Annotated in this window: 57 protein-coding genes, 1 rRNA gene and 1 other annotated feature (2 of these 59 only partly in view); of the genes, 8 read left to right on the forward strand and 50 right to left on the reverse strand. The window is 36.6% G+C overall.

Annotation, left to right across the window (positions count from 1 at the left end; all coding sequences use genetic code 11):
• The 4 genes from IGK27_RS11025 to IGK27_RS11040 all read right to left on the reverse strand — a co-directional run.
• A 16S ribosomal RNA gene (locus IGK27_RS11025) occupies positions 1 to 862 on the reverse strand (it extends 699 nt beyond the left edge of the window).
• Positions 863 to 1,295: 433 nt separating this feature from the next.
• The gene (locus tag IGK27_RS11030) at positions 1,296 to 1,544 is read right to left on the reverse strand and encodes a hypothetical protein (protein ID WP_002387756.1); all 249 of its coding nucleotides are present in this window, start codon (positions 1,542 to 1,544) and stop codon (positions 1,296 to 1,298) included.
• Positions 1,528 to 1,899, reverse strand: coding sequence for a hypothetical protein (locus IGK27_RS11035; protein ID WP_002385270.1), 372 nt, complete (start codon positions 1,897 to 1,899; stop codon positions 1,528 to 1,530). Before IGK27_RS11035 ends, IGK27_RS11030 begins: the two co-directional genes overlap by 17 nt.
• Positions 1,900 to 1,963: 64 nt before the next feature.
• Positions 1,964 to 2,332 carry a CvfD/Ygs/GSP13 family RNA-binding post-transcriptional regulator gene (locus tag IGK27_RS11040; protein ID WP_002365178.1) on the reverse strand — a complete coding sequence of 123 codons (369 nt, stop codon included), beginning with the start codon at positions 2,330 to 2,332 and terminating at the stop codon, positions 1,964 to 1,966.
• A gap of 183 nt (positions 2,333 to 2,515) precedes the next feature.
• Here IGK27_RS11040 and IGK27_RS11045 point away from each other — a divergent pair, with 183 nt between their 5' ends.
• A complete protein-coding gene (locus IGK27_RS11045) occupies positions 2,516 to 3,682 on the forward strand; it encodes a MalY/PatB family protein (protein WP_010709900.1) in 1,167 nt (388 codons plus the stop codon).
• A 33-nt stretch (positions 3,683 to 3,715) separates the two neighbouring features.
• Here the strand turns inward: IGK27_RS11045 and IGK27_RS11050 are convergent, their stop codons facing one another.
• Both IGK27_RS11050 and IGK27_RS11055 read right to left on the reverse strand, forming a co-directional pair.
• Complete coding sequence (locus IGK27_RS11050) at positions 3,716 to 3,922, reverse strand: DUF3955 domain-containing protein (protein ID WP_002355151.1); 207 nt, start codon at positions 3,920 to 3,922, stop codon at positions 3,716 to 3,718.
• A 164-nt stretch (positions 3,923 to 4,086) separates the two neighbouring features.
• Positions 4,087 to 4,677, reverse strand: a complete 591-nt coding sequence (locus IGK27_RS11055; protein ID WP_002355150.1) for a peptidylprolyl isomerase — start codon at positions 4,675 to 4,677, stop codon at positions 4,087 to 4,089.
• 204 nt (positions 4,678 to 4,881) lie between these two features.
• Between IGK27_RS11055 and IGK27_RS11060 the strand changes: the two genes are divergently transcribed.
• Together IGK27_RS11060 and IGK27_RS11065 are read left to right on the forward strand one after the other, a co-directional pair.
• The gene (locus tag IGK27_RS11060) at positions 4,882 to 5,892 is read left to right on the forward strand and encodes an NAD(P)/FAD-dependent oxidoreductase (RefSeq protein ID WP_002368301.1); all 1,011 of its coding nucleotides are present in this window, start codon (positions 4,882 to 4,884) and stop codon (positions 5,890 to 5,892) included.
• A gap of 148 nt (positions 5,893 to 6,040) precedes the next feature.
• Positions 6,041 to 7,003, forward strand: a complete 963-nt coding sequence (locus tag IGK27_RS11065) for a phosphoglycerate dehydrogenase (RefSeq protein ID WP_010830660.1) — start codon at positions 6,041 to 6,043, stop codon at positions 7,001 to 7,003.
• Between the two features lie 66 nt (positions 7,004 to 7,069).
• On the opposite strand, the gene IGK27_RS11070 is transcribed toward IGK27_RS11065, so the two are convergent.
• The 19 genes from IGK27_RS11070 to efrA form a co-directional block, all read right to left on the reverse strand.
• Complete coding sequence (locus IGK27_RS11070) at positions 7,070 to 8,623, reverse strand: bifunctional metallophosphatase/5'-nucleotidase (protein WP_002378739.1); 1,554 nt, start codon at positions 8,621 to 8,623, stop codon at positions 7,070 to 7,072.
• 97 nt (positions 8,624 to 8,720) lie between these two features.
• Positions 8,721 to 10,001: an extracellular solute-binding protein gene (locus IGK27_RS11075; protein ID WP_002359172.1), complete on the reverse strand. Its 1,281-nt coding sequence runs from the start codon at positions 9,999 to 10,001 to the stop codon at positions 8,721 to 8,723.
• Between the two features lie 23 nt (positions 10,002 to 10,024).
• Complete coding sequence (locus tag IGK27_RS11080) at positions 10,025 to 11,314, reverse strand: MBL fold metallo-hydrolase (protein WP_002371395.1); 1,290 nt, start codon at positions 11,312 to 11,314, stop codon at positions 10,025 to 10,027.
• Positions 11,298 to 12,116, reverse strand: a complete 819-nt coding sequence (locus IGK27_RS11085; protein ID WP_002355144.1) for a carbohydrate ABC transporter permease — start codon at positions 12,114 to 12,116, stop codon at positions 11,298 to 11,300. The genes IGK27_RS11080 and IGK27_RS11085 overlap by 17 nt, the downstream gene beginning before the upstream one ends.
• 4 nt (positions 12,117 to 12,120) lie before the next feature.
• Positions 12,121 to 12,996 carry a carbohydrate ABC transporter permease gene (locus IGK27_RS11090; RefSeq protein WP_002355143.1) on the reverse strand — a complete coding sequence of 292 codons (876 nt, stop codon included), beginning with the start codon at positions 12,994 to 12,996 and terminating at the stop codon, positions 12,121 to 12,123.
• Positions 12,996 to 14,129: an ABC transporter ATP-binding protein gene (locus IGK27_RS11095; RefSeq protein WP_002385276.1), complete on the reverse strand. Its 1,134-nt coding sequence runs from the start codon at positions 14,127 to 14,129 to the stop codon at positions 12,996 to 12,998. Before IGK27_RS11095 ends, IGK27_RS11090 begins: the two co-directional genes overlap by 1 nt.
• A 146-nt stretch (positions 14,130 to 14,275) precedes the next feature.
• Positions 14,276 to 15,214, reverse strand: a complete 939-nt coding sequence (locus IGK27_RS11100) for a glycosyltransferase family 2 protein (protein WP_002365181.1) — start codon at positions 15,212 to 15,214, stop codon at positions 14,276 to 14,278.
• Between the two features lie 203 nt (positions 15,215 to 15,417).
• A complete protein-coding gene (locus IGK27_RS11105) occupies positions 15,418 to 15,747 on the reverse strand; it encodes a HesB/YadR/YfhF family protein (protein ID WP_002355140.1) in 330 nt (109 codons plus the stop codon).
• A gap of 54 nt (positions 15,748 to 15,801) precedes the next feature.
• The gene (locus IGK27_RS11110) at positions 15,802 to 16,467 is read right to left on the reverse strand and encodes a potassium channel family protein (RefSeq protein ID WP_002355139.1); all 666 of its coding nucleotides are present in this window, start codon (positions 16,465 to 16,467) and stop codon (positions 15,802 to 15,804) included.
• Positions 16,468 to 16,570: 103 nt separating this feature from the next.
• Positions 16,571 to 17,203 carry a response regulator gene (locus tag IGK27_RS11115; RefSeq protein WP_002355137.1) on the reverse strand — a complete coding sequence of 211 codons (633 nt, stop codon included), beginning with the start codon at positions 17,201 to 17,203 and terminating at the stop codon, positions 16,571 to 16,573.
• Complete coding sequence (locus tag IGK27_RS11120; protein ID WP_002365182.1) at positions 17,178 to 18,281, reverse strand: sensor histidine kinase; 1,104 nt, start codon at positions 18,279 to 18,281, stop codon at positions 17,178 to 17,180. Before IGK27_RS11120 ends, IGK27_RS11115 begins: the two co-directional genes overlap by 26 nt.
• Positions 18,278 to 19,009, reverse strand: a complete 732-nt coding sequence (liaF, locus tag IGK27_RS11125) for a cell wall-active antibiotics response protein LiaF (RefSeq protein WP_002381168.1) — start codon at positions 19,007 to 19,009, stop codon at positions 18,278 to 18,280. Before liaF ends, IGK27_RS11120 begins: the two co-directional genes overlap by 4 nt.
• A gap of 150 nt (positions 19,010 to 19,159) precedes the next feature.
• Positions 19,160 to 19,639, reverse strand: a complete 480-nt coding sequence (gene greA, locus IGK27_RS11130; protein WP_002355133.1) for a transcription elongation factor GreA — start codon at positions 19,637 to 19,639, stop codon at positions 19,160 to 19,162.
• Between the two features lie 260 nt (positions 19,640 to 19,899).
• Complete coding sequence (mltG, locus tag IGK27_RS11135) at positions 19,900 to 21,285, reverse strand: endolytic transglycosylase MltG (protein WP_002407365.1); 1,386 nt, start codon at positions 21,283 to 21,285, stop codon at positions 19,900 to 19,902.
• A 207-nt stretch (positions 21,286 to 21,492) separates the two neighbouring features.
• Positions 21,493 to 22,170 carry an HAD family hydrolase gene (locus IGK27_RS11140; protein WP_002386325.1) on the reverse strand — a complete coding sequence of 226 codons (678 nt, stop codon included), beginning with the start codon at positions 22,168 to 22,170 and terminating at the stop codon, positions 21,493 to 21,495.
• Between the two features lie 74 nt (positions 22,171 to 22,244).
• The gene (gene wecB, locus IGK27_RS11145) at positions 22,245 to 23,396 is read right to left on the reverse strand and encodes a non-hydrolyzing UDP-N-acetylglucosamine 2-epimerase (protein WP_002402063.1); all 1,152 of its coding nucleotides are present in this window, start codon (positions 23,394 to 23,396) and stop codon (positions 22,245 to 22,247) included.
• Positions 23,397 to 23,409: 13 nt separating this feature from the next.
• Positions 23,410 to 23,901 carry a gamma carbonic anhydrase family protein gene (locus IGK27_RS11150; RefSeq protein WP_002355129.1) on the reverse strand — a complete coding sequence of 164 codons (492 nt, stop codon included), beginning with the start codon at positions 23,899 to 23,901 and terminating at the stop codon, positions 23,410 to 23,412.
• A 242-nt stretch (positions 23,902 to 24,143) separates the two neighbouring features.
• Positions 24,144 to 25,913, reverse strand: coding sequence for a multidrug efflux ABC transporter subunit EfrB (gene efrB / locus IGK27_RS11155; RefSeq protein ID WP_002365186.1), 1,770 nt, complete (start codon positions 25,911 to 25,913; stop codon positions 24,144 to 24,146).
• Positions 25,910 to 27,637, reverse strand: a complete 1,728-nt coding sequence (gene efrA / locus IGK27_RS11160; protein WP_002414139.1) for a multidrug efflux ABC transporter subunit EfrA — start codon at positions 27,635 to 27,637, stop codon at positions 25,910 to 25,912. The genes efrB and efrA overlap by 4 nt, the downstream gene beginning before the upstream one ends.
• Positions 27,638 to 27,865: 228 nt before the next feature.
• Between efrA and IGK27_RS11165 the strand changes: the two genes are divergently transcribed.
• The 3 genes from IGK27_RS11165 to rnjA all read left to right on the forward strand — a co-directional run bounded on the left by IGK27_RS11165 (position 27,866) and on the right by rnjA (position 30,457).
• Positions 27,866 to 28,252, forward strand: coding sequence for a YbaN family protein (locus IGK27_RS11165; RefSeq protein WP_002355126.1), 387 nt, complete (start codon positions 27,866 to 27,868; stop codon positions 28,250 to 28,252).
• A 305-nt stretch (positions 28,253 to 28,557) separates the two neighbouring features.
• Positions 28,558 to 28,770 (forward strand): DNA-directed RNA polymerase subunit epsilon, encoded by a 213-nt coding sequence (locus tag IGK27_RS11170; RefSeq protein WP_002355123.1) that lies wholly within the window; start codon positions 28,558 to 28,560, stop codon positions 28,768 to 28,770.
• A gap of 1 nt (position 28,771) precedes the next feature.
• Positions 28,772 to 30,457 carry a ribonuclease J1 gene (rnjA, locus tag IGK27_RS11175; protein ID WP_010830661.1) on the forward strand — a complete coding sequence of 562 codons (1,686 nt, stop codon included), beginning with the start codon at positions 28,772 to 28,774 and terminating at the stop codon, positions 30,455 to 30,457.
• A 105-nt stretch (positions 30,458 to 30,562) separates the two neighbouring features.
• On the opposite strand, the gene IGK27_RS11180 is transcribed toward rnjA, so the two are convergent.
• The 4 genes from IGK27_RS11180 to IGK27_RS11195 form a co-directional block, all read right to left on the reverse strand.
• The gene (locus tag IGK27_RS11180) at positions 30,563 to 30,763 is read right to left on the reverse strand and encodes a cold-shock protein (RefSeq protein ID WP_002355121.1); all 201 of its coding nucleotides are present in this window, start codon (positions 30,761 to 30,763) and stop codon (positions 30,563 to 30,565) included.
• Positions 30,764 to 30,916: 153 nt separating this feature from the next.
• Positions 30,917 to 31,615, reverse strand: a complete 699-nt coding sequence (gene radC / locus IGK27_RS11185; protein WP_002365188.1) for a RadC family protein — start codon at positions 31,613 to 31,615, stop codon at positions 30,917 to 30,919.
• Between the two features lie 55 nt (positions 31,616 to 31,670).
• Positions 31,671 to 32,330 (reverse strand): HAD family hydrolase, encoded by a 660-nt coding sequence (locus tag IGK27_RS11190; protein WP_002385286.1) that lies wholly within the window; start codon positions 32,328 to 32,330, stop codon positions 31,671 to 31,673.
• Positions 32,314 to 33,636, reverse strand: coding sequence for a bifunctional folylpolyglutamate synthase/dihydrofolate synthase (locus IGK27_RS11195; RefSeq protein WP_002355117.1), 1,323 nt, complete (start codon positions 33,634 to 33,636; stop codon positions 32,314 to 32,316). Before IGK27_RS11195 ends, IGK27_RS11190 begins: the two co-directional genes overlap by 17 nt.
• 248 nt (positions 33,637 to 33,884) lie before the next feature.
• Here IGK27_RS11195 and IGK27_RS11200 point away from each other — a divergent pair, with 248 nt between their 5' ends.
• Positions 33,885 to 36,449 carry a YfhO family protein gene (locus IGK27_RS11200; protein ID WP_002401334.1) on the forward strand — a complete coding sequence of 855 codons (2,565 nt, stop codon included), beginning with the start codon at positions 33,885 to 33,887 and terminating at the stop codon, positions 36,447 to 36,449.
• The gene (locus IGK27_RS11205) at positions 36,442 to 37,041 is read left to right on the forward strand and encodes a TVP38/TMEM64 family protein (protein ID WP_002355114.1); all 600 of its coding nucleotides are present in this window, start codon (positions 36,442 to 36,444) and stop codon (positions 37,039 to 37,041) included. Before IGK27_RS11200 ends, IGK27_RS11205 begins: the two co-directional genes overlap by 8 nt.
• Before the next feature lie 46 nt (positions 37,042 to 37,087).
• Here IGK27_RS11205 and IGK27_RS11210 read toward each other — a convergent pair whose 3' ends face one another.
• The 21 genes from IGK27_RS11210 to IGK27_RS11310 all read right to left on the reverse strand — a co-directional run.
• On the reverse strand, positions 37,088 to 39,730 hold the full coding sequence (locus IGK27_RS11210) for a valine--tRNA ligase (RefSeq protein ID WP_002378747.1): 2,643 nt from the start codon (positions 39,728 to 39,730) through the stop codon (positions 37,088 to 37,090).
• 102 nt (positions 39,731 to 39,832) lie between these two features.
• Positions 39,833 to 40,072 (reverse strand) — a binding site (T-box leader).
• A gap of 49 nt (positions 40,073 to 40,121) precedes the next feature.
• Complete coding sequence (tpx, locus tag IGK27_RS11215; RefSeq protein WP_002361107.1) at positions 40,122 to 40,610, reverse strand: thiol peroxidase; 489 nt, start codon at positions 40,608 to 40,610, stop codon at positions 40,122 to 40,124.
• Between the two features lie 63 nt (positions 40,611 to 40,673).
• Positions 40,674 to 41,321: a redox-sensing transcriptional repressor Rex gene (locus IGK27_RS11220; protein ID WP_002365189.1), complete on the reverse strand. Its 648-nt coding sequence runs from the start codon at positions 41,319 to 41,321 to the stop codon at positions 40,674 to 40,676.
• Positions 41,322 to 41,450: 129 nt separating this feature from the next.
• A complete protein-coding gene (gene thiI, locus IGK27_RS11225; protein WP_002371401.1) occupies positions 41,451 to 42,665 on the reverse strand; it encodes a tRNA uracil 4-sulfurtransferase ThiI in 1,215 nt (404 codons plus the stop codon).
• A gap of 91 nt (positions 42,666 to 42,756) precedes the next feature.
• Positions 42,757 to 43,875: a site-specific integrase gene (locus tag IGK27_RS11230; protein WP_002402334.1), complete on the reverse strand. Its 1,119-nt coding sequence runs from the start codon at positions 43,873 to 43,875 to the stop codon at positions 42,757 to 42,759.
• Positions 43,850 to 44,062 (reverse strand): DUF3173 domain-containing protein, encoded by a 213-nt coding sequence (locus IGK27_RS11235; protein ID WP_002399131.1) that lies wholly within the window; start codon positions 44,060 to 44,062, stop codon positions 43,850 to 43,852. The genes IGK27_RS11230 and IGK27_RS11235 overlap by 26 nt, the downstream gene beginning before the upstream one ends.
• Positions 44,063 to 44,154: 92 nt before the next feature.
• Complete coding sequence (locus IGK27_RS11240) at positions 44,155 to 44,511, reverse strand: LptM family lipoprotein (protein ID WP_002399130.1); 357 nt, start codon at positions 44,509 to 44,511, stop codon at positions 44,155 to 44,157.
• A gap of 65 nt (positions 44,512 to 44,576) precedes the next feature.
• Entirely contained in the window at positions 44,577 to 45,113 is a 537-nt protein-coding gene (locus IGK27_RS11245; protein WP_002402333.1) for an EF0163 family protein, read from the reverse strand.
• Positions 45,110 to 45,334 (reverse strand): hypothetical protein, encoded by a 225-nt coding sequence (locus tag IGK27_RS11250; protein ID WP_002365195.1) that lies wholly within the window; start codon positions 45,332 to 45,334, stop codon positions 45,110 to 45,112. Before IGK27_RS11250 ends, IGK27_RS11245 begins: the two co-directional genes overlap by 4 nt.
• Positions 45,335 to 45,346: 12 nt before the next feature.
• On the reverse strand, positions 45,347 to 46,375 hold the full coding sequence (locus IGK27_RS11255; protein WP_002402332.1) for a phage tail tip lysozyme: 1,029 nt from the start codon (positions 46,373 to 46,375) through the stop codon (positions 45,347 to 45,349).
• 42 nt (positions 46,376 to 46,417) lie between these two features.
• Positions 46,418 to 48,463, reverse strand: coding sequence for an ATP synthase F0, A subunit (locus IGK27_RS11260; RefSeq protein ID WP_002402331.1), 2,046 nt, complete (start codon positions 48,461 to 48,463; stop codon positions 46,418 to 46,420).
• A 15-nt stretch (positions 48,464 to 48,478) separates the two neighbouring features.
• Positions 48,479 to 50,983 carry an ATP-binding protein gene (locus IGK27_RS11265; RefSeq protein WP_430596415.1) on the reverse strand — a complete coding sequence of 835 codons (2,505 nt, stop codon included), beginning with the start codon at positions 50,981 to 50,983 and terminating at the stop codon, positions 48,479 to 48,481.
• Positions 50,984 to 51,004: 21 nt separating this feature from the next.
• Entirely contained in the window at positions 51,005 to 51,394 is a 390-nt protein-coding gene (locus IGK27_RS11270; protein ID WP_002394253.1) for a conjugal transfer protein, read from the reverse strand.
• 8 nt (positions 51,395 to 51,402) lie between these two features.
• Positions 51,403 to 51,627 (reverse strand): hypothetical protein, encoded by a 225-nt coding sequence (locus IGK27_RS11275; RefSeq protein WP_002365201.1) that lies wholly within the window; start codon positions 51,625 to 51,627, stop codon positions 51,403 to 51,405.
• On the reverse strand, positions 51,627 to 52,613 hold the full coding sequence (locus IGK27_RS11280) for a conjugal transfer protein (protein WP_002402328.1): 987 nt from the start codon (positions 52,611 to 52,613) through the stop codon (positions 51,627 to 51,629). The genes IGK27_RS11275 and IGK27_RS11280 overlap by 1 nt, the downstream gene beginning before the upstream one ends.
• Positions 52,594 to 53,061: a hypothetical protein gene (locus IGK27_RS11285; RefSeq protein ID WP_002365204.1), complete on the reverse strand. Its 468-nt coding sequence runs from the start codon at positions 53,059 to 53,061 to the stop codon at positions 52,594 to 52,596. Before IGK27_RS11285 ends, IGK27_RS11280 begins: the two co-directional genes overlap by 20 nt.
• On the reverse strand, positions 53,058 to 53,609 hold the full coding sequence (locus IGK27_RS11290; RefSeq protein ID WP_002402327.1) for a hypothetical protein: 552 nt from the start codon (positions 53,607 to 53,609) through the stop codon (positions 53,058 to 53,060). Before IGK27_RS11290 ends, IGK27_RS11285 begins: the two co-directional genes overlap by 4 nt.
• A 13-nt stretch (positions 53,610 to 53,622) precedes the next feature.
• On the reverse strand, positions 53,623 to 54,351 hold the full coding sequence (locus IGK27_RS11295) for a class A sortase (RefSeq protein WP_010815610.1): 729 nt from the start codon (positions 54,349 to 54,351) through the stop codon (positions 53,623 to 53,625).
• Between the two features lie 3 nt (positions 54,352 to 54,354).
• Entirely contained in the window at positions 54,355 to 56,352 is a 1,998-nt protein-coding gene (locus IGK27_RS11300) for an isopeptide-forming domain-containing fimbrial protein (protein ID WP_025188076.1), read from the reverse strand.
• A gap of 121 nt (positions 56,353 to 56,473) precedes the next feature.
• Entirely contained in the window at positions 56,474 to 57,163 is a 690-nt protein-coding gene (locus IGK27_RS11305; RefSeq protein WP_002402323.1) for a hypothetical protein, read from the reverse strand.
• A gap of 35 nt (positions 57,164 to 57,198) precedes the next feature.
• On the reverse strand, positions 57,199 to 57,671 hold the 3' portion of the coding sequence (locus IGK27_RS11310) for a hypothetical protein (RefSeq protein ID WP_002402322.1). It continues 139 nt past the right edge of the window; the window shows 473 of its 612 coding nt (coding positions 140-612); the start codon falls outside the window, past its right edge; it ends in the stop codon at positions 57,199 to 57,201.

Consider the following 57,671-nt stretch of genomic DNA (forward strand, 5'->3'; position numbering starts at 1 on the left):
GAAACCCTCCAACACTTAGCACTCATCGTTTACGGCGTGGACTACCAGGGTATCTAATCCTGTTTGCTCCCCACGCTTTCGAGCCTCAGCGTCAGTTACAGACCAGAGAGCCGCCTTCGCCACTGGTGTTCCTCCATATATCTACGCATTTCACCGCTACACATGGAATTCCACTCTCCTCTTCTGCACTCAAGTCTCCCAGTTTCCAATGACCCTCCCCGGTTGAGCCGGGGGCTTTCACATCAGACTTAAGAAACCGCCTGCGCTCGCTTTACGCCCAATAAATCCGGACAACGCTTGCCACCTACGTATTACCGCGGCTGCTGGCACGTAGTTAGCCGTGGCTTTCTGGTTAGATACCGTCAGGGGACGTTCAGTTACTAACGTCCTTGTTCTTCTCTAACAACAGAGTTTTACGATCCGAAAACCTTCTTCACTCACGCGGCGTTGCTCGGTCAGACTTTCGTCCATTGCCGAAGATTCCCTACTGCTGCCTCCCGTAGGAGTCTGGGCCGTGTCTCAGTCCCAGTGTGGCCGATCACCCTCTCAGGTCGGCTATGCATCGTGGCCTTGGTGAGCCGTTACCTCACCAACTAGCTAATGCACCGCGGGTCCATCCATCAGCGACACCCGAAAGCGCCTTTCACTCTTATGCCATGCGGCATAAACTGTTATGCGGTATTAGCACCTGTTTCCAAGTGTTATCCCCCTCTGATGGGTAGGTTACCCACGTGTTACTCACCCGTCCGCCACTCCTCTTTCCAATTGAGCGCAAGCACTCGGGAGGAAAGAAGCGTTCGACTTGCATGTATTAGGCACGCCGCCAGCGTTCGTCCTGAGCCAGGATCAAACTCTCATAATAAAAGTTAGAACAATCTTGCGATTGTTAAGCTCAATTTGTTTGCTAGCATATTGCTTGCTTGTTAAAAATGTTTGTTGTCTTGAATTGAATCAAGACGCCCTACACATTTGGTTCGTCTATTCTTTGTTCAGTTTTCAAAGGTCTACGTTACCTCGCAGCAACTTTTATATCATAACAAACTTTCGTTTGAATGTCAAGAACTTTTTTAAAAAAGTTTTTTAAGTTGTTTTGCTCGGTTGTTGTCGTCTGTTGTGACAACTTCTATATCTTATCATCTCGTTTGTTATTTGTCAACAACTTTTTTGTTGTTTTTTCAAACTTTTTTCGAGAGATTTGAAACCAAGAATTGTTATTTAATTATTGATTTCTGAATCGCTCAGCTGTGTGACTCGCCTTGCGACATGTAATAATATATCAAGATTTTGATGTTTGGTCAACACTTTTTTTCAAAAAAATTAAAAGAAGTTTTCAATCTGTTTTCATTCTTTTCAATTATTTCGTTTTTAAACTTTTTAAATCCTAATTGTCTATCAAAACAGTTTAATTCCTTACTAAAAATCGAACAATTTGAATCATATATTTGAAATAGTTCGATTAACTTTTTTACGTCCAACATAAAAAAAGAAAGAATCTGTTCGATTATCGACAGATTCTTTCTTTTTTGTTTAAAACATTGGGACACCTTCAATATGATATTTTGACCAAATCGTTTTTAATTCTGCAGGTGCTACCCATGTATAGTCTTTATCCATTTCATTTTTAAGTGCTTGTTCATCCATCTCGAAGACAAACAGCGGAACATTTTCTTTATTGATATGCGCGTTAGTTAATTCTACTAAGCTAATTGAAGTAACGTCCAATTGAACCTCTTCTTTGAACCATTGTAGCATACTAGCTAAACCCGTCATCTCATCAGAAACTTTTGCCATCGCAAACTCAATCGCTTCACCTATTGGATGCATCAAAAATTTTTTACTACCATCGTTTAAGTTCAGTATGATTGTTCCAGCGACTTTTTTGTTAGACACGACATCCACCTCAATTAATTTTTAGATTCACTAACAAAAGAAATTGTAACACACTTTCTGAAAAAATACAGAATTATTTTTCAAGCAACTTATCCATTGCTTCATCAATCCATTCTGGAAGTTCTTTGTCTAAGGTTGCAAAGCCAATTTTTTTATTCTTATCCGTAAAATATTTTTTACGTCGATGGTTCACTGAATGAACTTTGTCTTCAAGGGTCCGTAAAGATAAGCTAATCTTTTGAGAATATTCATCAACATCAATAACTTGAACGGTTACTTTTTGTCCAACGGTTAAGAGTCCATGGATATTTTTGGTAAAGCCAGCTTGTACTTCCGAAACATGAATCAGCCCTTGTGTTTCTTCGTCTAAAGAAACAAATGCGCCATATGGTTGAAGTCCGGTAATTGTGCCAGAAAGTACCATACCAATTTTGTACTTCATCAAATTTCCTCTTTTCATACGATAAATTTCTTTTTCCGTTTCTACTCATTTAAAATAATAGCATTTTTTCAACGTTTGTGCATTATTTCTTCCCTAGTTGTTAAAACTATTGTTTCATCTTTTAAGCAAAATCTACTATACTATAGGAAGTAAGACTTTATATAGAAGAAAAGGAGTTATCTTATGTTTAATTTTAATGAAACCATTGATCGTCGCCACACGAATTGTGTTAAATGGGACACCGTTGAAACGAGTTACCACGAAAAAGATTTACTACCTTTATGGGTTGCTGATATGGATTTCAAAGTACATCAGCCTATTCTTGATGCCTTGTCACAAGTTATTGAACAGGGCATTCTAGGATATGCAGTTGCACCTAATGAACTGTATCAAGCAATTCAAGATTGGCAACGGCAACACCATCAATTGATTGTTGAAAAAGAAGAAATTTTGTTTAATAGTGGCGTGGTACCCAGTTTGGCCACAGCCGTTCAAGCGTATACAGCACCTGCTGATTCTGTCATGATTTGTGATCCAGTCTACCCCCCTTTTGCAGATGTGGTAAAACAAAATGAGCGTAGACTTGTGCGCCATTCTTTACTAGAAGTTAACGGACATTATGAAGTTGATTTGGTTAAAATGGAACAACAGATAATCGAAGAAAAGGTGAAACTGTTACTTTTTTGTAATCCCCATAATCCTGGTGGACGTGTTTGGACAAAAGAAGAATTGCTGGCAATTGGCCGTTTATGCCAAAAACACCAAGTAACTGTGGTTAGCGATGAAATTCATCAGGATTTGATTTTCAAACCGCATACCTTCACTTCCTTCACTGTCGCTGATGATGCATTTAAGGAATTCACTGTTACCTTAACCGCAGCAACGAAAACCTTTAATTTAGCGGGGATTAAAAATTCAATGCTGTTCATTCCTAATGAAAAACTACGGCAATCTTTCGTATCTTTACAAGACAAAAATCATCAAGGCGGCATCAATACTTTTGGCTACGTTGGAACGGCAGCTGCCTATCAAACAGGGGAGGAATGGCTAACGGCATTACTTGATTATTTAAAAGAAAATATTGATTTTGCCCTTTCTTTTTTCCGTGAAGAGCTGCCTAGCGTTCGTGTAATGGAGCCTGAAGGGACCTATCTTTTATGGTTAGACTTTAGTTCTTATTCACTAACGGATCGAGAACTTCGCGATACCTTAATTCATAAGGGGAAAGTGGTTCTAAATCCAGGAATTAGTTTTGGTCCCCAAGGTTCTCAACACATGCGTTTAAACTTAGCTTGTTCAAAAGAAACTCTCGAAGAAGGCCTTTTACGTATCAAAAAAGCCTTTAATTAAAAACAGCTGTCCTAGTTTTTAGGACAGCTGTTTTTAATTCTTTCTTTTGCGTTTAGCTAAATAAACTCTGACGAACCAGATACCTGAAAATAGAAGTAAAATTTCTCCAATTATGATTGTATAAAATCCTGGTTCATGAACGATTCCTTGCTGATCTACATACGTAAAAAACGTTCCTATAAATGGGAGTATTACTGCAAACAAAGCCAAGGCCATTGGATATCTGTATTTTTCTAACAAATTTGCTTCCTCTCCTTCTATTCTTTAACTCAGTATCCTATAAAGACTTCATTAAAAGAAGAGATTTGGATGCTTTTAAAAAAAAGTTAGTCGTTTTAAGAAAAAAATAAAGAGTACCAACGAATTTGTCCCTCGTTGGTACTCTCTTTTTCAATTGGTTAAACTTATTCACCAATGATTTCAACTGTGTCCATCACGACGTCAAATGTTGGACGGTCTTGGGCATCCCGTTGGACTCCACCAATTTCATCCACTACATCCATACCATCAACAACATGACCAAAAACAGTATGACGGAAGTCTAACCAAGGTGTTCCGCCTTGTTTGTAAGCTTCAATAATTTCTTCTGGAAAACCAGCGTCTTCTAACTGACTCATCATTTGAGCTGGAACATTTTGATTAGTAACAACAAAGAATTGGCTGCCATTTGTGTTAGGACCAGCATTTGCCATTGACAATGCGCCGCGCAAATTGAAAACATCCCGAGAAAATTCATCCTCAAATGCTTCTCCATAAATACTTTCGCCGCCCATTCCTGTTCCGGTTGGGTCACCGCCTTGAATCATAAAATCAGGAATCACACGATGGAAAATAACGCCATCATAGTAGCCCTTTTTCGCTAATTCAACAAAATTTTTAACCGTTTTAGGCGCTTGTTCTGGGAATAATTGAACAGTGATGTCGCCTCGGTTTGTTTTAATGACCGCTTTTGGGCCTTTAGCATTTTCTAAATCTAATTGTGGAAATTGTGACATGAGAATGTCCTCCTAGATAATTATTTTATAGTTCCATCATATCGAAAAATGCTGAAAATTGCTATGATCTTTTTCCAATGATTAAAGAATGCTTTGATTCGTTAGCCAAACTTGCTTTTTTCGAAAAGCCGTGCTATTTTGTGAAGTGTTCGCAAAACGATCAATAGTTGTCTCAACCCTAAATGAATTAGGAGGAATTTTCAAATGTCTGATGAAAAAGATATTTATGATTTAACGATTATCGGCGGCGGTCCTGTTGGATTATTTGCCGCTTTTTATGCGGGAATTCGTAAAGCGAAAACGAAAATCATTGATAGCCTGCCGCAATTAGGTGGTCAGCTAACAATGCTTTATCCCGAAAAATATATTTATGATATTCCTGGATTCCCTGCTATTAAAGCCGGTGAGTTAATTGCCAATTTGGAAAAACAGATGCAGCCATTTCAGCACGATGTTTGCTTGGAAGAAGAGGTCACACACCTTGCACAGGAAGCAGATGGACTTTTGCGCTTAGACACAACTAAAGGCACACATTATTCTAAAACGGTTATCTTTGCGATTGGTAACGGCGCTTTCCAACCTCGACGTTTAGCTATCGAAAATGTTGAAGCCTTTGAAGGTGAGTCAATCCATTATTATGTGACTGACATGAAAAAATTCGCTGGCAAAAAAGTTGCGATTGCTGGTGGCGGCGATTCCGCAATTGACTGGGCTTTAATGCTAGAAAACGTCGCAGAAGAAGTATCTATTATCCATCGTCGCCCACAATTTCGCGGCCACGAACATAGCGTGGAACAACTGGAAAAATCTAGTGTTTCTATCAGAACTCCCTATATCATTAGTGATATTTTAAAGGAAAACGAAACGTTCACAGGCATCCAATTAACGGAGACAAAAGGTGACCAAACATTGGATCTCCCTCTGGATGATTTAATTATCAATTATGGCTTCACTTCTTCTTTAACACACCTCAAAGAATGGGGATTAGACGTTTCTAGAAATGCTATTAATGTTCATTCCGATATGTCAACTAACATTCCTGGTGTATACGCTGTAGGGGATATCTGTTCCTATGAGGGAAAAGTGAAATTAATCGCTACAGGCTTTGGTGAGGCACCTACTGCCGTAAATAATGCTTTACATTACTTACGGCCCGATGCTCGACGTCAACCAGTTCATAGTACAAGTTTATTTGAAAACGGCGTACCTAAATAAGGTTAGCACTGGACTTTAGCAGTTTTTAAGCCAAGGACAAAAATCTAAATCGGATTTTTGTCCTTGGCTTTCTGCTTTACTGAAAAGCCTTTCTTTTTCTCTTTTAAATTTATTTTTGATACAATAAAAAGTGCTAGGAGGAAGAAAGATGAACCAACCAATTATTTATTTAAATGAAGTATTCAACGAAGAACAACTGGAACAAGTGAAAGCTGTGGCGCCCAATTATCTAGTTAAAACATCTACCGATCATTTATCCTCTGCTGAAGAAGAGGCAATCGAAATTATGTTAGGCTGGCATAAAGAAATTGGTCCGCGTTTATTAGCCTCTGAGGCTAGTCACCTAAAATGGATTCAGCTCATTTCTGCTGGTGCTGATTATATGGATTTTGATAAATTAAGAGAAAAAGGCATTCTGTTGTCTAATGGTAGCGGAATCCATAGTGTTTCTATCTCAGAACATGTTTTAGGCGTTTTATTAGCACATACCCGCGGACTGCAAGAAAGTATCCAACAACAAATGCAACACACATGGAATCAAACAGCCCCTTCCTATCAACAACTTTCTGGGCAAAAAATGTTAATCGTAGGCACCGGGCAAATCGGACAACAATTAGCTAAATTTGCTAAAGGTTTAAATCTTCAAGTTTATGGCGTGAATACCTCTGGACATGTGACGGAAGGCTTCATTGAATGCTATTCACAGAAGAATATGAGTAAAATTATCCATGAAATGTCCATTGTTGTGAACATTCTTCCTTTGACTGAAACAACAAAACATTTATACAATCAGGCACTTTTTGAAAAAATGGCTCCTGAAACAATTTTCGTAAATGTTGGTCGAGGCGCCTCAGTAGCAACGAACGATTTGATAACTGCCTTAAACAATAAAACCATTGCTTTTGCTGCCTTAGATGTCTTTGAAGAAGAACCTCTTCCCGAAGATAGCCCTTTATGGGAGATGCAGAATGTTTTATTAACACCTCATATTTCTGGCATGACACCGAAGTTCAAATCAAAATTACTGGCGATTTTTATTCCAAACTTAAATCAATTTGTGACGGATCAGACCCTCGTCAAAAACCAAGTTTCCTTAAAAAAAGGCTATTAACTCAAAAAAGGCCTTCAACCATCTTTCAAGTAATTGCATGGTTGAAGGCTTTTTTTTTGCTATTTTTTACCAGATAACCTTGAAGTTATCATTTGTCGACGCTTGAATGATTGGATGTTTTTTTAAATATTCTGCAATCAGTTCCGTCATATCAATTTGAATTTCTCGAATAATTTTTTCAGGTTGGAACATTTGATAGTTTCCGCCACCGACTGCTCGGTATTGATTTGTCACGATTTCCAAAACATCTTCTGCTTGCACTGCTTTGCCATGATAATTAAGTTTCGTCACTCTTTCACCAAACGGTTGTCTTAAATCAAGCGTATACTCAATGCCTTCATACATATCATAATTATAGTATTGTGGTTTTGGATCGACATATTTCGGGTTAAAAATTGGTTGGCCTTTTTCTAACACAAAATAAGTAGCGCTTTGTTCTAACGCTTCACGGAGGTCTTGTCCAGTGACACGCAATACAGCCAAGGTATTTGGATAAATGTAGTTGGTAATGATATCGCGCATCGTAATTTGATTATTAAACCCTTTGCCTTCATTGTTAAAAAGTGCAGTCCCTGAAATATCCGTTCCGCTTGAAGCCATTTGGACGTTATTAATAAATTCTATATATGGATGTTCTTTGAGGCGTACGGCATTCGGATTTTGAATCGTCATATCCCCTTCCACATTTCCCACTGGTTGGTCAAGCCACTCTTCTACCTCGTCATGTAACGCTGTTGTCAAAGCTAAAACTTCTGTATCTGGTTGTTCGTTTCCAACAGGATGAATAGCTGCGTCACTTCCAATAACGTGATAGCCTTTAGCCATAGGTTCAATTTCTAAAGTAATTTCTCCAACGAAAGCTCCTCGAAAACCTGGTTGAATCACAGGTATTCCATTCAGTTTTGTAGCAATTTCTCGATGTTGGTGACCAGTGACTAAGGCATCAATCCCAGGAACTTTTTCCAATAAATCGTAGCCTTCATTTTCTCCTGTTAGTAATTCCGTGGGTTCCCCTGTTTCTAAATCTTTTTCAAAACCGCCATGGTAAGCGACAACAACTAGGTCCGCTTCTTCCCGCAGTTTTGGCACGTATTCTGCCGCTGTTTCAACGACACTTTTAAACGTTAAATCTTTGACTGTTGCCGGCTGTTCCCAATGAGGAATATATTGAGTCGTCACGCCAAGGATGGCTACTTTAACCCCTTGTTTTTCTATGATGACATACGGCTGACCGAAATAAGGTTGTCCATCTTTACCAAGAATATTGGCAGCTAAAACTGGCTGTTGATAACTGGCAATCGTTTCCTTTAAATAATCTAATCCGTAATTAAATTCGTGGTTACCTAAAATGCTAACATCATAATCCATTTGATTAATGATCTTAGTGATGGCTTCCACTGAATGTGTTTCTGCTTTTCTTACGTAATAACTAAGCGGCGAACCTTGAATAAAATCCCCATTTTCAATTTGAAAAACTGGTCCTTTGGCAGACGCACGTAACTTTTTCAGCATGGTTGCTGCTTTTGCGGTTCCAAAAGGCAAATCCATCTTTTTTTCACTATAACTTGTTGGCATAATGTACCCATGCATATCACTTGTTGCTAAAATTTTTATTTGCATTTTGTTTCTCTCCTTCTTCCGCCCAAAAGAACAGGAAGGTTAGAACACGAGCCATAACGACTCAGATCCCAACCTCCCACGTCTGTTTATTTATTGATTATTGGTTCCATGCTTGTTCAAATTGTGATGTTGCATCTTTCAATAATTTTTTCGTGTCTTTATTTGATGAAGCAAAAATACTTTCCATAATTGTCCGCATTTCATTATAGGCTGAATCAGCATTCTCTTCTACTGGGATAGCGAATAAATCTTTTACTGCGTTTTCAAGTTGTGCAGGTACTTTGGTTGTCTTAGAGTTTTTGTACTCATCACTGTGTAAAACAGATTCTAAAATTGGCATATAACCTGTTTGTTGTGCCCAGTACAATTGTGAATCAGGAGTAGCTAAGAATTTCATGAATTCAAATGCCGCTGTCCGTTGTTCTGGCGTAGCACTATCGAACATATAAATATCTGTTCCTTGTTGTAAGTTGATTTTTTCAGGACGTGGTGCAACACCGTATTCATAGCCACCAGCTTCAGCATCTTTTTGAACAAAACCAGCACCAGCAATACTACCGACAAACATTGCTACCTTTTTGTTTGCAAATGGGCCAGATAAATATTTATCTGAACCAGCTGTGCGGAAGTAACCTGCTTCGATACCATCACGGTAATAGTCCACGACTTCTTGTGAATCTTTGCTTGTTAAATCTAAGTCTTTATTAAAATCAACGCCTTTGTTTTTCATTCCAATTGCGTAATAGTTATTTAACGAGTCAAAACCAGCACCAACGACTTCTTTGTTGGATTTTTCGTAAATTGTTTTAGAAGCTTCTTTTAATTCCTCTAATGTTTTCGGTACTTCAACACCATATTCTTTCAACAAATCAGCATTATAGAATAACATTTCTGTCGATTTATTAAATGGAATGCCGTATTGTTTGCCGTCGATTTTGGCGCCGTCTAACAATACTTCACGAATTGGCTCTGCATCTTTCCAGCCGATTGTGTCATCATCCATATATGGTTTTAAGTCCACTAACATTTCATCTTGTGCAGCATTCCATAACCAGCCTGGGTACGCTTGCGTAATTGTTGGTAAATCTTTTGGTGAAGTTAAAGTCGAATTGATTTTGGCTTGTAAATCAGGGTAAGCAGATTGATTTTGTAATTCCACTTTAATTTTTGGATTTTCTTTCATGAAGTCTTTCGTTAATTTTGTTAACGCTTCTTCTTGAACCCCATTCATTGCATGCCAGAAAGTGATTGTCGTATCTTCCTTCACTTCTTTCACAATATCGTTTGATTCTTTGGCCCCATTACCGTTACCACAAGCCCCCAATGCGAAAATAGCTGCGGTTGCTAACACTGTTGTTGCTAGAGTTTTGAACTTCATTTTTTTCTCTCCCTTAAAAAAATTTATAAAACAATTTGCTCGCCACGTTCTGGCAATATTCTTTCACCATACGGGTTTTCCAGTTTTTCTGGTTTTAACGTATGGATTGGAACCAATACTTGAGGTTCAATCAATGCAATAATTTTATCCAGATCTTCTGGAATTGCATGTCCTGAACAAGCTAAACGGACAAAAGTAATGTCTTTTTTAGCCAACAAATCTAAAAACACGCGATACTGTGGATCAAAGTCCCCTAACGGTTGCGCATCACTGTGAATGTATAAACTACCTTCTTGGAGGTTGTCAAACTGGTTCACAACTTGCCACAAATAGTCTGTTTTGTCCTTTAGTAACGTGTCATACGGGATTTCTAACGCTGGATTCAATTCTAGTATTTTACCAGATTCAGCATAATAATAACGAACTTCTATTCCAAATACTTCAAGTAACAACGCAGCCATATTTGCTTCTAAAACGACTGTACGTGGTGACTTTTCAATAATCTTAGCAAAACGTTCTACGTTTGCTGGATAACCATTAAAGGTAATTTGTCGATTCGGGTTTTCTAGTTCTAAACGAACCAAGTGCTGAACAAGATCTTCTTCACTGACAACCGCTATTTGGGCTGGATCTGGTTCACGTTCTGGGAAGCTAATGCTTACGCCTTCCATCATTAATAATTCAGTATGTTTGGCTTTTTCACAAAAAGCTAAAGTCTCTTCACGATTATGGCCATGTAAGCGCAAATCACCTGTGTATGTGATGAAATGGTCAGGCGTGCGAATCAGTAATGCCGAAGCACCGTACGCGTCATGATCAACAGGTACGATTTCCACTGAAATTTCGCCAACTTTAATCACATCGTTTTTATTAAGACCAATCATTTCTCGGGTAAAATTCTTTTCTTCAAACGGTGATGGAATCAAAAAATCACCTTTGCGATTTAAACTATTTAGAATCATTTTCGTTTCTTTTAGGGTGTACAACGGAACAGCTGGGTCTAAATAATTAATCATGCGTGAATGATCTAAATGGGCATGAGATAAGAAAACAGCGGTGTGTTGATACTCTTTGTCTTCTGCACCATGATATTCATAACCTAAACGTGGATCATATAAGTCTTTTAATTCTGGCACTAAACGATTATTAATTAAGGTTTCAATGTGATCATCGGGCAAATCTAATTCTGGTCGAAATTCTGTACCAAAATCAAAGAAGATGTGGGCATCTTTATACGCCACTTCAATCACGGTTCCTCCAATTGTTAAAATGCCACTGTGAAAAGTCACAGTTGTTTTAGCCTTTGATTCCATTTTTTGCAACTCCTCTGATAATTTCTTTTCTGAAAATCAAGTAAATAATTAAAATTGGAATAACGGTTAATGTTGCAGCAGCCATTTGTAAATGTACGTCACTACCGCTCTCTGTCGCAAAGGCCGATAGTCCATTATTCAATAGACGGTATTTTTTCTCGTTCGTCACCAACAATGGCCACAAGAAAGAATTCCAACTAGAAATAAATGTTAAAATCCCTACTGTTACTAACGCTGGTTTTGACATTGGTACTAAAATACGCCAAATATATTCTAAATCACTAGCGCCATCAATCTTGGCAGCCTTGTAAAAAGTATCAGGAATACCTTTTAAATAACCGTTTAAATAGTAAATATAAAAAATACTAGTTAAAAATGGAATAATTAAGGCGCTGTAAGTATTTAACAAACCTAATTGCGCAATCGTTTGATAATTGGTAAAAATAATAGATTCATACGGAACCATTAACAACGAAATCATCAAAGCAATGACCACATTTTTAAAACGGAACTTCAAACTCGTTAACGCGAATGAAGCTAACACGGCGGTGACTACCGTAGCAATCGTTGTAACGCCTGAAACAAAGACTGTGTTCAAGAAATACCGAAGAAAGGGTGCTTTTTGAAAGACCTCTGTGTAGTTTTGCCATTGTGGTTGTTTCGGAAACATGGTTGGCGGCATGCTGGTCGCTTCAGAGTAACTCATTAAACCAGCTAAAATCATATAGACAAATGGAAATAACGTAATAACGGCTAAAATGCCTAAGAAAACAAATGCGATAATCGTTAAAACTTTTTTCATTGGCTTATTGCCCCACTTTCTTTAAGAGTTTATTTTGTAAGAAAGTGACCACTAAAATAATCACAAATAAAATCACTGTGGCGGCCATCGCAATTCCGGGACGTCCTGCAATGTGGAATTTGTCATAAATATAGTACACTGCGGTTGTGGCACTATTGGCAATCCCCGCACGACCACCGAATAAAGCATAAACTTGTGTATAAACTTTAAAGGCGCCAATTAAATTGACCGTTAATAAAAAGGCAATGGTCGGGACTAGCTGCGGAAACGTAATACGTCGGAAAATTTCGCCGTCTGAGGCACCAAACATTTTTGCAATTTTAAAATGTTCTTCATCAATATTTCTCAACCCAGCCAACAAAATAATAATATTAAATGCTAAACTCGTCCAAACCCCAAAAATAATCAATGTCGGCATACTCATTTGAACATTATCTAGCCAGTTGACAGAAGGAATGCCGAAAAAGCCTAAGACGTAATTGACAATTCCATAATCGCCATTAAAGAAGTAACGGAAGACAATCCCAATGGCAATCGTACTCGTTACATAAGGCATAAAGAAAATCGTTTCAAAGAAACTCTTATGTTTAACTTTTTCAAAGATAATCCAAGCAATTGCTAGGGAAATTATCAAGGCAATCGGTACCACAGCAAATGCATAGAGCGCTGTATTTTTTAACGCTTTATAGAAGATTGGATCATTCAATACACGTTGGTAATTTTCTAAACCAGCGTAGCGTTGGTTAATTAAGGAACCTTTTTGGAAGCTCATCCACAAAGAACGAAACAGCGGATAAACGCTAAACAGTAAAATGATTCCTAATGATGGCAGAAGGAAGAGCCATGCTTTTGGTTGATTTTCTGGATTGTATTTTTTCATTAGTAAACCCGGTCTCCCGCTTCGTTAAAGATAAATACTTTTTTATATGAAAAATCAAAAGATAAAGTGTCTCCTTCTTCAATCGCTTCTTCTACACTTACAATTGATTTCACTTGTTCATTTCCTAATGTAAATCGTAAAATACGTTCTCGACCAATCAATTCCACTAAATCTGTCGTTGTGGTAAAGAGACCTGTTTCAGTTGGTACCACATCTTCTGGACGAGAAGCAAACGTATATTTCCCATCAGTCATTGGCATTTTAAAGCGTGCTTGCTCAAAACGCTCAAGCGGAATTTCAAAACTTTCGTGGTACATTTTGCCGTCTTTCACTTCAACAGACAATAAATTAATAATTGGGTTACCTATGAACTGAGCAACAAATAAGTTATTTGGTTCTAAGTAAAGGTTTTGAGGTTCATCATTTTGTTGAATAACCCCTTCGTTTAATAAAATAATTTTATCACTGATTGATAGCGCTTCCTCTTGGTCGTGCGTTACAAAGATTGTTGTAATGCCTACTTCTTTCACCAAGCGGCGGATTTCTTCACGAATTTTCAAACGCAAACGTGCATCCAAGTTACTTAAAGGCTCATCTAATAATAAAACATCTGGTTTTTGAACTAACGCCCGGGTAATCGCAACACGCTGTTGTTGACCACCAGAAAGTGTGCCTGGCTTTTTATGGCTTAACTCTTCAATATTCGTTAGTTTCATATATTCTTCGGCAATAGCTTGTGCCTCTGCCTTGGGAACTTTCTTACTTCCTACCGTCAAAGGAAACATTACGTTTTCTAGAACAGTCATATGTGGATATAAGGCATAGTTTTGAAAAACGAACCCGATGTTCCGATCTTTTGGTGCTGTTTTGACAACCGATTGCTGTCGAAACTGAATATCTCCATCACTTGGATGCAATAAACCTGCAATTAAGTTTAAAATTGTGGATTTCCCACACCCACTTGGTCCTAACAAACAAACCAAGTCCCCTTGCTCAATCGTAAAATTGACCGATTTTAACGCTTCAAACCCATTATCGAATACTTTTTTCAAGTCGATAACTTCTATCATGACCCAACCTCCAAAAAAACATTTAATAGCATACCTTTTGATTTTAACATTTATTTCTTGCAACCGCGAGAGCAAAGCTGTTTCATTAAGATAAAAATAGGTAAAGTTAATGTATTTTTTATGTAAAAAATGTTGTTTTTCTGAAAAGCCTATTTACACTTTTTTTAATGCACAACAAAAAAACAGAGAATTTTTCTCTGCTTTTTTGGTTATTTTTTAGAATCTTTTTCTGATTCCTTTACAATATAAATTGGTCGTTTTTTCGTTTCTAAGAAAATTTTGCCGATATATTTGCCAATAATTCCTAAACATAATAGTTGCAAACCACCTACAAAAAGTACAATACAAACCATTGAAGGCCAGCCGCTTGTTGGATCACCATTAACCAATGTTCGAAAGATAATCACTAACATTGCTAGTGCAGAACCAATACACGAAAAGGCGCCAACATATGAAGCGATATTCAATGGTGTTTCTGAAAAATTGACAATCCCGTCAATTGAATAACTTAATAGACTCCAGAAAGACCAAGAGGTTTCTCCAGCAATTCGTTCTCGATTTTTAAATTCAATATATTCTGTTTTAAAGCCGACCCAACTAAAAATCCCTTTTGAAAAACGATTATACTCAGATAACTCTAAAATCGCATCGACCATTTGTCGGGTCATGACACGGAAGTCACGGGCACCATCCACCATTTCCGTCTCAGCAATTCGATTAATGAGTTTATAGAACATCCGTGCAAAAAAGCTACGAATGGGCGGTTCGCCGTCTCTTGTTATGCGTCGTGTGCCAACACAATCTAAATCTGCACTGGTTTCAATCATCTCAATCATTTGAGGTAATAACTCAGGCGGGTCTTGTAAATCAACGTCCATGACTGTCACTAAGTCACCTGTTGCTTCTTTTAAACCAGCGTATAAGCCTGCTTCTTTCCCAAAATTTCGTGAAAAAGAAAGATAACGGACCTTCTCTGGATGTTCGCGATAAAGCTGTCTTAAAACAGCTAACGTCTTATCTTTTGAGCCATCATTCACAAATATATATTCTACTGAATGAGACAGTTGCTGGCTAATTTTTTCTACTTCTTCAAAAAACAGCGGAATCGCTGCTTCCTCATTATAACAAGGGACAACAATTGATAACATTTTATTTCCTCCACACTTCAGTTAATTATCATTATACCATATAATAGCCTTATTAAATAACGATATCCAACTAAAAATAACTTAAATAGAAAGAACCTGAGAAAAAATCCAAAACGATTTTTTCTCAGGCTGACTAGCGGTTAAACGAAAGCAACAGAAATAGTCCTACGCACTACTTCAGCCTCTTTTGTTTAGCACTAAAATTATTTTGTTAAATCTTCTTGGTTTGCTTCAAATTGATAACGCGGTTCATCATTCTTTTCATCATAATCAACAATCAAATCATACCCTTTAAAGAACCAATCATCTGTTTCTTCAATAAAATAGGTAATCCCATCTAGGTTCTCTTTAATCATTGGCTCATCTGGCGCTTCTACAGACATCGCAATGGAAAAACCATCATGAACAGGTGTTTTTCCGTAAATTTTTCCGAAAAAACGAATGCCTGTCTCAGGCTGAACCCCGGTTTCTTCTTTAAACCATTGTTGGGCTTTCGGTGTCACTTCTAATTTCATTCTTTGTTCCTCCTTCACATCTCTGTCGCCATTTATTGTAGCACAGCGCAGTGCTTTTAGAGAATAAAGTGCTTAGCCATTCATTTTTTCATCTAATAAATCAACGTCTGCGGTATCACCGATAACTAATAAATTGTCGTTTTCTCGAACAATTTCAGAAGCATCTGGCGAAGCAATTACTTCTGTTTTCGAGCGGCGAATCGCTACCACAGTTAAACCAAATCGTTGACGGAAATTTAATTCTGCTAAGGTTTTATTGTAAAATTTAGGATTGGTGACCCGAACCTCAGCTAATGAAAATTCGCTAGATAATTCAATATAATCTAAAATATTGCGTGAAACAAGTTTGTGAGCAATTCGAATACCCATATCCCGCTCTGGGTGAACGACCATGTCTGCCCCAATTTTATCTAAGACACGGGCATGATATTCATTGACTGCTTTGGCCAAGACATTGGGAACCCCCATCTCTTTAACCATTAGTGTCACTAAAATACTCGCTTGAATATCTTCACCAATTGCCACCACTACGTGATCAAAATTCCGAATTCCTAAAGAACGCAACGTCATTTCATCTTGGGCGTTAGCCACCACTGCATGCGTTGCAATATTCATATATTCATTGACACGGTCTTCACTGCTGTCAATGGCCAAAACTTCTTGACCAGCTTCCACCAAAGTTTGGCATATGCTGCCGCCAAAACGTCCTAAACCAATAATTGCAAAATTTTGTTTCATTTCTTCTGACCGCTCCTGTCTGTTCGTTAAAATTAGTATAACAAATCCATAAATAAATTCCTAGAAGGATTTCCTAGAATTTATTTATGGATTTATCTGATATTTATTTGGCTAAACCATGTTGAAAAGCATAAATCGCCGCTTGGGTCCGATCATCCACATCTAGTTTTGCTAAAATGTTTGAAACATGTGTTTTAACTGTTTTCAAAGTGATAAAGAGTTCATCAGCTATTTCCTGATTACTTTTACCTTGTGCAATCAACATTAAAATTTCGTGTTCCCGGTTTGTCAAATCTTCGTGCAACACCGGCTCTTGTTTTTTTGTTAACCGTTCCATCATCTTATGTGTCACTTCAGGTTCCAACACACGCTCTCCGCGATAAGTCGCCCGAATTGCATCAGCAATCTCATGTGCTGTTGATGTTTTTAATAGGTAGCCCGCTGCACCAGCTTCAATCGCCGGATACACTTTTTCATCATCAATAAAACTCGTCACAATAATAATCTTGGCTTCTGGCCAATCTTTCAAGATCGCTTTTGTTGAATCAATGCCGTCCATTTCTTCCATTACCAAATCCATCAAAATAACATCTGGACGTAGTTCCAATGCTTTTTCATAGCCAATCTTACCATTTTCTGCTTCGCCTACGACTTCTATATCCTCTTGAATAGATAAATATGATGAAACGCCTAAACGGACCATTTCATGGTCATCCACTAACATTACTTTGATCACTTGCAGTTTCCTCCTTTATGACAGGAACTTTAATTTCAACGCTGGTTCCCTGCCCTTTAAAACTAATAATTTTAACTGTACCGCCCATGCCGACAACACGTTCTCGAATATTATTTAAGCCATAACTACCGGCTTTATTACTTTGTTCCTTCATATCAAAGCCGACACCATCATCAACAATACGCAATAACACGTTTTTATCGACTTGGTGTAAGTATACCTCTAATTCCTTTGCTTTGGCATGTCTTAAGGTATTTGAAAGTAACTCCTGCACAATTCGGAAAAGATGATCCTCAATGCTGCTATTTAAATGAACATCTTCAACATCCCAAATCAATTCAATTTTAATTTTTGTTTGTAGTTCTTTCAGTAATTGTTCAATACCTTTACGCAAACTTTTTCCTTCTAGACTGATAGGACGCAAGTGCAATAGTAGCGCGCGCATTTCCGATTGGGAGGCATTAATGATTTCTGCCACCATGGCTAGTTGTTTACGATATGGTTCCGGGGTTTCTGTTCGTTGTGCTTGTTCATTTAATGCAGACAACATCATCATGGCTGCAAAAAGTTGTTGACTGACTGAATCATGCAACTCCCGCGCCAAACGATGCCGCTCGTTCTCTAAAATTTCTTCTTTTGTTTGCCCATCCATTAATTGCGGTCGACTGTTTAATAATTGCAATTCTTTAGACATCTCTAATAATTTATTTTTAATCGACCAAATATCTTGTTCGACTTCGGTTAGATAATGGTCTTGATTTTCACTGGTCGTTGGTTTGTTTAAGACTGGACTTTCATAATTACCGTTGGCCAATAACCGAAGTTTTTCTTCAATCCGTCCATATTGCCCTTTTTGAACCAATGAAATCAGTAAAAAGGTCAATAAGCCTATTAGTAAGGATATGAGAACAATGTGCACAATTAGTGGTAAATAAAAGACTTTTCTCTGAAGAAGCTCTAATAACCACCGGTTTTGTTTAATCGAATGAAAATATGAAAACAATGTAATTAAGATAACAATAAAGGTGCTAAGGGACGCATATAATGAAATCATGCGTCTTGAAATCCGATCGGTCATACACGGATCACCTCAACATCTCCTACTAAAGTGTTCGTCATAATTTTCAAACGACGAAGATTGGTATCATAATCATTGCTGTAAATTTTTAATGATTCGTTTTTCAATTGATATTTTTCTTCTTCAAAACGTACCGTTCCGTAAAAAGTTGAATGTTCTAACAAAATAGCTACACCTAACGGCACTAGAATTCGCGTGCGGCCAAAACCTTTACGAATAATAATAATATTGTCTTCTTTCGGTAGTAACGTATTACCTAAATCAATAATGGTGTCCCCAGAGATTAAATCAATATTGATATCGTCCCATTCATAGATATTGTTACCAATGCGTTCGTTGGCAAACCAGCGGCGTTTAAATCGTTTGCCATTTTTAGGTTCTTTTGCCGCCGTCTCCACCATAATCATTTGTTTTTTTCGCCAAGGTGCTCGCTCAGCTATATCCACGCCTGAAATCTCAAAGCCTTTTAAGCCGATAAAGAGTACGCCAAAAATCAACATAAACCAAACAGCCGTGCTGTTCATTGCACCAATGACAATAAAAACAACGCCGAGGACGAATTGAAAGTTGTTAAAATGTGTTTTAGATGCTTTCCTGGAAACGTAGGCCACAAGTAAAACGCCAATTGTTAATAAAACAGCTAATCCAGGATTATGTACAATTTGCCATAACGCCAGAATAAAAAGTAATGCTTCTGCGACGATAAAAAAGCGCCAAGGGTTATTCATAGATTTGCCTCCTCCCTCTGTCATTTATTTTACTCGTTTATTTTATTTAATCATAGTGGTTTGCGCCTCAGGTTACCATAGGACTTTAGCCCTAAATGTCCTAGATTGCGAAAGGACAGGCCTTGGAAGCTGCCTGCCCTACTCAATTATTTAGTTTGCTTCAACTTTTGTAATTTTAACTGTCATGTCGCCACCAGGTGTTGCAATAATCACTTGGTCGCCTAATTGTTTACCAATTAAGGCTTGCGCAATCGGTGAATCGTTAGAAATTTTACCAGAAAATGGATCGGCTTCGGCACTTCCTACGATTGTGTATTCCTCTTCTTCTCCATCAGGCAATTCTTGGAAAGTAACTGTTTTACCGATGGAAACTTCGTCTTGGTCCACGCCATCATTATCGATGATTTCTGCAAAACGAATCATATTTTCTAACGTTGTAATACGTCCTTCAACGAAAGCTTGTTCATCTTTAGCTGATTCATACTCTGAGTTCTCTGAAAGATCCCCAAAGCTACGAGCGATTTTAATACGCTCTACGATTTCTTTACGTTTAATTGTTTTTAATTCTTCTAGCTCTTGTTCTAATTTTTCTTTTCCTTCAAGAGTCATTGGATATACTTTTTCTACCATGTTAATTCTCCTTTTTCGCTTAACGATACGTAGTTCTTGGTTGGTTATTGAAAAAAATTCCGCTTTCAATCCACAAAAGAGTACCACGCTTTTTCTAAATTGTAAATATAATTATTGAATTTTTGTGATTTTGCTAAATTTTATTTATATAAATTTCTAGTTGCTACTCTTTCCCTCTGTTAAACAGATTACTTTTTGAGTATCTAAAAGCTTGGTGAATCATACAAAATTGATTCACCAAGCTCTTTTATGTTTTCATTTTATTCACTACTTGAATTATTGACATACTGATCTACTAATACTTGATGTTCTTCATATGTTTTTGAGAAGTAGACTTTTCCTGTAGAAATATCTGCTACAAAGTATAAATAGTCACTTGGTGTCGGATTCAAGACTGCTTTAATTGACTCCTCACTTGGGCTATCTAATGGTCCTGGTCCATAACCAGTATTTTTATACAAGTTATAAGACGAGTCCACTTCCAAGTCAGCATACGTTACAGTTTCTTTGTGTTCTCCTAGAGCATACAAAATAGAAATATCTGATTGGATCGGCATATCGGCAGCCAAGCGGTTAAAGAATACTTGCGCAATTTGTTTGCGGTCTGCTTCTTTGACTCCTTCTTTTTCAACCAATGAAGCTAACGTTAAGACTTGCTGATTGGTTAAATTCTTTGCATGAATTGTCGGCGTATATTGTTCCATTACTGTGTTCATTTTAGCAATCATTTGTTCGACAAATTCAGGAAGTGTTGCTTTTTTGTAGTAATCATAAGTTGCCGGGAACAAATAGCCTTCTAAGCGATAACGAACACCTTCTGCAGTTGCAGCACTTTCAAGTAAATCAGGATACTTAGCCTTCATTTGATTGAAGAAGTCTTCGTTTTTCATTAATGCAATGAAATCTGCTTTCTTGAAATCCGTATTTTTTTCAATGGCTTCGCCAATTTTATCTATATCGTAGCCTTCAGGAATCGTTACTTTGCCATCTGCGATTTTAGTTGGTTCTGGCGTGCCCCCTTCTTTTAGCATTTCACCAATTTCATCGAGTGTCATGCTTGGAGACATTTGATAATAGCCCGCTTGAAAATCTGTTAAGTTTTTAAATTTTACGTAGTAGTTAAAAACCATTCCGCTTTTAATGACGTTGCTTTCTTCTAAAACCGCAGCAATTTGCTTATTAGAAGATCCTTCTGGGATATGCACTTGAACAAGCTTCTTATTGTTCTTGTCTAGTGGCTGTAGCCCAGCATCTACATATTTATAAAAAGTAAACCCAAAGATTGCCATCATTAAAACTAATACAGAAACTACAATTAACACGATACGACCGACTAAACGATCTTCTTTTTTACGTGTTTGTTTTTTTGTATTTGTCGGCTTTTCGTCTGTTTCAATCGGGGTTGGCTCTTCGACTGTCTGTGTTGTCTTGTCTTTCCCACGTCTTCGAGCAGCTCTAGAACCTGCACGTGTTTGTGTTGTGCGGCTCGCTGTTTCTTGTGATTCATCATATGAAGGTTGGGGAGACCTATCATTTTTTTCAGAGGAATCAGGTTGATCGCCATCATTTCTACCTTTTAAAGACCCAGTTACTTGATCTCTAAGCGAAGATTTGGGATCTTGGTTATTTTGGTTATCATTAGCCAAAACTAACCCTCCTTACTATTCTATCGTTTATGACTGAAACTATTATACATGAAACCTCTTTAAAATTAAATGTTTTTAATAAAAAGACCGTCATTCCCCGATAAAAAATTCATCATTGACAACGTTTAAAGCCTATGATGGCGCTTTTCTATTGAAACGATAATAAATCTTAAAATCCTCCTAAATTTATCGAAAATCCATTTTCTATTAAGAATTTTGTAGCAAAATAGCACCTAAGTCTTTAGGCGATTGTACTAGGAATGTCGCTCCCGCCTCTTGTAATTCTGTTTCTTCACCAAATCCATACAAGACACCTATACTATCTAAGCCATTTTGTTGAGCACCAAGAATGTCATGATTACGATCACCAACCATGATAATTGCTTCTTTGGTTGGGTCTAATTGAGCTTCCGTTAATGCATACTGAATCACATCTGCTTTTTTAGAACGATGACCGTCCATGCTCGCTCCATAGATGCCTGTAAAATAACGATCTAAATCAAAATGAGTAATAATCTTTTTAGCAAATTCTTCTGGCTTGGAAGTCGCAATGTATAACTTTGCTCCCGCTTCCTTTAACCTTGTTAGTACCTCTGGGATCCCTGGATACACATGATTTTCAAACATACCTTTTCTCTGATAATACGCTCGATAATGACCCACGGCTTGTTGCGCTGCTTCAGCTGAAGGCGCCATGTGCAAAAATGACTCATATAAAGGCGGCCCTATGAAAGAACGTAACGTCTCCTCGCTAGGAGCTGGCCAGCCTAATTGTTCTGTTGCGTACAAAATAGAACGCATAATGCCGCTACCAGAATCCGTAATTGTGCCATCTAAATCAAATAAAATCGTTTGATACATCTTCACTTCACTACTTTCTAGCATTTTTTGTCTAATTGATTCTTCAAAATAAGATACGCAAAAGAAGCACATTTTTCAGCGCTTCTCTGCCTTTTTATTTATTTTGCTGTAAACGTATCTGGTTTTTTATCTGATTGCTGCATTTCATAGGCAATGGCTTCAACGATTCGACGGCTAGCTTGACCATCCCCATACGGATTTTGTGCATGCGCCATCGCGTGGTAAGCATCAGAATCAGTCAATAATGTTTTCGCCTCTTGATAGACTACTTGTTCGTCTGTACCAACCAATTTCAATGTTCCTGCCGCTACGCCTTCTGGACGTTCCGTTGTATCTCGTAAAACTAAAACTGGCACCCCTAAGGAAGGAGCTTCTTCTTGCACACCGCCAGAATCAGTTAAAATTAACGCACTTTTCGCTGCAAAATTTTGAAAATCTTTGACATCCAATGGTTCAATTAAATGCACACGAGCTAATTCACCTAAGTGTTCCGCTACTATTTCACGGACTTTGGGATTTTTGTGCATAGGGAAAATGACTTCAATTTCTGGATGTTCCATTACAAGTCGACGAACAGCTTTAAAAACATTTGCCATTGGCAGGCCTAAATTTTCACGACGATGCATTGTGATTAGTACAATGCGTTGGTCTGTAGGGATTTTTTCCAATAAATCATTTTGATAGTGGGCATCAACGGTGTACGCCATCGCGTCAATCGCTGTATTGCCAGTCACATAAATATGTTCTTCTGGATGATTTTCTTTGATTAAATTGTCCTTACTTTGAGTGGTTGGGGCAAAATAAATATCAGTTAACACGTCTACCAGTTGACGATTCATTTCTTCCGGAAACGGAGAATATTTTTGCCAGGTCCGCAATCCTGCTTCCACATGTCCCACTGGAATCTGTTGATAAAAAGCAGCCAATGCAGCCGCAAATGACGTGGTTGTATCGCCATGAACCAAGACAATATCCGGCTGTTCTGTCACAAGAACCTCAGTTAATAAATTCAAAACACGACTTGTAATATCTGTTAAGGTTTGCCCATCTTTCATGATATTTAAATCATGATTCGGTGTAATTTGAAAATCTTCTAACACTTGATCCAACATTTGGCGATGTTGCGCTGTTACGACTACTACAGAGTCAAATCCTTGACTTTGCTCTTCTAAAACTTTGATTAAAGGGGCCATTTTGATTGCTTCTGGCCGTGTTCCAAAAACCGTCATTACTTTAATTTTCTTCATCATTTTCCTCCTAATTCTATGTTAGTTTCGGGTATTTTTGTTGGCGAAATTCTTCTGCTCGTTGAATATAATGTAAGGCGTTCGTATGATTACTGGCTATTTCTGCTGCCGTTAACGGACGGATAACCTTCGCGGGTCGACCAAATGCTAAAACATTTGGCGGGATAATTTTGCCTTCCGTCACTAAAGAACCCGCACCAATCAGGCTGTTTTCTCCAATAATAGCGTTATTTAGAATGGTTGAACCCATGCCAATCAAAGCACCATCACCGATTTTACAACCGTGTAACATGCATTGATGGCCCACCGTTACATACTTGCCTACAATTGTCGGGGCATCTTCATCAACATGAATAATCGTGCCATCTTGAATATTACTACCTTCACCAATGGTAATTGTGTTACTGTCACCTCTTAAGACCGACTGAAACCAAATGTTACTATCCTTCGCTAGTTGTACGTTTCCATAGACATCTGCACTAGCAGCAATAAAATACTCTTTTTTCAAACCCTGTCACCTCTTTTCATTAAGTATAGACAAGAATTCCTCACTTTCATAGTAAAAAAGACAAGAAAAGAGCGTGGGACAAAAATCACTTTGGATTTTTGCTCCACGCTCAAAAACTGATAAACGGCGGGAACAAAAGCAACTCCTTCGGAAATAAGCCGGAATTCTCCAAAAATTACAGAACAATTTTCGGAAATTCCTTCTTATTTCTCGGAGTTAAACGCTTCTGTCCCGACCTCTTTTTATTCCTCATAGTCGCCTTCTTCAGCAAATTGACTATTGTATAGTTTTTCATAGAAGCCACCTTGTTCCAGCAACTCATGATGCGTACCTTTTTCAATGATTTCTCCTTGTTTCATAACAAGAATTAAATCAGCTTCACGAATAGTTGATAGGCGGTGGGCAATAACGAAACTCGTTCGTCCTTCCATAACACGATCCATTGCTTTTTGAATTAAGGCTTCCAAGCGTGTATCGACTGAACTAGTCGCCTCATCTAAAATCAAAATTTTCGGATCAGAAATTACCGCTCGGGCAATGGTCAACAATTGTTTTTGACCAAGGGAAACGTTATCTCCCTCAGAATTGATTTCCATTTCATACCCATCTGGCATTGTCCGAATGAAGTGATCCACATTGGCCGTTTTCGCTGCATCCACAACTTCATAATCCGTGGCATCCAACTTCCCAAAACGAATGTTATCTGCAATGGTACCTTTATACAACCAAGCATCTTGCAATACCATTCCAAATACAGATCGGACATCACTACGGTTCATTTTTTTCGTGTCAATGCCATCAATTTTAATGGCGCCTTCTGTTACATCATAAAAACGCATCAGTAAGTTGATTAAGGTTGTTTTCCCAGCGCCAGTTGGTCCCACAATCGCAACCATTTGGCCCGCATCAACTTTAAAGTTCAAATTACGAATTAACGGTTTTTCTGGGTCATAACTAAAGCTGACATTTTCAAATTCAACAGAACCTAAAATAGGTTCTGGCAAAGGAACATCTTGTTCGTTAAGTTCTTCTTCTGGCTCATCTAGGATTTCAAAAATCCGCATGGTCGAAGCTGAAGCGCTTTGTAAAGCTGCAGACAACTGCGTAATATTCCCCATTGGTTGGCTAATTTGCCAAATATATTGAATAAACGCTTGTAATTGCCCCACTACGATCACACCAGCAACCACATAGTAACTACCAAGGACAGCTACCCCGATATAGGTCCCATAAGCGGTCATTTGAACCAATGGCAACATTAATCCTGAGATAAAGGATGCTTTGAAGCCAAAACCATTTAAACGATGATTGACTTGTTTAAAGCCTTCAAGGGTTTCTTTTTCCCGACCATATAGTTTTAAAACACTGAACCCAGTCATATTTTCTTGGACATAACCATTTAAGTCTCCTAAAGAATTTTGCATTCCTTGGAAATATTTCTGGGAGATTTTAACAATTGTTCTGGAAATAATCAGAGACAACGGAATCATAATCACTGAAAAAATCGCCATCAGCGGATTGATCAAGAACATCATCACTACCGCCATCACAATCCCTAAGACTGCTGAAACAATATTAATAAAACTTTGTTGCATCGCATTGCTGACAGCATCCACATCGTTCGTCACCCGTGACAAAATATTTCCTTGTTGGTTCTTATCAAAATAAGAAACTGGCAAACGATTGATTTTTTCTTCAATATCGCGACGTAAATCGCGCATGGATTGTTGAACGACATTCGTCATTAAAAAGCCTGACAAAAATTGTGCCACACAATAACCTGTTCCCACAACTAAAATCCAAATTAAACATTGGATTACATAATCAAAATTAATGGATTCGCCAGCTGCAATATTACGGCTAATTTCTGTCGTTGGTAATCCAGTCAAATAAGGCAACGCTGCATTAAAGGCAACGGTTAATATTGTAAATAAAATAACTAAATAAAACGTCACTCGGTACGGTTTAATATAGCGACCGATTCGTTTCATAGAAGAAAAGGCGTGTTTCATGCTAATTCCTCCTCTGACAATTGAGAAGCCGCAATATCATAGTAAATTGGACAAGTCTCAAGTAATTCACGATGTGTGCCAATTCCGACCACGTCGCCTTCGTTTAAAACAACAATGCGGTCCGCATGCATAATTGTTCCAACACGTTGTGCCACAATTAAAACAGTAGATTCTGTTGTTTCTTTTTTCAGACGCGCTCGTAAATTTGCATCTGTTTGATAATCTAACGCAGAAAAACTATCATCAAATATATAAATTTCCGGATTGCGAATAATCGCCCGTGCGATAGCTAAACGTTGTTTTTGACCACCAGAAAAGTTCGTGCCACCTTCTGAAAGAGGTTCATCATAGCCTTGCGGTTTTTGTGAAACAAATTCTGTAGCTTGAGCAATGTCAATTGCTCGTTCCATTTCTTCTAACGTCGCATCTTCCTTACCGTAGCGAAGGTTATCAGCAATTGTACCAGTAAAAAGTAACGCTTTTTGTGGAATATAGCCGATCTTATTGCGTAATGCACTAAGTTTGTACTCTTTTACGTTCACTCCATCGATTAAAATTTCACCTTCTGATACATCATAAAACCGTGGAATCAATTGAATTAATGTTGATTTTCCACTACCTGTGCTCCCAATAAAGGCCACTGTTTCACCAGGTGATGCCTTAAAACTTACATTGCGGATAACTGGGCTTTCCGCATGTCCAGGATAGGCAAAGGTTACATTTTTAAACTCTAGATAGCCTTTAGTAGCTGTTTCTGTTACGCCTTCTTCTTCACGAATAGCTGGTTCCATGTCTAAGGCTTCTTGAATCCGTGAAGCCGAAACCGCAGCCCGTGGATACATCATAAAGACACTGGCAAATAACATAAACGAGAACAGCGCATGAAAAATATATTCAATAAAAGCAATTAAATTCCCAACTTCTAAATCCCCATGGCTGATTTGAACAGTTCCGCTCCAAATGATTAAGACCATTACAATATTAAATAAGAAAAAGAACCCTGGTTGGGCTGCTGCCATTAAACGAAACAGACTTTTTGAACTTTTAGTGTAAGTTTCATTAACTTTATTAAAACGAGATTCTTCAAATTTTTCATTAACAAATGCGCGTATTACCCGCAATCCAGAAAGATTTTCTCTTAAAATCCCATTGATTCCATCTAAGTTCTTTTGTTGCTTTTTAGATAACGGTTCTGACAAACGAGCAATTCCGACAACGGCTAGCAGTAGAAAAGGCAAGGCACCTAAAACGTACATTCCTAACGACGGACTCGTTCGCATCACCATGTAAAGACTGGCAATAAACATCACTGGCGTCATAAAGCCAAGACGTAAAATATTTCCCATGAAGAGCATAATTTGGTATGCATCATTGGTAGTTCGCGTAATTAAGGAAGAAACCCCAATACTTTCATATTCACTATGTGAGAAAGTTTGAATCTTTTCAAATAAATCATCACGAATATCACGAACAATGTTTGTTGTAATTCTGGCACCAAAGTACCCTAGCAAAATATTCATTGCAACGCCAATAATCGTAATTACAACCATCCAAATCCCTTGCTGATAAATATAGTCCATATCTCTAGGAATAATTCCTTTGTCAATCATTCGTGCTAAAATGGTCGGCAAGCCTAATTCAATCAAAATAAAACCAAACACACAAATAAAATCAGCGAAAAGTAATTTCTTATAACGCATTGTGTAACGCCACATTAACTTCAATTAATCATCTCCTTCTTATCTTACTTTAAATTTTCTAGTACTCCCACTGTATCAAAAAGAAATCGGTAATACAAGCTGTCTGGCTAGAAAAAACAGCCTTTCTCTTTCTATCCTTTCTCTTTTAGATTTTCTAAAAAATAGATAATTTTAATGATTTACTTATACGATTAAAATTGCTACTTCCTTTTGATTGTGCCATAATTGGGAAAAACTGAAAGGACCCTTTGAATGAAAAAATTATTCTTCATTTTTCTCGGTTCCTGTACGTTTGCTTTAGGCACGTTAGGAATCTTTTTGCCGCTTTTACCCACCACTGGTTTTTATTTATTAACGGCCTTTTTTTGGATGCGTAGTTCAGATAAACTTTATAACAAATTTTTAGCTTCTTCTTATTATCAAAAATATATCCAAGAAGCCTTCTTTGAGAAAAAAATTACTCGTAAAGGTAAATGGAAACTATTTATTTCCATGTTTCTTTTATTTGCCATTCCGTGTTTAATTGTCCGAAATACGTTGATGACTACGACTTTAGCGATTGTTTATTTAGCCCACGTGATCGGCTTAAGTTGGTATTGGCGTCCTAAAAAAAAGGCACTCGAACTTGATCAAGAATAAGGTGAAACAAGAAGTTTGTTTTTTTTAAAAGTCCAGTGAGTGTTTCTATACTTCCTTATCATTCTATGATAAAATAAGCTTAATTGTTGTTATTCACAACACACGGGACGGTTGAAAAAAGAACACATAAAATCAAATACCCAGAATGAAGCAAAGTCGAGGCTTCATTTCATCATTAACAGATGTTTTTGATGAGCATTCTTTTTTAGGTGATCAGCACCTCGTTTTGTTGTGTTTAATTTTCTGTCTTAAAATGAAAAAAACTATAAATTGCTACTATTAGTAGCTGAAGGAGAAATGAATCGATGATTTACAAAGTATACTATCAAGAAACAAAAATCAGAAACCCAAAAAGAGAAGACACAAAATCTCTTTACATGGAAGCCGATAGCGATGTAATCGTGCGCCAATTAGTTGAAGAAAATACCCCATACAATATTGAATACGTTCAATTATTAGACGAAAAACATCTTGCTTACGAGCAAGAACATGCGGACTTCACTCTAACGGAGTTTTAACATGAAAGTAAACATAAAAAATAACGAAACTGGCGTTTTTGCAATCGGTGGTTTAGGCGAAATTGGAAAAAACACATATGGGGTACAATTCCAAGATGAAATTATCATTATTGATGCTGGGATCAAATTCCCAGAAGATGATTTACTTGGGATTGACTACGTGATTCCAGATTATAGCTACATCGTTCAAAATTTGCATAAAGTCAAAGCACTCGTTATTACCCACGGTCATGAAGACCATATTGGTGGCGTTCCTTATCTTTTACGTCAAGCGAATATCCCAATCTATGCGGGACCACTAGCCTTGGCTTTAATTACCAACAAACTAGATGAACATGGTTTATTGCGAGAAGCGGAATTACACGAAATTAATGAAGATACGGTGATTCGTTTTAGAAAAACAGCGATTAGCTTTTTCCGGACGACTCACAGTATTCCTGATGCCTTGGGCGTTGTGGTTAAAACGCCTTCTGGTAACATTGTCGCAACAGGTGACTTTAAGTTTGACTTTACACCCGTTGGTGAGCCAGCCAACTTACACAGAATGGCGAAATTAGGTGAAGAAGGCGTCCTTTGTCTTCTTTCAGACAGTACCAATGCTGAAATACCCACCTTTACAAAATCCGAAAAAACAATTGGGACCTCTATTTTAAAAATCTTTGAAAAAATTGATGGTCGGATTATCTTTGCCAGTTTTGCTTCAAACATTTTCCGTTTACAACAAGCTGCTGATGCAGCCGTGAAAACAGGTCGCAAAATTGCTGTTTTTGGTCGTAGCATGGAAAATGCCATTGTCAATGGCGAACGCTTAGGCTACATCAAAGTGCCAAAAGGAACGTTTGTCGATGCGGCGGAACTGAATCAATTGCCAGCAAATGAAACAATGATTTTATGTACTGGCTCTCAAGGAGAACCTATGGCCGCGCTTAGTCGGATTGCTAACGGTACACATCGCCAAATTAGTATTCAACCAGGCGATACGGTTGTTTTCTCAAGTTCACCAATTCCTGGGAATACGACAAGCGTTAACCGTTTAATCAACTTATTATCTGAAGCCGGTGCAGAAGTTATCCACGGAAAAATCAATAATATCCATACTTCTGGTCACGGTGGACAAGAAGAGCAAAAATTAATGCTTCGTTTGATGAATCCTAAATATTTCATGCCTGTTCATGGTGAATTTAGAATGTTAAAAATCCATGCTTCGCTCGCTCAAGATACAGGGGTTCCTGAAGAAAATTGCTTTATCATGGGCAACGGCGATGTCTTAGCTTTAACGGCTGATAGCGCACGTCCTGCTGGTCACTTCAACGCTAACGACGTGTACGTTGATGGAAATGGTGTCGGTGATATCGGGAATGTTGTTTTACGGGATCGTCGTATCTTATCTGAAGAAGGTTTAGTTTTAGCGGTAGCAACGGTTGATATTAAAAATAAAGAAATTATGGCTGGTCCAGACATTCTTTCCCGTGGTTTTGTCTACATGCGTGAGTCTGGTGATATGATTCATGAAGGCCAACGTCTTTTATTCAATGCTCTACGTGAAGCAATGAAAGATAAAAACTGTACCGAAGCAAAATTAGGCGAAGCCATGACGACCGCTTTACAGCCTTTCTTGTTTGAACAAACAGAACGTCATCCAATGATTCTGCCAATGATTATGACTGCCACAGTTAGTGATCAATAAAGCTCTCATTTAATAGAGAAGAAAAATGTTTGTCCATTTTTCTTCTCTATTTTTGCTAACAAAAAAACACCTAACATGCGTTAGGTGTTTTTGGATTATTTTTTATTAGTTTTTTTCTACGTTAACTGCTTGAGGGCCACGGTCTGAATCTTCAACATCAAAAGTCACTGCTTGACCTTCTTCTAAAGTTTTGAAACCATCACCTTGGATAGCTGAGAAGTGTACGAATACGTCGCTTCCGTCTTCGCGTGAGATAAACCCAAAACCTTTTTCTGCGTTAAACCATTTTACTGTTCCTTGTTCCATTCTTTTGTTCCTCCTCGTGCATTTGCACATAAATAGTCGTAACTTTGCTCGCTTCCAATAGAATATTTAAAAAAATTTAAAAAGTCTACATAATTCCAAACAAGATTACCCTTTCATTTTACACGTGATAAAATATTTTTGCAAGAATTGTCCTCATTCTGAAGCAAAAAAATTCTCTTCTCTCAAACTAATGTATCCGCTATCACCAACAATAATATGATCCAACAATTGAATCCCCATCATTTCGCCACATTCTTCCATTCGTTTGGTAAATTGAATATCTTGTGGAGACGGTGTCGGATTGCCAGATGGATGATTATGAGCTAATAGTATGCGAGCAGAAGAATATTTAACCGCTTCCCGAAAAATTTCGCGTGGATGAGCAATACTTTGATTCAGTGATCCTTTGAAAATCGTTTTCTGTTGGATAATGTCATTCTTGGTATTCAAGTAAATACAAATTAAATGTTCTTGTTGCAGCCCCTTCATCTCTTGGAGTAATCGTTGGGCGACTTGTTGACTGGACGTAACTTTGCCAAATTTGATTTGACTACTTTGATAAATTCGACACCCCAATTCAATAGCCGCACGTAATTCAATGGCTTTCACTTGGCCAATGCCTTTAATAGCCATTAACTCGTTCAACGTGGCTTGCTGCAAATAAGAAAGCTGCTTAAACTGTTTTAACAGCGTTGCGGCAACAGTCATCACGTCTGCTTCTTTTGAGCCAGTGCGTAACAGAATCGCCAACAACTCTTGATTCGATAATGCTTTTTCTCCTATCGCCAAGAGCCGTTCTCGTGGTAAACAATCACTCGGCATCTCACGAATAAACAGATCCGATACTTGCATAAAAAAACCTCCTTTGCTAGTCATTAATAAACTACGCAAAGGAGTGTTGTTTTTATTATTTTAAATAATGTGGCGCTTGATGTAAACTCTCCAAGACATGTAATGTTTTCTCTTGGATAACTTCAGTTGGTTGCAATAAATCAGGTACCATGATCACTGGAATGCCCGCACTATGAGCCGCACTTACCCCATGAAATGAGTCTTCGAAAATCAAGGTTTTCGGGGCTTCTGTTCCTAAAAGTTGACGAGCTTTTTGAAAAATTTCTGGGTCCGGTTTTGCTCGTTTAACGTCCTCTGCTGAAACAATTCCTACAAAACGATCCTGAATCCCAGCATGGCTTAATAACATTTCAATTGCTGGACGGACGTTACTTGAAGCAACCAATCGAGGAATTTTTTGATCATCTAAAAAGTCGAGAAATTCCACCACCCCTGGTTTTAAAGGGACGTTACCAGATCGAAACTCTTGCAAGGTATCATCATAAGAACGGCGGATAAATTCTTCCACTGTGTCGTGACCATAAGATGCATAAATACGTCGGTAATTCTCTTGTACTTCTTCATCGGAAATCCCAACATAGTCTAAATAGACTTCTTTACTATATGGTAACCCCATTGCATCTGCTACTTTTTGAGTAGATGTATAGTAAATCAACTCCGTATCAAAAAGCAACCCATCCATATCAAAAATTACGCCATCAAATTTCTTCATCATTTCCTCCTATAGTTAAAAGTAATTCTCTTACTTGAGAAACAAAATATAATGAACCTGTTACTAATAATAAATCATCTGTCGACATTTTTTCTAAAATTTCGCCTAAGCCAAATTGCCATAAAGACACAATTTCTGTTAAATCGTCTTCATATTTTTCCATTTCTGTAAGTGCAATAGCTTTAGGATAATCGAAGCTAGTTAAGTAAAGATGCGCATTCGGTACTTGCTTTAAGTCCTGAATCATCTCATCCACATCTTTAGTTGCTAAAGCTGAAAATAAAATATGAATCGTGTGTTGTGGAAACTCTTTGCGCAAGTTTTCAACTAAGCGTTTTACTGCATGATCATTGTGGGCACCATCTAAAACAATCAACGGTTCATCACTAAGACGTTCCATTCGAGCTGGCCATTGCGCTTTAGCCAACCCTTGAGTAATGTCTCGTTCTTTAAATGGCAAATGTTGTAGTTGGCAATACTTGTCAAATAATTGAATAGCTACCGCCGCATTTTCTACTTGGTGACGCCCCAACAAGGGAACTTTAATTTTTGTCAGTTTGCCCATTTCTCCATAGAAATTAAATACTTCCCCCCATTGTGTATCAGGATGTAGATATTCCACTTGATACTCTTTGCCAAAACGAAAAATTGGACTCTGTTTTTCTTGTGCGACTTTTTCAATGACTGCTAGCGCATCAGCACAAATGTTGCCTGTTACTACTGGGACTTTTTCTTTAATAATACCCGCTTTTTGATAGGCAATTTCAGCAATTGTTTCACCTAAAATTTCTGTGTGATCCTTCCCAATTGTCGTAATTCCCGTCAATAATGGCTTCACGACATTGGTGCTATCAAGTAATCCACCTAAGCCAACTTCAACAACGGCGATATCCACTTGTTCATTCACGAAATAGTCCAAGGCCATTCCTGTCAATGTTTCGAATTCTGTAATTCCAGCCACTTCAGTGATCTGGTCTAATTCTTTAATGATTGGTTGATACTTTTCCACATAGGTAATCAATTGTTCGTCTGAAATTGGTTGACCATTTATCGCAATTCTTTCATTAAATGATTCAATATAAGGAGAGGTAAAGGTTCCGACTTTCAAGCCCATTTCTTCTAATAGACAGCGTAAATATGTCACGGTTGAGCCTTTACCATTGGTTCCTGCGATATGAATCGTTGGCACTTTGTTTTCTGGATGATCAATTTTTTCTAATAACGCATTGATCCGATCCAAACCAGGTCTTGAACCAAAGGGTAACCGGCTATGAATCCATTCAATGGCTTCTTCTATTGTTAATTGCATCTTGTCCAACTCCTTGTCTTCTTCTACATTATAACTAAGTTAGGTGACTTTTTCACTAATAACCAATTGAAACTTTTTCTTGAAAACTTTTTGCATTTTTCATAATTTTGCGTTATTAGCGGATACATTAATGAACTTATGGTAAACTAACATTCTGGATGGTTCGTTCCAGCCAGCCAATTAAAAACTATTTTTAAAGCGTTCAACACGCTTATTCATGATTTTTTTATAAAGGTGGACTTATTTTGATGAAAAACAAATCGAAGCTTTTATGGTTAGGAAGTTTTTTCTTGCCGTTTTTACTTCTGTTGCTTGTATGGATGACATTACAACTTGCGCCTTTTGGTGACAACAACTTATTAGTTAGTGATTTAGGCACACAATACATGCCTTTCTTGAGTTTTTTAAAACGCTCTTTTCACGAGGGAATAACTACATTCTACTCTTTTTCCAATGAGATTGGTGAGTCGATTGTTCCTTTGGCAGCCTATTACTTACTGAGCCCTTTTAATGTGTTGGCTTTCTTTTTTCCTTATGAACAATTACCTATAGCAATTTTATGGATTATTACCTTAAAACTTGCCTTGATGGGCACGACGATGTTTAGCTATTTAAAATACACCTATCAAAAAGTTGATGGCACCACGTTACTTTTTTCAACGTCCTATAGTTTCTGTGGCTTTGTCACCGTCTATAGCCAAAACTTTATGTGGTTGGATGCACTGATTCTATTCCCGCTTATCTTATTGGGACTCCAACGTTTATGGGATCAACGCAAATGGGGCTTATACAGTATAACCCTGTTTTTAGCGATTGTGACGAATTACTACATGGGTTATATGATTTGTCTCTTTGCTGTTTTTTACAGTATCTATTGGTTCTTTAAAAAGAATACCCAAGCCCATGCTATTCGGCAATTTTTTAAACAAAGTCCGTTATTCATCCTCGTTTCTTTTTTAACAGGAACTGCAACTAGCTTTTTATTATTACCTGCAGCAGAAGGGATGCTCTATACAAAAAAAGCAGATTTTGATGTCTCGACGTTCTTTTTAACGCCTAAGTTCAACACTTCGTTCTTCTCGCAATTAGGCTTAGGTTCTATTAATTATGAGTTGCGTTTAGACCATTTACCAACCGTTTTTGCTGGATTATTTGTGACACTCCTCTGTGTTGCCTATTTTCAAACGAAACAAATTGCGTTAAAAGAAAGAATAGCTTCAGCAATTCTTTTATTCATTCTCTTTTTAAGCTTTTGGTTAGAAGCCTTTAACACTGTGTGGCACATGTTTCAAAGCCCAGCTGGGTTCCCTTACCGAAATGTCTTTATCTTTAGCTTTTTATTGATTGTCTTTGCCTATGAAGTTTGGCTTAAAAAAGTGACCATTCCTTGGACCGCACCTATTATTTTTAGTCTGCTGTTAGTCATTGGCTACGGATCTTTGTATTATGGTCCACAAAAGAATCTCTTAATTTCGATCAATTATTTATGGCTAAGTTTACTTTTTATTTGGTTGATTTTCTTTTGCTTGCGTTTAGCACACAAAAAGGCCTTAAGAAACTATGTAGTCGTTGCTTTATTCTTACTGGTCAGCACAGAATTAACAACGAATTTCTGGATTTCTTTTAAACACATGCCCTTTGGTAGCCAAGCAACATTTGCCCAAGATTACCGAAAACACAGCCAATTAATCGATGAAAAAATGGCCTCAGCACCAGAACTTTATCGCATGAAACAAGTCATTCCTTCCAAAGAAACAGGATTCCGTGAAATCAATAACGGCTACAATAATCCTTTACTTTATGGCTATGCTGGCGTTTCTAGCTATACTTCGACTTTAACTGCCACTACCCAAGACACATTAAGTGCGCTAGGTTTATATCGAAAAAATGATCGCCGGATTGCCTATGTGGATAATTCACAATTAACCAATTTACTTTTAAATGTGAAATATGACTTTTTACCAATTGAAAAACCTACGAGTGAAAAATTGCTAAAAACAGTTGGTTCCACGAAAATCATGGAAAATGATGAAGCGATCGGTATGGGCTTTTTGGCGCCAACCGCATTAACCAAGTTAAAATTAGCAAAAAATAATCCTTTAGATGCCCAAGAAGAACTCCTGCAAACGCTCGTGCCGACGGATAAACCTTACTTTAAAACAGCTTCGTTGATAAATGAACCTCATCATACCAACGAAACAATTGAAGCAACCTTTAAAGTGAATAGCACTGGTGACTTGCATCTTTATATTCCGAATTTAAAATGGAAAAAGGTTACACAATTGAAGGTAAACCAACAAGTTATCTCGACGCCGATTTATATTGCAACCAATCAACTGTTCAATTTAGGGCATTTTGAAAAAGGAACTACCGTGACCCTGTCACTAACTGCTGAACAAGTGGTTGATTTAACCAATTGGCAACTTCAAACTTTAGACCAAACAGCCTTTAATCGTGCGGTTGACAAATTACGCCAACAAGCTCTTCACGTGAATGCAACTAAAAAAGGCCATTTAAATGGCGCACTGAATGTACCTGGAAATGACACTCAGTTACTGTATACGTCCATTCCTTATGACCAAGATTGGCAAGTCAAATCGTCGCTACAAAAAGAACCCTTAAAAACACAACGCATTCTAGGTGGCTTTTTAGCTGTTGAAGTCCCAGCTGGCAAACAGCAGTTAACCTTTGCCTATCATCCAAGAATGATTTATCTCGGTACTGCCGTCAGCGGAACGGTTTTACTGGGAACGGCTGGTTATCTTGGCTTTAAAAAATACCGTCGAAAACGTCAGGAGGCCACTCATGACTAATCAGAAAAAATTTTTAAATGGACTCATTCGGTGGTTACCCCTAGTTGGACTGGTGCTTTTCTTCGGCTTAATTTTATGGGGATATTCCAGAGGAATTTTTCATTCTGTTGCTTCCTTGCAAGCTTTTATTAAACAGTTTGGTAACTATGCGGTTCTGTGTTTCATTCTTTTACAAATCGTCCAAGTGATTATCCCTATTCTACCTGGAGGAATCTCTTCTGTTGCAGGAATGTTGATGTTTGGCAATTTGCAAGGACTTTTGTATAGCTATCTTGGATTGATTATTGGTGAGTTTATTGGCTTTTTACTGGTTCGTTACTATGGACGTAGCTTTGTAAAAATAATCCTTTCACCCAATAAATACAAAAAATTTGAAGAGATTTTAGACAAAAATGAACACAATGTCAAAAAGCTCTTAATCTTTACTATGTTAGTCCCCTTCGCTCCAGATGATATTGTTTGTTTAGTGGCGGGAATTACAGATATTTCTTTAAAAGAATTCATGAAAATTGTTCTTTTATTGAAATTCTGGTCTGTGGCTACTTACAGCTACTTAATGTTGTATTTGTTTCAATTATTTGGCAAATTATAACAAAAAGACAACAAAACCAACGTTTGGTTTTGTTGTCTTTTCTTTTTTAGATTGAACGTAATTGGGCAATCCGTTCTTTGACAGCCTCTTGTTTTTCAAGGTAGTCTTTTTCTTTTGCACGTTCTGCTTCCACGACCTCATCTGGTGCATTTGACACAAAACGTTCATTTGAAAGTTTGCCTTGCACACGTTTGACTTCTTTTGTCCATTTGTCTAATTCTTTTTCTAAGCGAGCAATTTCTTCCTCGATATTAATCAACCCAGCTAATGGTAGGAATAGTTCTGCGCCTGTTAATACAGCGGACATGGCTAATTCTGGCGCTTCTATTTCACGACTGATGACTAATTCCTCTGGGTTACAGAAGCGTTCCAAGTAGCTAGTATTAGCTGTTAAAAATTCTTCTACTTCTGTATCGTTTGTTTTAATTAACAAAGTAATTGGTTTAGAAAGTGGTGTATTCACTTCTGCTCGAATATTCCGAACCGAACGAATAACTTCTTTCAGAACTTCCATTCCTCGAGCTGCTGCTTCATCGTTAAATTCTTCATGAACAACTGGGTACTCTGCCACAACCAATGACTCACCTTGATGCGGAATTTTTTCCCAAATTTCTTCTGTTACAAACGGCATAATTGGATGCAATAAGCGTAAGATTTGATCCAATGTGTACACCAAGATGCTCCGTGTTGTTTGTTTAGCTGCTTCATTGTCTCCGTAAAGAATTTCTTTACTCATTTCAATATACCAATCACAGAAATCATCCCAGATGAAGTTGTATAATTGGCGACCTGCTTCACCGAATTCAAAGCGATCAAATAATTCTGTCACACGGGCGACTGTTTCGTTTAAGCGCGTTAAAATCCAACGATCAGCGACAGTCTTTTCACCACTAAAGTCAATATCTGCAGCAGTCATACCTTCTACATTCATGATAACGAAGCGACTTGCATTCCAGATCTTATTGATAAAGTTCCAAGAAGCATCCATTTTTTCATAACTAAAACGAACATCTTGACCAGGTGCTGAACCATTTGATAAGAACCAACGTAACGCATCTGCGCCATATTTTTCGATGACATCCATTGGATCAATCCCATTCCCCAATGATTTACTCATTTTGCGTCCTTGCTCATCACGAATTAAGCCGTGAATTAAGACATTTTGGAAGGGACGTTCGCCTGTAAACTCTAAGCTTTGGAAAATCATACGACTTACCCAAAAGGCAATAATATCATAGCCAGTAACTAATGTGCTTGTTGGGAAGTAACGTTGATAATCTTCGCTTGCTTCATCTGGCCAACCCATCGTTGAAAATGGCCATAAAGCAGAACTAAACCATGTATCTAAGACGTCACTATCTTGAACCCAATTTTCACTGTCGGCTGGCGCTTCCATCCCAACATACATCTCGCCCGTTTCTTTGTGATACCAAGCAGGAATTTGGTGGCCCCACCATAATTGTCGCGAAATAACCCAGTCATGTACATTTTCCATCCAACGTAAAAATGTTTGATTGAAGCGTGGTGGATAAAATTCAACAGCGTCTTCTGTTTCTTGATTTTTCATTGCTTTTTCAGCTAATGGTCCCATTTTTACAAACCATTGGGTCGATAAACGTGGTTCCACGACAACGCCTGTTCGTTCTGAATGGCCCACGCTGTGATTCATTGTTTCGATCTTAATTAAGCGACCTAATTCTTTCAAGTCAGAGACAATCGCTTTACGTGCAGCAAAACGATCCATTCCTTCGTATTTTCCAGCCAGTTCATTCATCGTGCCGTCTTCGTTCATAACATTTACTCGAGGTAAGTCATGACGATTACCGACTTCAAAGTCATTTGGATCATGGGCAGGTGTGATTTTTACAACCCCTGTTCCAAATTCCATATCTACATAGTCATCTGCAATAATTGGAATTTCTTTATCTACTAATGGCAAGACAACTGTCTTACCAATAAGTTCCTGATACCGTTCATCTTCTGGATGGACCGCAATCGCCGTATCTCCCAACATTGTTTCAGGACGCGTTGTCGCAATTTCAACAACGCCAGAACCATCTGATAATGGGTAGCTCATGTGGTAAAAAGCTCCTTCAATATCTTTATGGATTACTTCAATATCAGACAATGCTGTTTTCGCTTTTGGATCCCAGTTAATGATATATTCACCACGGTAAATCAAATCTTTCTCGTAAAGAGAGACAAACACTTTACGAACGGCCTCAGATAGCCCTTCATCTAAAGTAAAACGTTCACGGCTGTAATCTAAAGAAAGGCCCATTTTTGCCCACTGTTCACGAATGTGAGAAGCATATTCTTCTTTCCATTCCCACACTTGATCAACAAATTTTTCACGACCTAAGTCGTAACGTGAAATTCCTTGTTGTGCTAGTTTCTCTTCTACTTTTGCTTGCGTAGCAATTCCAGCATGGTCCATTCCTGGCAGCCATAACGTATCAAAGCCTTGCATTCTTTTTTGGCGGATAATCATATCTTGTAATGTTGTATCCCAAGCATGCCCTAAGTGTAGTTTCCCTGTTACATTGGGTGGTGGAATAACAATTGAATAGGGCTTCGCTTTTTTGTCGCCACTTGGTTTAAATAAATCTTGATCTAGCCATTTTTGATAACGGCCAGCTTCGATTTCTGTCGGTTGATATTTCGTTGGTAAGTTTTTTTCTTCTGACATTTTTTCCCCTTCTTTCTTAAAATACGCGATTTGGAGCGGTAATTATTTTACAAATGAGTTTTTTTGGCTAAACACTAAAATACGCCCTAAAATACTTTCGTATTTTAGGGCGTAGATTCATCTTATTTACGCGGTACCACCTAAATTGCATTTGAATTGAATTCATTCAAATGCCACTCATTCGTGAGATAACGTTCACGAAACGAATCGTTCTACTAACGTACTGTGTTCAAACCATTGACTCACAAGCTACCTTCTCACTGGTTGTGTAAAAGTCTTGCACCTGAACGACTTTTTCTCTAAAACGACGCCAATGATACTCCTCTTGTTCGCTGTCTTTGCTTCATTCTACAATGAAGCGCAAGCAAAGTCAATTTGTAATCTAGAGGGATTACACTTTTTTTGCAGCTTCTAACGCTTGTTGATAATCGGGTTCCGACGAAACTTCTGAGACGATTTCTTCATAAACTAACGTTCCTTCTGGGTCAATCACAAAAATAGCACGTGCTAAACGGCCCATTTCTGGAATATACAAACCATAAGCTGCACCAAATGAGTCTTCAGTATCATGAAGCATTTCCATTTCGACACCCTCAGCGGCACACCAATTTGCTTGTTCTTCAACTGTGTTATTGGAAACCGTGATAATCTGAACACCGTCTAATTTCGCCGCTTCTTGATTGAAACGTTTCGTTTGCAGTGAACAAACACGTGTGTCGATATCAGGAACCACACTAATTAAAACCGTTTTACCTTTATAATCTGCCAAGTTGATTTCTTGGTTGTTTAAATTTTTCAAAGAAAAGACGGGGGCTTTTGTGCCAACTTTAGGCTGTTCACCTGTCAATTCTAATACGTGCCCTTTTCTTGTAACATTCATTCTGAAATCCTCCTTTTCCACTTTCAATAATAAGTATAGTAGAGGATTTTTATGAAGACAATTTTATTGCTTTGGGCTATTTGCTAGTGAAAAAGTTTCATTAAAATAAATCAGTGTTTGCAGTTCCGTTGTTAAATCAATATACTGCACACTAACGTTGGCTGGCACACTGACACGGTCTGGCGCAAAATTTAAAATCGCAGTCACACCCGCTTGAACAATTTTGTCGATGGCTTTTTGGGCATGGTGACTTGGTACTGTAGAAATGGCTACCGTGACCCCTTCTTGTCGAACGAATGCTTCTAACTCAGACATATCATGAACTAATAATCCATTAATCGTGGTGCCGACTAAAGCCGAATCATTATCAAAAGCACAGACAATATTCAAATTCTCGTTGCGTCTAAAATTATTTTTTAATAATGCCTTGCCTAAATTGCCACAACCAATCAGAGCAATTCTTTTTTCTTCTTGCGTATTTAAAATATTACTAAATACCTCAATTAAATACGGCACATCGTAACCATAACCGCTTCGGCCCAGTTCACCAACGTGGGAAAAATCACGCCGAATCGTTGCAGAAGGAATCTGGATCATTTCACTAAACTCTCGTGATTTAATGCGTTTAACACCAGAATCCCCTAACATTTTTAAATAACGTAAATAAACCGGCAAACGTTTTGCCGTTGCTTTAGGCATTTTTTTCTCCATCCTCTGTCCTCCTTGTTACCTACTTCACATATTCAGTTTATCACGGTTCCCCTCTCCGAGCAACTTGTTTGTGAAATAAGTACAAAATAAATACAGTGACGTCTAAGCGACCGTCACTGTATTTATTTCTTATAGGAAATCTGCAAATTCGTCTTCTTGTTTATCTTTCGCTGTTTCTGCTGAAATCTCTGTAATTTTGAGTCCTTCTAAGGCCCGAGCCATTAAACCTTCTAAGTCTAAGCGCGCTTCATAATCTTGCGCTTTATCCAAGCGAGGTCGTGTTTTCGGTTGCGGTGGCGCAAAAATTGTACAACAATCTTCGAAGGGTTGGATGGCTAATTCAAACGTGTCAATTTTTTCGGCAATTTCGATAATTTCTGTCTTATCCATTGAAACAACGGGTCGAATTATCGGTGTTGAGGTAACCTCATTAATTGCTACCATACTTTGAAGTGTTTGCGAAGCCACTTGTCCTAACGATTCACCATTAATAATGACTAAACCTTTCCGCATTTCACGAATTGCATCTGTTAAGCGTAACATTAAACGTCGTGTAATGGTCATTAAGTAGCCTTGGGGAACAACTCGTTTTATTTCTTCTTGAATTTCTGTAAAGGGCACTTCAATAAATTGAATAGTTCCTACATAAGGGACTAATTTTCCAGCTAAATCTTTAGCCTTTTGTAACGCTTGTTCACTTGTATAAGGCGGACTAGCAAAATGGACAGCTTCTACTTCCACGCCACGTTTCATAGCTAAATAACCAGCAACTGGTGAATCAATGCCTCCTGACAACATCAACATGCCACGACCACTGGTGCCCACTGGCAATCCACCCGCACCGCGAATCGTTTCATAAGATAAATACGCCGCATCTTTACGAATTTCAATTCTTAAGTTGATATCAGGCTTTTTCATTTGTACTTGAATTTCCGGAATGGCTTCAATAACAGCCCCACCTAATTCTTGATTCAAGCCATTTGAATCAAGTTCAAATGAATGGTCCGAACGTTTAGCAGTAATTTTAAACGTCTTACCTGGCGTATAAACTTCCCGAACAACCTCTTGAACCATTGCACGAATCGCTGGCATTTCTTTTTCAATACGAATACTTGGCGAAAAATTTTGAATTCCAAACACTTTACTTAGTTTTGGAATCACTTCTTCACTATCTTCCCCATTTAATAAAATATGCATTCTGTCTCGATCTGCATGGATTTTCAATGCTGGAAAATCAGCTAACGCACGTTTCACATTTTGTGCTAACTGCATGATAAACGTTTTACGATTTTTTCCTTTAGTTGATAATTCGCCATAGCGAACCATAATTTCTGTATACTTCACTTTCTATTAATCCCTTTCTAAATCGCTTTAAAACAAAGCTTACAATTAGTTTTCATTATATTTGCTAACAATAAAGCTAACAATTACTATTCTAAATTTTTAAATCAGTTAATTTCTTAGAAACATCATTCATTCTTCCATTATAAAGGTGCCCATATTTTTCTAAAGTGGTTGTTATACGACTATGACCTAACCTTTCCTTAATAACCAGTGAATCTTCCTTAAGGGCAATTAACATAGAAGCATGAGAATGTCTTAAAGCGTGTATCTTAATCACTGGCACATCTGCTAAGTCACAAATTTTTTTAAGCCAGCCATGCGTTGTAGACTTAGCCAATGTTCCACCATCTATAGAAAATATAAGGTTTATTTTTAAAGGAGATTGCTGTTCTCTCCATATTTCAAAAAGCCGTAGCGTTTCATCGTCAAGAGATACCGTTCTAATACTACTTTTTGTTTTTGGCGTTGTAGTTCTAAACTCTCTTTTATTTTTAACAAGCATCGTCTTATTAATATAAACAACTTTACTGTCAAAATCAACATCTTCCCAATTCAAAGCTAAGGCTTCACCTAGCCGAAGACCTGTCATGAATAAAAATCTAAAAAACATTTTTTTAAAGAACAATAAACTATCGCTTTCATCACTAAGCAGCATTACTTTTTGCATATCATCTATAGTCCAAATGTTAACTTCTTTATCTTCAACTCGAACTCTACTTACTTTTTTTGATATATCTTCATCAATAAATCCAAAAATAAAAGCTCGCTCAAATACGGATTGAATATTACAAATGATTAAATTAATATACTCTGGAGATAAACTTTCACCTGTTTTAGTTTTATACTCACCAGATAAATAATTAATCAATTTTTGTAAATCAACTGTTTCAATAGCATTTATCTGTACCTCATTAAAGATAGATAAATGATTTTCAATTATACCTGTATTGGTCTTAAAAGTACCTTCCTTAACATGATTTTTGTACCAGCATTTATAATATTCTTCGTAAAAATTACCAAATGTAATCTTTTCACGTTTTTCTTGATAATCAATCATAAACTGATTATAAGCTTTTTTTGCCTCCTTTGCTGTCTTAAATCCACGCTTAAATTTTTGTATTCTTTTCCCTTTTAAATCAAAACCCAAACTTGCAACAAAATAATACTTACCTGTCTTTTTGTCTTTATAAACATTTGATGTCTTTGCCACCTTTATTAACCTCTATTCCTAAAATTTCTTCAACTACACTCACAGGAACACAAGAGATTTTCTTACCACTATAGAAGTGGCAACCTCTTTCTACTAGTAAAGCTTTGGCTTCACGAATAACACGTTGTGATTGGTATGGAGAAAATCCAAGGCTAATAATGTCTTTTTTTGTCACAGTACTTAACATTAATAATACCATCTCCTTCTATTTAATTACATAAAAAAAAGCAGTACTTAATTAGCACTACCCTATGTCAAATGTTCATTAAAATTGAATTTCTATTTAAATTTACCCGACTTGTAGATAACTTCATAGTTACCACTAGCTTTCATATCATCAAAAGTTGCTTTGCTTTTTGTACTATCTAACTGCTTATCTTCATCATAATAATAAAAATACTCCAATGCACTAGGCTCATCTTTAACAGGAACCCAAATATCAGCCAAATAACGATTAGTGTCTTTATCTTTATACATCAAAAAACTAAAACTATCTTCTGAATACTCATCACCATATGCAGAATCTTTAATTATAGAGTCTTTAAATTCTTCACCTGTTTTATCTAATTTAGAACCACAGGCAGATATCATAAAAATTGCAACAACCATCAACACAATTGAAGCTGCCTTTTTCATTTTATCATCTCCTAACTTATATAAACGTAATACTATTAAATAAAGCAAAAAATTGTATATCAAAATTAATACTCTTGTTTCACTGAGTTATAAGTAATTTCTGCTATCTTATTCCCTTTCACTTTTGCCAGTAAAAGTACCCTTGTTTTTGTTCCGTTTTGTTCACAATCAAGCAAGACTGCGTATTCCTTTTTATCATTTTGATATATTGAACTTACTTCACCTTTACTTTCCAATTTTGCACCAGTTTTCACATCAATACCATTTTTCGTTATACATTCAGCAGTCATTAATTTCTTCAATTTTTCGTTACGATCATTGATACTAGAAAAATTAGCATAAGCATTTCCAAAGTCCTCTACCAACTGGTAAGTGTTAGATACCTTTTCTTCCGTTGATTTATCCTTACTCTGTATAGACTTGGTACTACTTTTTTCAGTTACTTCACTTCTTTTCGTAGTATTTATATTATCAACTGGTTTCATAGTCACCAATTCAGTTGTTGACGAAGCCACCGTTTCATGACCTTTGGTATTTCCTCCACAAGCAGAAAATATTAATCCAACACCTAATACTAAAACTACTAAACTTAACTTTTTCATTTTCTACCTACTTTCTTTGAAATGCGTTGCACTTCTTTAATATACATAATCTTTGAAAAAATCCCCTCAGAAAATTTAACACGATACTCTTTATTATTCACAGCTAATAAAAAACTATCTTGGTACTTTTGAACTGCAAATTCATTTTTTCTACAGTTAAATTTCGAACAGATTTCTTTTATCTGACGATTAGTTAAACCACTTTTCTTACTCAAAGTCATTCATAATTCCTCCTATTTCCTTACTATGCTGGTCACATGTGGAAAATCTAATCCCCAAGTCCGAGAATACTTAGCAACAATTTGACCTTGTTCAGCGTTTTGCTCATAAGTAGTAAACTTGTTTTTACCTTCAACACTTGCCACTATACCAGTATGCCCATAAATACTAGTAGCCACACCCCCTTGACCAAAATTAATGACATCTCCTGCTTTAATATCTGAATAATTTGGATTCTTTATGACTGTCCAACCAATTGAACTCCAAGGATAATCATTACCAATTTCACTCGCAAACATATGCCCCGTACCCATCATTTGTAGACCTCCTTGTTTTTCAACAAAAAAAGCAGATAAGCCATAACATTGACCACCATTAATAGTTTGCCCCATCACTTTTTCCAAGGCATCAATTTTTCCTCCACCAACATTGGCTGAACCTCCGCCCATGGAACCTGTAGAAAGTCGTTTATACCAATTATTAGCACTAGCCTTTCTTTTTACTTGTTCTGCGGGATCATCTTTTGTTCCAGCTCGCTCCCACAGCTTCAAAATATCAACCGCAAGTGTATTTACATCTTTTGATTTAGACATTCTTTTAAGTAAATCACTATCAGAACCATCCTTATTCCACGCAAAATCCATTTGTAAAGCTACTGATTCCCATTCCTTTTTTTGACTTTTTGCAAAATTTAATAAATTAACTCTTCGTCCTGAATCCCATTGTCCTAATCCAATTCCATAACCGCCTAAACTAGCGTTATAAGCAATAGAAGGATTAAAAGCCAAATCACTTTGAATTCTAGCAGGATTTAATCCACTTTCATGTTCCATATTGCCAATCCAAGCGGAAGCAAACTGCAACGTTCCACCGTGTGACGTCACGTAGTTAGAAACTTCTAATGCTACTTTTTCCTGTGGTGTAGCAGGCTGAAACTGGGAAGAATCTCCGCTTTCACTAGAAGAAAATACACCTAAAAATAATAAAAAAGGAAGAATAAAAATAAAACAACTAACAATTAAAACCTTGCCTAATTTCTTCATGATCTCTCCTTTCAATAAAAAAGAAGACTGATAAACATTTCATCAGCCCTCTACAACCTCAACATTATATTCTTCCGTGTCCACACTTCCAAAAAATTGTTCCTCTGTTTGTTCTAAATTATTGAAGTTTTCTTCTGTTTGGTAAAATGAATAAACGTTATTTAATGAATCATTGTTGTTTGTGATAAATTCGCTATCCTCTCCACCATCAAAAAATGCACGTTCTTCACGAGCAAATGCCAGCTCATCGAAATTATCGACCCTAACATTCAAATTGTCTGCTATTTCTTGCTTATCAAGTTCTTGATTTAATACCTCTCTATCATTTTCACTTGATTCTACACTTGAATCTAAACTATCAAGTTCATTTTCAATAATTGGCTCTAACTCAATATTACTTTCATCAGCTAAAGAAGTATCAGAATCAGATACAGTTTCATCTAAGACTGGAACATCAATTTCTTCTAAAGAATTATCCGCTTCATCATCTGTTAAATCTTCAAAATTATCCACTTCATCAGTTAAAGCTCTATCTTCTATTTCTTCTAATTCCTCGTTATCAACATTAGTTGGCTCTTCTACTTCCACAATTTCTTTTTCGGTCAATAAATCATCTTTTAATGGTTGTTGTTCTTCTTGAGTAGAACGATTCAACAATGAATTCAATCCTGTTTTAACACCCGCAAATTGCCCATTATCGTCAATAAAATGGTCTTGAGCTAAGTTCAATGCCTTGTCATGCTTTGGCATTAAATGACTAGCACCATCAGCAGCCAACGCTAAATTTCCAGTGGAAGCACCTATTCCTGCTTTTACTGCTCCAACACCAATTTCACCTGTACGCTCAAACGTTTCTTTTGTTTTTTCACTCATTTTTGATTCAAAAGAAGGTTGTTGAACTTGACCATCAGAAAAGAATGATAATATTTTATATCTGCTTTTCCAAATTTTCCGATACAAAATAATTTTCACCAATGCAGTAACAATTAATGTTCCTAAAAGAAAAACACCACCAGACATCACCATTAATAAACTACTACTTACTTTATCCATCAATCCTAAAAACGCTTGGTCAATTAACTTATTAATCCAAAATAACACAGACAAAAAGATACCGAAAACTACAGGTAAAAATAAAATGCCAATTAATGATTTAAAAAATTTAAACATCATCATTTGACACCGAGGGAAGAAAGACACCAACGCAATAATCGGAAAAACAAGAATGAGTAAATCAACAATGATTTGAATTACATTTAGCATAATATTAATATACGTGACAGGCACTGCTAAGACTGCTAAATTGACTAAACCCACACCAACGCCAAAAGCTTTTTCCATTGTTTTTGCTCCGTCCTGTGAGAAGTATGGATTATCTTTCTCATTATTTTTTATATAGGTACTTCTTTCATCCTCAAACTTTGCTTTTTCTTTTTTAGACAATTTAGGCTTTTCTAGTAGTTTATCTTCATCTAATTTCTTACCATTCTCCATTTTTCCATCTAGCGAACCACTATTCACAAAATTAAATGTTTGTTTTACTGTGGCATCAAAAATTGGACTTTGATATACTTCTCCATCTTTAGATCCTTCTGTTCCTAAATTAGCACTTGAAGTAAATGTACTTTGTACTCCTTTAGCAATTGCGTTAGTTGATTGAATCAAGAACATTGAGCCACTTGTTGTGCCTGTTGACGTTGATACAGAGCCAAACCAAAAACCAAACAAAACAACAACTGCTAAATAATGAAGGAATACTTTTGAAAAGCTTCTACGACTGGAAAAGAAATGATAAAGCAGATAATATGCACTAATAAGAATCGCTAATGCTAGTAAAGAACCACCTCTAAATCCCTTGCCACCAATGCCACTTAGAACATTTTTTGACATATTCAATACTGTTTCTTGTTTTCCTTCAAAGAAACTAGATTGGTTTAAGACGTTCTCACAAAAAAGGAAAAAAGAAACAAACATTCGTAAGATAAAGAATGGTATATCTACAAAGAACCAATTCACTACTTGCCATCCTTTATCCAACAAACCACCATCAACCGTATACGCACTATAACTGTCAATTAGATACTGCATCTTCTCACTTCCTTCCTATGCAACAAAGCGGTTCTCCATTTTAGAAGCTTCTGTATCATCAACGGTTTTGAACAGTTCCAACCATTCTTCAAAAACAACATGAACAACAATTCGATTAATCTGACCAAACATATCTTTCATTAAACACTGACCTTGAACCATATTTGAGACCCATTTCATGTTAATTTCGTTCACTGGTAAATTGAGATATTTCAAAACACCTTCTCGATTTTGAACTTCATCAAAACAAATCACTGTACCAAAACCAGTACCATCTTCACTATCATCCAAATCATTTGTTGATTGTGTAATCAATACTAAGAAATTATTAAACGAACGTCCAATACGTTTCATTGATTTTAAAATCGCTTTACCTTCTGGCGAAGATTGAAAAATCCAAGATTCATCAAAGAACGTCACTGTTTCTTCTTTTGGATTTCTTGAACCAAACTTCGAACAAAATGTTCCTAAAGCAAACATCAATGTAACAGAAAGACGTTTATTTTCATCTAAATTTTCATTTTTATCAGTTGGTAAGTCTAAGTCCTCAATTTCTAAAATTGTTACTTTCTTATCGAATGATAGACCCTCAACATCACCATGAGAAAAAGCTAATTCTAAAACTGAACCTTTAACAGTCGACAAAATAAATCTACCCATATCTTTCACGTCAGAAATTTCACTTTCCACTAATCGCTCAATTACATGCCAAAACCCAACCTTTTTGCCTTCTTTCCGTTCCGAAACAACTTTCGCAATCGCTTCATTAATTTCTGTTTTTTGCTTTAAATTCCATGTTCCTTCGTATATATTGGTTAACATTGCTTTAGTTGTTGCAATCGCTTCTGTTTCATCAAATAAAACAATCGGGTCAAGCACGCCATGGTTTTTCGTATCACGAACATCTAAAGTGATGAAATTAAAGGACTTCACAAAATCAACATCTAAAGGATATTTCTTTTGATATTCAGGGTCATTAATTGTGTACATAAATTGCTTTCGCATTTCTTTTTTTGGATCAATGTATAACACTCTGTCTTTTAAAAGTGCCATTTGCATAAATAAGGTTTTAGCCGTCACTGATTTTCCATTCCCAGTATCACCTGTAAGCGCCCAATGTGGGTTGTTTGTTTTCTTTCCATCAACCCCTTCTTTATTTGCTAATAGCATGTTCATAAAAATTAGATTTTTTGAACTAGAAATAATAGATTTTCTATCTGCTTTTTCTTCCAAAGTTGTATCCACTCGTCCAAGGTAAAAGCCTAACTTCGTACCTGCATGAAGTGAAGTAAAGAAATTCAACTCGGCAAACGATTCAATCGTTGACGTGTGTTGCCAACGAGAAGTCTGCATTCGCAAAAAATTACCAAATAAGGTTGATTGAAATAAATAAGGATTATCAAACGTTGCTTTAATAAGTGGAATATCTAAACTATCAAAACGATTGATTAAATATTTTTTTCTTGCACGCATTTGTTTTTTCGTGCTACCACTAACAACAATCACTGCTTTCCAGTCAATAATATCCACACCATCATCAATTTTTTGGTCTAAATCGTCAAGTGATAATTGACCTTCAACAATCTTTCGTTTTTGTTTAGAACCAGCTAAGTGTGCTTCCTGCATGATATTCTTAGTGCGGGTTCTTGCACGTGACGAACGCCCAGACAGTGCTAATTGCCCTTTACTTTCTGCAAAAGTCGCTTGAATCTTCACTTCGACTGGGAAAGGCATTTTTTGAACGACCTCTAAAAAATGATTACCATCAAGAAAAACACCTACATCTCCCATTGGAAGATAGGATATATAGCTTTCGCCATAATCACAATTCAAATGCAATCCCCCGCCAAATAACGGTTTAATTTTTGTTGCCATTAAATTATCTAAATTTTGACTAGAAAGAACATCTTGTCGCTCATGAGGAATATTTTTTAAAAATTGATACGCTTGGTAATAATACAATTCATCTTCTGTTAATCGTTCAATTAACAATTCAGATAGATTTTGGTAAACTTCTAATTCTTGCTCTCGATAATCTTTTTCCCAATCTTCTGCTAGTTCTACATCAAAACCTAAGCCTTTGACAAACTTTTCCGATACGTTACTAATTGAGTTAGTAACGGTTTCTTTTAAATCAACAGCCAAGTCTTTTTTGATTAAAGGTACACCAATTACCCATGTATATTCGTAAACCATGCCCATTTCTTGTTCTAAAACCATTGCCGTTTTCATCAATTTATCTACGCCTACTTCATAATTACTAGAATCAATTAAAGAACGCATAGCACCCATTTTCCCTCGAATGTCGGCATTAACTGGCAAAAGGTTAATTTCAAATCCATCATTTGCTTTTAAACGATTTAACGCACGAGCAACTTTCCTTTTCGTTTTTAATTTCTTTTCAACATCAGTCAACATTACGGTTTCAGAGCGAACACGATAGTAAGCTATCGCTGTTTTTTCTTGTGTTAAAACAATATTTCCTTTCATATGATTCGTTAATGGATATTCTAGTTGCATATTCACACTCCTTTTTATTTTTTATCGTTTAAACGAAAACTCTTCTATTTCTTTTACTCGTTCAAAAGCTACAATTGGCCTACTATCTAACACATAATTTTTCACATAGACAAAACCATCTTTTAAAAAACCAAAGCCTGTTTTTCCTTCGAATTCCTTTTCGGAATACCAACGAGCAACTTTATTCGGAACCAATACCATGATTAACAAATTTAAGTTAATTCCTAAAATTTGTGGTAATGGTACTTCTTTCCAAAACAAACCAGTTAACACAATCCCTAAGAATAGAATTAGGAGATAGGATAGGCTAACAGGTTGTGCAAATACCCACACCACTTGACCCTTAGGTGACTTAATAACTTGCATTGAATAAGGGGCTTTTAAGCCCCTCGAATAATCGTAATATTTCATATACTCACCTACATCTTAATTCCAACTAAACTTAGGAACCATTTAACAACTGCAAAAATATTTTTTCCTTGATTCGTCGCAAAATCCTGTAAGATTAAGGCAATGACAATTACGGAACCAATTTTTGCCCATTCAGCACCTTTCCAGTGTTTTAGAATCAAAATAATTACACCAGCCGCCATAATTGTAATAAAACTTGTACTTAAAAAATTACTCAAATTTCCTGTATTCATTAGTCATTTCCTTCTTTCTCTGTAAAGTAATGTTTCATCGTATTAATAAAATAAGAATTCTCCGTTTTAGATAACCAAAGCGAAAAATCCTCTGTATGCGTTAATTTTGTTGTTTTATCTGAAAAAGTAACCGATACTTGAACCCCTGTTACGTCTTTCTGCTTTGTATCAAAAAATTTCATATCACCAGAATCTATTGAAACAAACGAGTCTTGACCAGCTGTCGTTGTTGGATTTTTCATTAACAACATTAATTCTTGTTTGTTCCCAACTGAATATTTTGTAAAAAACATCTTTAAAAATTTCTCTACAGATTGTTTTTCTTTCCCATCAACATCTACTGAATTTTCTGTCTGTTTTAGAGGTACTGTTTTCCCTTGTGGTAAACTACTTGCTACAAAATAAGGACGTCCTACAATTGAAAACAAATTGTCTTTTACTCGAATTGGTAAAACCATATTCTGTGTCACATTTTCAGTCTTTTTATCTTTCTCCCATTCATAACTCACATTTAGATAAACCAAATAACAATCTTCCATTTTCTCTATACGTGATAAAGACGTATTTTTAAACGTACGTAAGACATTCCCTTGTAGATTTTCTGTTTCATCAACATCTTTTACATCCAGTGATAAATATTTAGATAATCGATCAATACGAGCCTTTTTCGCTTCATCACTAGCTTTCGAGTTATAATTCAAATACTCTTTCGCAAAATTTTCGACATAAAAAGAGAGGGCTGAATAATCAAGCTCCTCTCTATCAACTTTATTCTTTTTTGATTGTTCACTTAATGTATCCACTTTTGAATACAAATTATCTACATTACTTGCCATCACATTGGCTCGAAGCGCACCAACTCCTGACATCACCAGTAAAACACTAGCGCCAATTAACACAACCCGATTCGCTTTCTTTTGAGAAAAAGTTTTAACCTTTGGTGTTTTTTCTTTCTTCTCTTTCTTTTTAATTTTCTTTAAATTCATATTCCCCTCCTACTCTTAATAAGCCCAAACAACTTTCAAACGTTTTTAAAAAAGTAGATTTAATCGCCTTTTCAACATAAACTCTCTCTCTAACATGCCCCTTATGTGTTTGAAAGCCTTCTTTATACAAATAAAAATAATACGAATTGTACATTTTATCCCCGTTAGGCTTTCTCAAATATTGACCTTCTGCCATCAAACTAGTTATACCGCCATGAAAAACGTATTGCGCAACAAATTCCTTCTTAAAAGGTACTTCATCAATAATAATCCCCATTTTAAGTAAAGAATTTTTATATTCTTCCATATAAACAATATCTGCTTCATCAATTGGCATTTCATCAACTATGAATCCATGCAAGCGAAGCATTTCAGGAACTGGTACATTTGAATACCTTTGGTAAAATTTACTATGCTCTCTAAAAATTGGCATAATATGTTGATTCATAAAATACAACTCCTTTCCATTTTTCTGTAATATTTATGGTATCTTTCCATAAATCCCCCCCTTAACTCTTCCAAGCCTTGGGTAACTGCTTGTTTAGAACGACTTATCATTAGTTCTTCATAACCCATAGGAAAATCATCATGTGCGATAAAATAATTAATAGCTATCTTCTTTTCTCGTCCTAAAATATAAGATAAATCATCTGCTCGATACTTTTCTAATGGCATTTGCTGTTTGACCATTTTTACGTGTAGACCACAAAATTTTTCTTCACTAATCACATCATATTCCACTCGAAATAACTTTAAACGGTCAAGAAAATTTCTTTGAACAATCCTCCCCAGTTCTTTTTCATCAGGCGGATACCCCTTCATTCGTCTATATGTTTCATAAAATAATACAGCGATTTTCTTTTCACATTCCAAGAGTTTTTCTTGTTTAGCTGTTATTTTTTCAGGATTATTGGATTTGAAAATTAATGACTTAAAATCAAACATGTACTGATTGACAAATTCTTCTTTTGACAATTCCCTTATTTTTTCAACCAACTTTTTCCCTCCTCTAAACTAATTCCGCAATCACAATAATTCTTCCTGTTGTTTTTGTGGCTTGGTCACAAGTTATTAAAGTTAATGTTGGCTTTCTTGTTAGATTCAACATAGTTGTATCAGTCATATCAACATGCTTTTGCTCTTTTACCTTATATATGAACGAATGTCCTTCACGATCATTAAGTTTGACCAAATCTCCTACAGAAACTTTATTTAACGAGGTAAAAAGTAATCCTTCATACCCAGCATTGTGAGAAGCTAAAGCATAATTTCCTTTTCCCATCGTTTGTTTTGATAAAACAGTACACGCTCCATAAAGCATATTGTCAAAACTATCACCCATTAAAATAGGTAATTTTAATTGAATAGAATCAATTTCAATAGACCCTAAAACAGAATCCGACACTTCATTAAAATTTTCTTGGGCATTTTGAATCGTTTTAACAGACGGACGTTCGCCTTCGGTTAAAGAAATCACTGTTGGAATAGGTGTTTCTTCTTGTGCTTCCGTACCAGTAATAACATCTACTTGATTACTTTGAACAGTTTCACTAGATTTTGTCTCTACATGTTTTTTTGGCTTCTCCGCTTCCTCTAAGCCACTTGATACCACTGTATTTATAGCTTCTTTCACTTCTTCTTTTTGTTGGTTTTCAAAAAGAAGGAATGAAAAAAGAGCAATGAAAATAACTCCAATTGCTCCAACAAAATATTTGTTTTTTTCAATCCATTTTTTCATTAATTAGCCCTCTTTGCTATCTTTTTGTCGTTTCACTGCTACGACCACACCAATTAATGAAATTGCAATCACTGTAGCTACACCTGCACTTGTTCCAAAATCCATATTAGTATTTGGCAATACTTTTGGTTTTTCTTGTGGAGTTGTAACATTCACTTTGTTAGAATCTGTCGGTTCATCATTAATCACCAATTGTGCCACGTTTGGAATCATAATATTCCCTTTATCATCGACATATTGAGAAAAATCTGCGTCTTTCAATTTCCCTTTAATGTACACAAACAATTGTTTTTCTTTTAATTTGTTTGGTTCATTGGCAGCCCAAGAAACTTTTTGTGTTTTTTCATCAACACTAATTTTTCCTTGATCCGTAATATCTCTCCCATCTGAAAGAGTGACTTTCACTTCTTTATTCGCTTCTAAAACATCTTCTAAATCATCTTGAATGACTAAAGAAGTCATATCTTTGGTGTTTGGTACTTGCACATCTAATTTGAATGTCACTTCATCGCCCACTTTGGCACTGGTCAAATCCACTTCTTTATCGCCTTCAAGGATTTTCTTCGCGATAGACGGGTCTTTTGGTGTGACAGTGGTTGTTGTTTCATCAGTTGGGACTTCTTTGTTGTTTTGGATAATTTTTGCTTTATTTGGAATTTGTAACTTGCCATCAATAAGGTACTTATCTAAGCTGGCACCTTCACGAATTTTTGTTTGGAAATTGAATTTGTATTCGTGATTATAGAAATCCGCTGTTTTTAATACGTCAGCCTTTGCAACCATACGTACTAAATTGCCTTCATGCTTCGCTTCAAATTTATTGGTAACGTCCTTTCCTACTTCGTCCGTGACTTTCACATCAGACACACGTTCCAATTCAGGAATCAGTTCGTCTTGCATTTCATAGTTGCTATAATAAAATTCTTTCATTTCATCAGGAACTTTATGTGTGATCGTATAGCTATATACTTCGCCTAATCCTTCTAACGTATTTTTATCAACATTTGTTTCATCACTATCTGTCACCGTTTTAGTAGGAATCATTGGCGCTGTCCGAACTGGTTTTTTGGCACTATAGCCAAAATAACTATACTGGTTATTATTTTTTTGCGGTAAAGGATACCCTAAATTCTTTTCACGTGTCGCGAAATCTTCACTGTACGTGAAATCAAATCGAGAACGATTAGAATACAAGAACGTAAAATCACCACGGTTGTCACCATCATCTAATGGAATATCGTCAGAATCATAAAAAGTTTTTCCACCGTCTTTTTCTTCTTTATATTTAACAATTGTATCTTTCGTTGGTACGTACAATTTATCGATTGCTTTGTACGAATCTTTGTCAATCGTCATTCCTTGTAAATTATCAATATCAATCCATGAATAGTAGCCTGAAACTGGCTTTTCTTTGTCTGTGCCATGTTCTAGATACGTCCATGTTTGTTTCACCCATGAGAAACCACCTTGGTAGGTTGCAATTGCGGATACATTGTTAAAAGCAACAATATTATTTGACACCATATTTTGTGCATTTTTATATTGTTCCCAATCTTGAATGGTAATTTTTAAATCAATTGGTGTCCCATCATCAGCTGTACCTACATTGTTGTAACGAATCCACGATTGTCCTTTCTTCGTTTTCGTTACATCAAGACCGATTTTCCCATCCCATTTTTGCGGAGGCATATTAACGTAAACATCATTCGTCCACCCATCACCACCTGTTTCAACCGTAGTGACACCTTTAATAAACTTTGCAATAAAACTATACTTTGAACCAGCTTCATCATCTGGTGTTACCACAGAAGCGTTCGGCGCATTAATGATTGAGTTAGAGCTTGCATTTGCACGTTGAAAAAAGTCGGCTCTAACTGTTTGTGGAACTTGTCCGCCTTCTTGCGCTTGAACCATCATTGGCATTGCCATACCTGCTAAAATAATTGTCGTTGCTAATCCTTGAATAATCGTTGTTTTCTTCAAAATATTTCCTCTTTTCATCATTATTTTTTGGTATAAAAAATAGCCATAGAGTTTTCTCTATCGCTTAATCACAAACTTCTTTAAGTTAAATAACACTATGGCGCACGTTCAACTTTCAGATTATCACTCTTCCTTTCTCTTAGCCCACAACATACTCATTAATATCTTGCGCACCATCATTTACATAAAAGGTATACTTCCTAGATAATTCTCTTCTATTTTCGTCAGAGAAAAATTTATCAAAACGTTCATCAACAAACTGTTCCTCTTCTACTATTAAAAAGGAGTGTTCAACATGTTCCACTTGAAAAACAATTTCGCCAGAAAAAAAATTTAAATTTATTACATCTGTCAAAATTCTTTCTTGTTTAACAACTACTCCTTTATCATTTCTAACAGAGATACCCATAATGGAAGTCAACTCTTCCTTAGATTTATATCTTATCTTATTAAATCTTCCATACTTATCTTTCAAAATTTCTGGCGTATCACTTAAATACTCTTTCTTAACCTCTACCATTTTTTTTGGTGCACATTCTTTATATTTCTTTTTAACACGCTCTGTTGGAGCGGGTAAGTTAAATAGAATCAAAAATACGATACCTAACAAAATCGTTAAGAACATTGAAGGCATTTTTATTGCTACTTCAACGAACCGCGAATCTCTTTTAAATAGTGACAAAAAAACACTTATACATTTTACAAGCACTACCATTGATAAAACTACACGTAGTATATTAAAAATACATATTTTTAATACATCTTTTTTAAAAGAATCAAAAGATTTTAAATCTCTATAGAAACCAATTTTTCTTAAAATACTATCCATTTTAACTCCTTTCTAAACCAGACCTTACTACTAACTTACACCATTTTAATTAATTTACCTTCCACAATTTCTCCTTCAAACCATTCTGCAAAGTCCTGTTTAAACCCATTGACACTATACAATTCTTGCAAACCAACTTCTTCTCCATCAGTTGGATCTAAATATGTTGGTTTATCTTTAGGCCTAGCATAAACACCAATCCAACGTTCAAAATCACCTTCAAAAGGACTATCAACAATATACCCTTTCTTTTCTAACAACACTCGAGCTTGTTGTTTTAATTCTTCACTATTTTTAGGCTCAAAATATTTATACTTCTCTTTAAAACTGACAAATTCTGAAAGCTCTTTATCATACAATTTTTTTAAACTGAAAAATTCTTCCCAAATTGCTTTCTCTTTAACCGTCATTTCTGCTTCATGAACCACATAAGTATATTCATATCTTGAAATTTCTTTTAAAAGCTCTTCATTTGATTCTGAAAGCTTTTCAAAAGTAATCTTTAAAA

This window comes from Enterococcus sp. DIV0236 (genome assembly GCF_050558525.1).
Lineage (GTDB): Bacteria > Bacillota > Bacilli > Lactobacillales > Enterococcaceae > Enterococcus > Enterococcus faecalis.

Excerpts from the sequence above, each read along its gene's own strand:
- IGK27_RS11040 (WP_002365178.1), bottom strand. The coding sequence starts at position 2,332 with ATGAAGTACAAAATTGGTATGGTACTTTCTGGCACAATTACCGGACTT.
- IGK27_RS11045 (WP_010709900.1), top strand. The coding sequence starts at position 2,516 with ATGTTTAATTTTAATGAAACCATTGATCGTCGCCACACGAATTGTGTT.
- IGK27_RS11055 (WP_002355150.1), bottom strand. The coding sequence starts at position 4,677 with ATGTCACAATTTCCACAATTAGATTTAGAAAATGCTAAAGGCCCAAAA.
- IGK27_RS11060 (WP_002368301.1), top strand. The coding sequence starts at position 4,882 with ATGTCTGATGAAAAAGATATTTATGATTTAACGATTATCGGCGGCGGT.
- IGK27_RS11065 (WP_010830660.1), top strand. The coding sequence starts at position 6,041 with ATGAACCAACCAATTATTTATTTAAATGAAGTATTCAACGAAGAACAA.
- IGK27_RS11070 (WP_002378739.1), bottom strand. The coding sequence starts at position 8,623 with ATGCAAATAAAAATTTTAGCAACAAGTGATATGCATGGGTACATTATG.
- IGK27_RS11075 (WP_002359172.1), bottom strand. The coding sequence starts at position 10,001 with ATGAAGTTCAAAACTCTAGCAACAACAGTGTTAGCAACCGCAGCTATT.
- IGK27_RS11080 (WP_002371395.1), bottom strand. The coding sequence starts at position 11,314 with ATGGAATCAAAGGCTAAAACAACTGTGACTTTTCACAGTGGCATTTTA.
- IGK27_RS11085 (WP_002355144.1), bottom strand. The coding sequence starts at position 12,116 with ATGAAAAAAGTTTTAACGATTATCGCATTTGTTTTCTTAGGCATTTTA.
- IGK27_RS11090 (WP_002355143.1), bottom strand. The coding sequence starts at position 12,996 with ATGAAAAAATACAATCCAGAAAATCAACCAAAAGCATGGCTCTTCCTT.
- IGK27_RS11100 (WP_002365181.1), bottom strand. The coding sequence starts at position 15,214 with ATGTTATCAATTGTTGTCCCTTGTTATAATGAGGAAGCAGCGATTCCG.
- IGK27_RS11110 (WP_002355139.1), bottom strand. The coding sequence starts at position 16,467 with ATGAAACAAAATTTTGCAATTATTGGTTTAGGACGTTTTGGCGGCAGC.
- IGK27_RS11120 (WP_002365182.1), bottom strand. The coding sequence starts at position 18,281 with ATGACCGATCGGATTTCAAGACGCATGATTTCATTATATGCGTCCCTT.
- liaF (WP_002381168.1), bottom strand. The coding sequence starts at position 19,009 with ATGAATAACCCTTGGCGCTTTTTTATCGTCGCAGAAGCATTACTTTTT.
- greA (WP_002355133.1), bottom strand. The coding sequence starts at position 19,639 with ATGGTAGAAAAAGTATATCCAATGACTCTTGAAGGAAAAGAAAAATTA.
- IGK27_RS11140 (WP_002386325.1), bottom strand. The coding sequence starts at position 22,170 with ATGCTAGAAAGTAGTGAAGTGAAGATGTATCAAACGATTTTATTTGAT.
- wecB (WP_002402063.1), bottom strand. The coding sequence starts at position 23,396 with ATGATGAAGAAAATTAAAGTAATGACGGTTTTTGGAACACGGCCAGAA.
- efrB (WP_002365186.1), bottom strand. The coding sequence starts at position 25,913 with ATGAAACACGCCTTTTCTTCTATGAAACGAATCGGTCGCTATATTAAA.
- IGK27_RS11165 (WP_002355126.1), top strand. The coding sequence starts at position 27,866 with ATGAAAAAATTATTCTTCATTTTTCTCGGTTCCTGTACGTTTGCTTTA.
- IGK27_RS11170 (WP_002355123.1), top strand. The coding sequence starts at position 28,558 with ATGATTTACAAAGTATACTATCAAGAAACAAAAATCAGAAACCCAAAA.
- rnjA (WP_010830661.1), top strand. The coding sequence starts at position 28,772 with ATGAAAGTAAACATAAAAAATAACGAAACTGGCGTTTTTGCAATCGGT.
- IGK27_RS11180 (WP_002355121.1), bottom strand. The coding sequence starts at position 30,763 with ATGGAACAAGGAACAGTAAAATGGTTTAACGCAGAAAAAGGTTTTGGG.
- radC (WP_002365188.1), bottom strand. The coding sequence starts at position 31,615 with ATGCAAGTATCGGATCTGTTTATTCGTGAGATGCCGAGTGATTGTTTA.
- IGK27_RS11190 (WP_002385286.1), bottom strand. The coding sequence starts at position 32,330 with ATGATGAAGAAATTTGATGGCGTAATTTTTGATATGGATGGGTTGCTT.
- IGK27_RS11195 (WP_002355117.1), bottom strand. The coding sequence starts at position 33,636 with ATGCAATTAACAATAGAAGAAGCCATTGAATGGATTCATAGCCGGTTA.
- IGK27_RS11200 (WP_002401334.1), top strand. The coding sequence starts at position 33,885 with ATGAAAAACAAATCGAAGCTTTTATGGTTAGGAAGTTTTTTCTTGCCG.
- IGK27_RS11205 (WP_002355114.1), top strand. The coding sequence starts at position 36,442 with ATGACTAATCAGAAAAAATTTTTAAATGGACTCATTCGGTGGTTACCC.
- IGK27_RS11210 (WP_002378747.1), bottom strand. The coding sequence starts at position 39,730 with ATGTCAGAAGAAAAAAACTTACCAACGAAATATCAACCGACAGAAATC.
- tpx (WP_002361107.1), bottom strand. The coding sequence starts at position 40,610 with ATGAATGTTACAAGAAAAGGGCACGTATTAGAATTGACAGGTGAACAG.
- IGK27_RS11220 (WP_002365189.1), bottom strand. The coding sequence starts at position 41,321 with ATGGAGAAAAAAATGCCTAAAGCAACGGCAAAACGTTTGCCGGTTTAT.
- IGK27_RS11235 (WP_002399131.1), bottom strand. The coding sequence starts at position 44,062 with ATGTTAAGTACTGTGACAAAAAAAGACATTATTAGCCTTGGATTTTCT.
- IGK27_RS11240 (WP_002399130.1), bottom strand. The coding sequence starts at position 44,511 with ATGAAAAAGGCAGCTTCAATTGTGTTGATGGTTGTTGCAATTTTTATG.
- IGK27_RS11245 (WP_002402333.1), bottom strand. The coding sequence starts at position 45,113 with ATGAAAAAGTTAAGTTTAGTAGTTTTAGTATTAGGTGTTGGATTAATA.
- IGK27_RS11250 (WP_002365195.1), bottom strand. The coding sequence starts at position 45,334 with ATGACTTTGAGTAAGAAAAGTGGTTTAACTAATCGTCAGATAAAAGAA.
- IGK27_RS11255 (WP_002402332.1), bottom strand. The coding sequence starts at position 46,375 with ATGAAGAAATTAGGCAAGGTTTTAATTGTTAGTTGTTTTATTTTTATT.
- IGK27_RS11260 (WP_002402331.1), bottom strand. The coding sequence starts at position 48,463 with ATGCAGTATCTAATTGACAGTTATAGTGCGTATACGGTTGATGGTGGT.
- IGK27_RS11265 (WP_430596415.1), bottom strand. The coding sequence starts at position 50,983 with ATGCAACTAGAATATCCATTAACGAATCATATGAAAGGAAATATTGTT.
- IGK27_RS11270 (WP_002394253.1), bottom strand. The coding sequence starts at position 51,394 with ATGAAATATTACGATTATTCGAGGGGCTTAAAAGCCCCTTATTCAATG.
- IGK27_RS11275 (WP_002365201.1), bottom strand. The coding sequence starts at position 51,627 with ATGAATACAGGAAATTTGAGTAATTTTTTAAGTACAAGTTTTATTACA.
- IGK27_RS11280 (WP_002402328.1), bottom strand. The coding sequence starts at position 52,613 with ATGAATTTAAAGAAAATTAAAAAGAAAGAGAAGAAAGAAAAAACACCA.
- IGK27_RS11285 (WP_002365204.1), bottom strand. The coding sequence starts at position 53,061 with ATGAATCAACATATTATGCCAATTTTTAGAGAGCATAGTAAATTTTAC.
- IGK27_RS11295 (WP_010815610.1), bottom strand. The coding sequence starts at position 54,351 with ATGAAAAAATGGATTGAAAAAAACAAATATTTTGTTGGAGCAATTGGA.
- IGK27_RS11300 (WP_025188076.1), bottom strand. The coding sequence starts at position 56,352 with ATGAAAAGAGGAAATATTTTGAAGAAAACAACGATTATTCAAGGATTA.
- IGK27_RS11305 (WP_002402323.1), bottom strand. The coding sequence starts at position 57,163 with ATGGATAGTATTTTAAGAAAAATTGGTTTCTATAGAGATTTAAAATCT.